This window comes from Lentimicrobium sp. S6, assembly GCF_013166635.1.
GTDB lineage: Bacteria > Bacteroidota > Bacteroidia > Bacteroidales > UBA12170 > UBA12170.
The window spans coordinates 1-57,671 of the sequence record NZ_JABKBZ010000031.1; the positions used below are offsets into that span (position 1 = coordinate 1).

The 57,671-nt window shown below is 34.9% G+C and carries 46 protein-coding genes and 3 tRNA genes (1 of these 49 running past the window's edge); 16 read left to right on the forward strand and 33 right to left on the reverse strand.

Annotated features, from left to right (window positions below):
• Positions 1 to 671 (forward strand): gliding motility-associated C-terminal domain-containing protein (locus HNS40_RS11505; RefSeq protein WP_172280928.1); only part of this gene is annotated, 671 nt, incomplete at its 5' end.
• 11 nt (positions 672 to 682) lie between these two features.
• Here HNS40_RS11505 and HNS40_RS11510 read toward each other — a convergent pair.
• The 9 genes from HNS40_RS11510 to HNS40_RS11550 form a co-directional block, all read right to left on the reverse strand.
• Positions 683 to 1,108, reverse strand: a complete 426-nt coding sequence (locus HNS40_RS11510; protein WP_172280930.1) for a hypothetical protein — start codon at positions 1,106 to 1,108, stop codon at positions 683 to 685.
• A gap of 275 nt (positions 1,109 to 1,383) precedes the next feature.
• Positions 1,384 to 1,458: transfer RNA gene (locus HNS40_RS11515), tRNA-Pro, on the reverse strand.
• A gap of 10 nt (positions 1,459 to 1,468) precedes the next feature.
• Positions 1,469 to 1,558 (reverse strand) — tRNA-Ser (locus HNS40_RS11520).
• A gap of 119 nt (positions 1,559 to 1,677) precedes the next feature.
• On the reverse strand, positions 1,678 to 2,418 hold the full coding sequence (pepE, locus tag HNS40_RS11525) for a dipeptidase PepE (protein WP_172280932.1): 741 nt from the start codon (positions 2,416 to 2,418) through the stop codon (positions 1,678 to 1,680).
• Between the two features lie 16 nt (positions 2,419 to 2,434).
• Positions 2,435 to 3,934: a DNA recombination protein RmuC gene (locus HNS40_RS11530; RefSeq protein WP_172280935.1), complete on the reverse strand. Its 1,500-nt coding sequence runs from the start codon at positions 3,932 to 3,934 to the stop codon at positions 2,435 to 2,437.
• A gap of 286 nt (positions 3,935 to 4,220) precedes the next feature.
• The gene (locus HNS40_RS11535; protein WP_172280937.1) at positions 4,221 to 4,571 is read right to left on the reverse strand and encodes a translation initiation factor; all 351 of its coding nucleotides are present in this window, start codon (positions 4,569 to 4,571) and stop codon (positions 4,221 to 4,223) included.
• 2 nt (positions 4,572 to 4,573) lie between these two features.
• Positions 4,574 to 5,455 (reverse strand): diacylglycerol kinase family protein, encoded by an 882-nt coding sequence (locus HNS40_RS11540; protein WP_172280946.1) that lies wholly within the window; start codon positions 5,453 to 5,455, stop codon positions 4,574 to 4,576.
• A complete protein-coding gene (locus HNS40_RS11545; RefSeq protein WP_172280948.1) occupies positions 5,448 to 7,307 on the reverse strand; it encodes an LTA synthase family protein in 1,860 nt (619 codons plus the stop codon). The genes HNS40_RS11540 and HNS40_RS11545 overlap by 8 nt, the downstream gene beginning before the upstream one ends.
• A gap of 103 nt (positions 7,308 to 7,410) precedes the next feature.
• Positions 7,411 to 8,064, reverse strand: coding sequence for a response regulator transcription factor (locus tag HNS40_RS11550; protein WP_172280950.1), 654 nt, complete (start codon positions 8,062 to 8,064; stop codon positions 7,411 to 7,413).
• 91 nt (positions 8,065 to 8,155) lie between these two features.
• Here HNS40_RS11550 and HNS40_RS11555 point away from each other — a divergent pair, with 91 nt between their 5' ends.
• The 3 genes from HNS40_RS11555 to HNS40_RS11565 all read left to right on the forward strand — a co-directional run bounded on the left by HNS40_RS11555 (position 8,156) and on the right by HNS40_RS11565 (position 14,254).
• The gene (locus HNS40_RS11555; protein WP_172280952.1) at positions 8,156 to 11,611 is read left to right on the forward strand and encodes a PEP/pyruvate-binding domain-containing protein; all 3,456 of its coding nucleotides are present in this window, start codon (positions 8,156 to 8,158) and stop codon (positions 11,609 to 11,611) included.
• Between the two features lie 91 nt (positions 11,612 to 11,702).
• A complete protein-coding gene (locus tag HNS40_RS11560; protein ID WP_172280954.1) occupies positions 11,703 to 12,368 on the forward strand; it encodes a hypothetical protein in 666 nt (221 codons plus the stop codon).
• Positions 12,368 to 14,254: an ABC-F family ATP-binding cassette domain-containing protein gene (locus HNS40_RS11565; RefSeq protein WP_172280956.1), complete on the forward strand. Its 1,887-nt coding sequence runs from the start codon at positions 12,368 to 12,370 to the stop codon at positions 14,252 to 14,254. The genes HNS40_RS11560 and HNS40_RS11565 overlap by 1 nt, the downstream gene beginning before the upstream one ends.
• Before the next feature lie 143 nt (positions 14,255 to 14,397).
• Here the strand turns inward: HNS40_RS11565 and HNS40_RS11570 are convergent, their stop codons facing one another.
• The 7 genes from HNS40_RS11570 to HNS40_RS11600 form a co-directional block, all read right to left on the reverse strand.
• The gene (locus tag HNS40_RS11570) at positions 14,398 to 14,850 is read right to left on the reverse strand and encodes a hypothetical protein (RefSeq protein WP_172280958.1); all 453 of its coding nucleotides are present in this window, start codon (positions 14,848 to 14,850) and stop codon (positions 14,398 to 14,400) included.
• Between the two features lie 292 nt (positions 14,851 to 15,142).
• A complete protein-coding gene (gene nqrF, locus HNS40_RS11575; RefSeq protein ID WP_172280960.1) occupies positions 15,143 to 16,399 on the reverse strand; it encodes an NADH:ubiquinone reductase (Na(+)-transporting) subunit F in 1,257 nt (418 codons plus the stop codon).
• A gap of 18 nt (positions 16,400 to 16,417) precedes the next feature.
• Positions 16,418 to 17,035 (reverse strand): NADH:ubiquinone reductase (Na(+)-transporting) subunit E, encoded by a 618-nt coding sequence (gene nqrE / locus HNS40_RS11580; protein ID WP_172280962.1) that lies wholly within the window; start codon positions 17,033 to 17,035, stop codon positions 16,418 to 16,420.
• A gap of 25 nt (positions 17,036 to 17,060) precedes the next feature.
• On the reverse strand, positions 17,061 to 17,717 hold the full coding sequence (locus HNS40_RS11585; protein WP_172280964.1) for an NADH:ubiquinone reductase (Na(+)-transporting) subunit D: 657 nt from the start codon (positions 17,715 to 17,717) through the stop codon (positions 17,061 to 17,063).
• Entirely contained in the window at positions 17,717 to 18,460 is a 744-nt protein-coding gene (nqrC, locus tag HNS40_RS11590) for an NADH:ubiquinone reductase (Na(+)-transporting) subunit C (RefSeq protein ID WP_172280966.1), read from the reverse strand. Before nqrC ends, HNS40_RS11585 begins: the two co-directional genes overlap by 1 nt.
• 22 nt (positions 18,461 to 18,482) lie before the next feature.
• On the reverse strand, positions 18,483 to 19,634 hold the full coding sequence (locus tag HNS40_RS11595) for an NADH:ubiquinone reductase (Na(+)-transporting) subunit B (RefSeq protein WP_172280968.1): 1,152 nt from the start codon (positions 19,632 to 19,634) through the stop codon (positions 18,483 to 18,485).
• A 19-nt stretch (positions 19,635 to 19,653) separates the two neighbouring features.
• Positions 19,654 to 21,003: a Na(+)-translocating NADH-quinone reductase subunit A gene (locus HNS40_RS11600; protein ID WP_172280970.1), complete on the reverse strand. Its 1,350-nt coding sequence runs from the start codon at positions 21,001 to 21,003 to the stop codon at positions 19,654 to 19,656.
• 503 nt (positions 21,004 to 21,506) lie between these two features.
• On the opposite strand from HNS40_RS11600, the gene HNS40_RS11605 reads away from it, so the two are divergent.
• The 6 genes from HNS40_RS11605 to HNS40_RS11630 all read left to right on the forward strand — a co-directional run bounded on the left by HNS40_RS11605 (position 21,507) and on the right by HNS40_RS11630 (position 28,312).
• Positions 21,507 to 22,781 (forward strand): DUF5103 domain-containing protein, encoded by a 1,275-nt coding sequence (locus HNS40_RS11605; protein WP_172280972.1) that lies wholly within the window; start codon positions 21,507 to 21,509, stop codon positions 22,779 to 22,781.
• Positions 22,782 to 22,808: 27 nt separating this feature from the next.
• A complete protein-coding gene (locus HNS40_RS11610; protein WP_172280974.1) occupies positions 22,809 to 23,717 on the forward strand; it encodes a DMT family transporter in 909 nt (302 codons plus the stop codon).
• 286 nt (positions 23,718 to 24,003) lie between these two features.
• Positions 24,004 to 24,819 carry a DUF3298 and DUF4163 domain-containing protein gene (locus HNS40_RS11615; protein WP_172280976.1) on the forward strand — a complete coding sequence of 272 codons (816 nt, stop codon included), beginning with the start codon at positions 24,004 to 24,006 and terminating at the stop codon, positions 24,817 to 24,819.
• An 11-nt stretch (positions 24,820 to 24,830) separates the two neighbouring features.
• The gene (locus HNS40_RS11620; RefSeq protein WP_172280978.1) at positions 24,831 to 26,024 is read left to right on the forward strand and encodes a glycosyltransferase family 2 protein; all 1,194 of its coding nucleotides are present in this window, start codon (positions 24,831 to 24,833) and stop codon (positions 26,022 to 26,024) included.
• A 6-nt stretch (positions 26,025 to 26,030) separates the two neighbouring features.
• On the forward strand, positions 26,031 to 26,861 hold the full coding sequence (locus HNS40_RS11625; protein ID WP_172280980.1) for a class I SAM-dependent methyltransferase: 831 nt from the start codon (positions 26,031 to 26,033) through the stop codon (positions 26,859 to 26,861).
• Positions 26,862 to 26,863: 2 nt separating this feature from the next.
• The gene (locus HNS40_RS11630) at positions 26,864 to 28,312 is read left to right on the forward strand and encodes an ATP-binding protein (protein ID WP_172280982.1); all 1,449 of its coding nucleotides are present in this window, start codon (positions 26,864 to 26,866) and stop codon (positions 28,310 to 28,312) included.
• Here HNS40_RS11630 and HNS40_RS11635 read toward each other — a convergent pair.
• Positions 28,305 to 29,591, reverse strand: a complete 1,287-nt coding sequence (locus HNS40_RS11635) for an aspartate kinase (RefSeq protein ID WP_172280984.1) — start codon at positions 29,589 to 29,591, stop codon at positions 28,305 to 28,307. The genes HNS40_RS11630 and HNS40_RS11635 overlap by 8 nt on opposite strands.
• A 122-nt stretch (positions 29,592 to 29,713) precedes the next feature.
• Between HNS40_RS11635 and HNS40_RS11640 the strand changes: the two genes are divergently transcribed.
• Positions 29,714 to 30,355 (forward strand): hypothetical protein, encoded by a 642-nt coding sequence (locus tag HNS40_RS11640; RefSeq protein WP_172280986.1) that lies wholly within the window; start codon positions 29,714 to 29,716, stop codon positions 30,353 to 30,355.
• Here the strand turns inward: HNS40_RS11640 and HNS40_RS11645 are convergent.
• The 4 genes from HNS40_RS11645 to HNS40_RS11660 are packed head-to-tail and all read right to left on the reverse strand — an operon-like array spanning position 30,333 to position 33,815.
• Positions 30,333 to 30,725: a hypothetical protein gene (locus tag HNS40_RS11645; protein ID WP_172280988.1), complete on the reverse strand. Its 393-nt coding sequence runs from the start codon at positions 30,723 to 30,725 to the stop codon at positions 30,333 to 30,335. The two genes, HNS40_RS11640 and HNS40_RS11645, sit on opposite strands and share 23 nt — an antisense overlap.
• 43 nt (positions 30,726 to 30,768) lie before the next feature.
• On the reverse strand, positions 30,769 to 31,899 hold the full coding sequence (locus tag HNS40_RS11650) for a hypothetical protein (protein ID WP_172280990.1): 1,131 nt from the start codon (positions 31,897 to 31,899) through the stop codon (positions 30,769 to 30,771).
• Complete coding sequence (locus HNS40_RS11655) at positions 31,896 to 33,197, reverse strand: phenylacetate--CoA ligase family protein (RefSeq protein WP_172280992.1); 1,302 nt, start codon at positions 33,195 to 33,197, stop codon at positions 31,896 to 31,898. The genes HNS40_RS11650 and HNS40_RS11655 overlap by 4 nt, the downstream gene beginning before the upstream one ends.
• A 3-nt stretch (positions 33,198 to 33,200) precedes the next feature.
• On the reverse strand, positions 33,201 to 33,815 hold the full coding sequence (locus HNS40_RS11660; protein ID WP_172280994.1) for a YigZ family protein: 615 nt from the start codon (positions 33,813 to 33,815) through the stop codon (positions 33,201 to 33,203).
• Between the two features lie 337 nt (positions 33,816 to 34,152).
• On the opposite strand from HNS40_RS11660, the gene HNS40_RS11665 reads away from it, so the two are divergent.
• From HNS40_RS11665 to HNS40_RS11675, 3 genes are all read left to right on the forward strand, one after another.
• On the forward strand, positions 34,153 to 37,773 hold the full coding sequence (locus HNS40_RS11665) for a hybrid sensor histidine kinase/response regulator (RefSeq protein ID WP_172280996.1): 3,621 nt from the start codon (positions 34,153 to 34,155) through the stop codon (positions 37,771 to 37,773).
• Between the two features lie 60 nt (positions 37,774 to 37,833).
• Positions 37,834 to 39,252 (forward strand): TonB-dependent receptor, encoded by a 1,419-nt coding sequence (locus tag HNS40_RS11670; RefSeq protein WP_172280998.1) that lies wholly within the window; start codon positions 37,834 to 37,836, stop codon positions 39,250 to 39,252.
• Between the two features lie 172 nt (positions 39,253 to 39,424).
• Positions 39,425 to 40,525, forward strand: coding sequence for a T9SS type A sorting domain-containing protein (locus HNS40_RS11675; RefSeq protein ID WP_172281000.1), 1,101 nt, complete (start codon positions 39,425 to 39,427; stop codon positions 40,523 to 40,525).
• Positions 40,526 to 40,789: 264 nt separating this feature from the next.
• Here the strand turns inward: HNS40_RS11675 and HNS40_RS11680 are convergent.
• Positions 40,790 to 40,862, reverse strand: a tRNA-Lys gene (locus tag HNS40_RS11680).
• Between the two features lie 165 nt (positions 40,863 to 41,027).
• Between HNS40_RS11680 and rpsT the strand changes: the two genes are divergently transcribed.
• Positions 41,028 to 41,282, forward strand: a complete 255-nt coding sequence (gene rpsT, locus HNS40_RS11685; protein ID WP_172281002.1) for a 30S ribosomal protein S20 — start codon at positions 41,028 to 41,030, stop codon at positions 41,280 to 41,282.
• Positions 41,283 to 41,399: 117 nt separating this feature from the next.
• Entirely contained in the window at positions 41,400 to 42,095 is a 696-nt protein-coding gene (gene radC / locus HNS40_RS11690) for a DNA repair protein RadC (RefSeq protein WP_172281003.1), read from the forward strand.
• A 1-nt stretch (position 42,096) separates the two neighbouring features.
• Here the strand turns inward: radC and uvrA are convergent, their stop codons facing one another.
• From uvrA to HNS40_RS11745, 11 genes are all read right to left on the reverse strand, one after another.
• Complete coding sequence (gene uvrA / locus HNS40_RS11695) at positions 42,097 to 44,955, reverse strand: excinuclease ABC subunit UvrA (RefSeq protein ID WP_172281004.1); 2,859 nt, start codon at positions 44,953 to 44,955, stop codon at positions 42,097 to 42,099.
• Between the two features lie 126 nt (positions 44,956 to 45,081).
• The gene (locus HNS40_RS11700; RefSeq protein ID WP_172281005.1) at positions 45,082 to 45,987 is read right to left on the reverse strand and encodes a lytic transglycosylase domain-containing protein; all 906 of its coding nucleotides are present in this window, start codon (positions 45,985 to 45,987) and stop codon (positions 45,082 to 45,084) included.
• Between the two features lie 123 nt (positions 45,988 to 46,110).
• Positions 46,111 to 46,656: a dTDP-4-dehydrorhamnose 3,5-epimerase gene (gene rfbC / locus HNS40_RS11705; protein WP_172281006.1), complete on the reverse strand. Its 546-nt coding sequence runs from the start codon at positions 46,654 to 46,656 to the stop codon at positions 46,111 to 46,113.
• Positions 46,657 to 46,745: 89 nt separating this feature from the next.
• On the reverse strand, positions 46,746 to 50,600 hold the full coding sequence (locus tag HNS40_RS11710) for a S8 family serine peptidase (RefSeq protein ID WP_172281007.1): 3,855 nt from the start codon (positions 50,598 to 50,600) through the stop codon (positions 46,746 to 46,748).
• Positions 50,601 to 51,001: 401 nt separating this feature from the next.
• The gene (locus tag HNS40_RS11715; RefSeq protein ID WP_172281008.1) at positions 51,002 to 51,223 is read right to left on the reverse strand and encodes a hypothetical protein; all 222 of its coding nucleotides are present in this window, start codon (positions 51,221 to 51,223) and stop codon (positions 51,002 to 51,004) included.
• A gap of 13 nt (positions 51,224 to 51,236) precedes the next feature.
• A complete protein-coding gene (locus HNS40_RS11720) occupies positions 51,237 to 52,802 on the reverse strand; it encodes a T9SS type A sorting domain-containing protein (protein WP_172281009.1) in 1,566 nt (521 codons plus the stop codon).
• Complete coding sequence (locus HNS40_RS11725; protein ID WP_172281010.1) at positions 52,799 to 53,029, reverse strand: hypothetical protein; 231 nt, start codon at positions 53,027 to 53,029, stop codon at positions 52,799 to 52,801. The genes HNS40_RS11720 and HNS40_RS11725 overlap by 4 nt, the downstream gene beginning before the upstream one ends.
• Before the next feature lie 21 nt (positions 53,030 to 53,050).
• The gene (locus tag HNS40_RS11730; protein WP_172281011.1) at positions 53,051 to 54,850 is read right to left on the reverse strand and encodes a T9SS type A sorting domain-containing protein; all 1,800 of its coding nucleotides are present in this window, start codon (positions 54,848 to 54,850) and stop codon (positions 53,051 to 53,053) included.
• A 242-nt stretch (positions 54,851 to 55,092) separates the two neighbouring features.
• The gene (locus tag HNS40_RS11735; RefSeq protein WP_172281012.1) at positions 55,093 to 56,202 is read right to left on the reverse strand and encodes an RsiV family protein; all 1,110 of its coding nucleotides are present in this window, start codon (positions 56,200 to 56,202) and stop codon (positions 55,093 to 55,095) included.
• Positions 56,203 to 56,212: 10 nt separating this feature from the next.
• Positions 56,213 to 56,884 carry a YggS family pyridoxal phosphate-dependent enzyme gene (locus tag HNS40_RS11740; protein ID WP_172281013.1) on the reverse strand — a complete coding sequence of 224 codons (672 nt, stop codon included), beginning with the start codon at positions 56,882 to 56,884 and terminating at the stop codon, positions 56,213 to 56,215.
• 470 nt (positions 56,885 to 57,354) lie between these two features.
• On the reverse strand, positions 57,355 to 57,671 hold the 3' portion of the coding sequence (locus HNS40_RS11745; protein WP_172281014.1) for a T9SS type A sorting domain-containing protein. Its footprint extends 847 nt past the window's final position; the window shows 317 of its 1,164 coding nt (coding positions 848–1,164); the start codon falls outside the window, past its right edge — the gene reads right to left on this strand; the stop codon is at positions 57,355 to 57,357.

Below are 57,671 nucleotides of genomic sequence, written 5' to 3' on the forward strand. Positions count from 1 at the left end.
CCATTTTACATACTTATATTCCTTTTGAAGAGCAGTTGAATGAATTGTTCACAGTGAGCCTCACAGCCACCAGTGACTCGGCTTGTGTAGCAACAGATAGCATCGTGGAGATGATCAGCTTATATTCCATGCCTATTCCGAGCTTTGAGGTATATCCTGACTCTGTGGCCATCACTGAAAAACAGGACATCATCCTGACCAATACCAGTGAGAACGCCGTATATTATGAGTGGCTCATGTCGGATACTATTCTTTGGGAGGATGTCTACGAACCACATGTATACGAGGAAATTCAAGACACGGGAAGATTTAACCTAAAGCTATATGCTCAATCTTCCGAAGGTTGTTTGGACTCTACCGATAGTTACTTTGTGGTTTATCCTGTGCTTCGCTTCTTTGTCCCAAATGCTTTCTCTCCTAATGGTAATGGGATAAACGAGTATTTTGGTCCACAAGGAAGGTATTTCGAAGACAAGAGCTATAACTTTAGAATCTTCAATCGCTGGGGTAAGCAGGTGTATGAAACCAATGACTACTACCAACCTTGGGATGGCGTAGACGAAAGCACCGGCGAAATCGCTCCGATTGGTGTTTATGCCTATGTGATAGAGCTCACTGATCTCAATGGTAAATTGGAGACCTATCGTGGGGTGGTTACCTTGATACTGTAAAGAGAAAATTCTTATTTCTCAGTATTCCAAAAGGGCAATCTCCCATATTCAGCCTCAAACTTTTCTAATAATTCTCTTTCAATAGGCTTGGGGATATCATTATCTCTGGCACCTGAGGTAACATACCACTTAATGATTAGGCATTTTATATTATCTTCTTTCATTCTAATAGGCCAAGAGATACTTCTATTTTTACCAAATTGTTTGTTATTTACGATATGGCCACCCAAGCCATCCTGACGATGAATAATCTTGCAATTAGCTCCCTCTCTACCAGAAACCCCAACATAAATCAATCTTTCAACATTAACCACATCAGCATAGATAAGATAAATCCCACTACTATTACGAGGTGCTGTGCATTCTTCATATAAATTACTTGATGATTTAAAATCAAACCTTCCTTTAACCTTATACTCTTCGAGTTTTTTGAACATATTTACTATAATTTAAATTTACTTCTTCTTTCCTTTTCGCATATGATGATTCAAACTTCCTAACCCAACGCCTTGAAATACATTACTTATTACAAAACACAGTTTTTGTTTAAGCTATTGACTCCTCACTTTCCTCAATAACGCTAATGAAGAATGGGTTATTAATGATAAAACACCTAATATTCCAAGCTAGCAAAAATCCACTAGGCCCCCAAAATACGAAACTATTAGATACAAAAAAAGCTTTGAAACAATTGTTTCAAAGCTTTATAATGTCGGGGTAGGGTGATTCGAACACCCGACCTCCTGCTCCCAAAGCAGGCGCGCTAACCGGACTACGCTATACCCCGTATAATTTTCTGGCGGAGAGAGGGGGATTCGAACCCCCGGTACAGTTCCCCGTACACATGTTTAGCAAACATGCGGTTTCAGCCACTCACCCACCTCTCCGTGGATTATTATTCAATATTTTTTAGAACTTCGATTCCTTGTGAAGGGTATCTCTCGTTTTGCGATTGCAAAAGTAGACAAAATATCGAACCCACCAAACCTTTTTGAAAAAAAATTAATTAATTTTCCATTAAAAATTGAAGGTCTTCTCCTGACTGTAATTCCCTAGCTTCTTTACCATCTTTGAATACCCTCAACCCTCGTTCTCCAAAGTGCTGTAAATGATTTCCTTTCACTCTAAAATAGCATGCTTCACGCAAACCAGCCACATACATATCAGGATTTACTGCAGTAAACTCATTTATTCTTTGTTCGCGAGTTTCTCCTCCATGACCATCAGGATGGGCATCTAAATAATGAGGATTAATCTGAAATGGAACTACATTTAAGCAATTAAATGAGATGGGCTCAATTATAGGCATATCGTTGGTAGTTTTTAAACTTGGGCAAGCAACATTCGATCCTGCACTCCACCCCATGTACGGCATTCCTTCTAGAATACGTTTCTTAATAGCTTTCATAATACCTGTTTGCTGCATCATATAAACTAAATGAAATGTATTCCCTCCACCTACTGCAACTGCTTCAGCATTCTCAACTGCCTGAACAGGATTTTCTTCTTTATGAATGGAATATAAGTCAAAACCTAATTCTGCATAAACTGCCTTTACTCGTGCTTCATAAGCATCAAAAGAAGCTTGTAATCCTTTATCAGAAAGGTTTACTCCTGCGTATGGAATAAATAATACTCTCTTTACTTCAACCTCTTTTAAAAATTCTTTAATCACAGGACGTGGCCATCCTAAATATTCTTCTCCTGCATTAGTGGAATTACTGATCAGTAATAAATTTCTGTTCATATCTATATTTTATATGTTATTTCTCATTTTTGGGTAAATCTAATATATTTTGTTCATTTGACATATCTAAAGTCTGAATATTCCGTAATTTTCGGTTTATTGCATTTGTTCTCGTACTACTTAATGTCTCCAAAGAAGTCGAGGCAGTGTTTAAATGTTTTTGGACTTTATCTAAATGCTCAGCAAAATTTCCAAACTCCTGTTTCACGGCTTTTAATACATCCCAAACCTCACTACTTCTCTTTTGCACCGCCAATGTTCTAAATCCCATATTCAAGCTACTTAGCAAGGCTGAAAGCGTGGTTGGCCCAGTTATAGTGATTTTATAATCTCTTTGCAATTTCTCAAATACACCAGCATGACGCAGTACTTCGGCATAAAGACTCTCCACAGGCAAAAACATAATGGCAAAATCTGTGGTATGGGGCGGATCGATGTATTTTGAGCTAATGTCTTTGGCAAATCCATCTATGCTTCGGAGTAAAAGTTTTTGTACTGAGTCGATTTTATCCTTATCACCCTCCTCATAGGCCTCTAAAAGCAATTGGTAGTTCTCTATTGGAAATTTAGAATCGATAGGTAACCAAACATTTTTATCGTCAGTTTTACCTGGCAATTTGATGGCAAATTCAACATGAGCTTGGCTTCCTTTTTTGGTTTGTACATTTTTCGCATATTGCTCACTGGTTAAAATCTGCTCTAGGATATTCCCCAATTGATATTCTCCCAAAACACCTCTTGTCTTTACATTAGTAAGAACTTTCTTTAAATCCCCTACTCCACTGGCAAGCGTCTGCATCTCTCCAAGGCCTTTATGCACCAGCTCCAATCTATCACTGACCAATTTAAAAGATTCACCCAACCGCTTTTCTAGAGTTGATTGTAATTTCTCATCAACAGTCTGACGCATTTTTTCCAATTGACTGCTATTGTCTTCTCGTATGGACTTTAAACTGGAATCTACATTTTCTTTCAAGCTTTTAATCTGATCCAGAGCCAACTTATTCTGATCTAATTGTTGCTGATTCAAATCACCAAACCTCACTCGCAATTCTTCATTGATATTTTTAATACCAAAGGCAAAATCTTCTCTATTTACTTTAGATTCTTTTTGCAAACGCTCCTCAAAACGTTGGAAACGATCGTTCATTAAGTCTAATAGTTGTGATTGTTTTTGATTAGTCTCCTCCATAAATTGCTTTTGAGAAAACTGTAAATCATCGTTTAGATCTTTTAATAATTTAGAAAACTGATTTAACTGTTCTTTTTGGAGGATGGTATTCTCGTTAATTCTCTTTAACAAAGAATCTTGAAACCCTATAAAACTATTGGAATTTTCTTTTCTGTTTTCAGAAAACAATTCACGAGTCTCACGAGAAGCATCAGCAAACTTTTCATGAATAGCAGACTGAAATCCAATGCTATTCGATTCTGGAGCTTTGCTCTTTTTAAAAACAAAAACGAGTAATAATATCAATAATAAAGCATTTGCAGAAATCAATAAACTCAGAATCATGTTAAATGTTTTAGGATTTCAAATTTAAGAAAAAAAAGGAAGACGAATGTAAAAAGGCGGAAGACAGAAGACAGATGACGGATGTTGGATGACAGAAGTATCACATTTAATAGTAGTATGAACATACGCTGTACTAAAAATGGTCAACCCTATTTAGGCATTCACACAGGACAAGCTTAAAACATTGAACTTTGAACCAAGTATTAAAAACCCCGACTCACCATCTCAATACAAAAAAGTCTACTACTCGTTACTTTTCACCCTTTGCTCTATGCTCTTCACTCCATCAACCTCCAGCCTTTTTAGCCTTATATCCTTGATCCATCAAAATCTTCATGATTTTATCGCGATGATCTCCTTGAATGATTATCTCACCTTCTTTGGCCGAACCTCCTACTCCACATTTGGATTTTAACAATTTGCCTAAGTCTTTTAAATCATCTTCGGAACCTATGAACCCTTTAATCACAGAAGCCGTTTTTCCTCCTCTGTGTTTCTTGTCCAACCAAACTCTTAAATCTTGTTCACTAGGCGCAATGCTTTCTTCTTCAGCTCCACCAAAATCGTATTCGTAGTCTTGATTAGTGGAATAAACCACATCTCCTGTTATATTCTTAAATTTCTTTTTCTTAGCCATAATTATACTTTTGGTAACCAGATTTTCAAATTTCTGGGATTCATTACTATCTCTACTTTTTTCCCCACCTTTAATGATTCACCATCCACATTGGCATATTCATTATCATTAGGTGAAATCTGAATCTTCTTTCCTCTGATAATTTCTATTAAATTAGATTCGTGGGCTTTTGCACTCCAAACCTTTGACAGTACTTGTGGGACCCGCACTAATTTAGGTTTCCGAATAATACAAACATCCAATAAGCCATCACAGAGACTAGCTAAAGGTGAAATCTTGGTATTATAACCAAACTGATTGGAGTTGGCAATGCTTATCATAGCAGCTTTTCTCTTGAACTTTTGTCCATCGATCAACAAATCATATTCTTGTTCCTGATATTTAAAAAACTCTTTGATACTCAAAGATGCATAACCCACAAACCCTCTATTTTTAGAATGGGCAAATTTTTCTGCTATCAAACTATCAAAGCCAACACCTGCAATACTCACAAAAAAGTGACCATTTAATTCTGCAGTATCAATCGCGCTAGTTTCAGCATTATTCATTTGTAAAATGGCTTTCTTAGTATCTAGCTCCCAATTTAGATGCCTCGCCAAACCATTACCAGAACCTTGTGGAATGATTGCTAAAGCGGCTTGGGTCCCAGCTATTTCTTTAGCAATTTCATTTATGGTTCCATCCCCTCCTACCGCAACTATTACATCAAATTTGTCATGATATTTCCTTGCTATTTTGGCTCCATGACCTATATATTCAGTATATTTAATATCAAAATCAAAATAGTTTCCATCCAAATAAACAGGAATAAGATCAGCTATTTTCGACTTATCTCGTCCACCACTTATAGGGTTAATAATAAATAATACTCTCCGTTTATTCATGATTTTTAATTCTGATTTGGTTCTGAATCATTCGATTATTATATTGCTGTTGGAATGCCTTCTCAAAAGTGACCAAATCATTAATATCTCTCTTATTCAATACATTATTTTTCAACAAACTATCTTTACGATATTCATATAATGATTTTGGATTTCCATCCTCCATCTGCAATAAATATTCCTCATCCATCATCTGAAGATTTCCATTAAAATAATTCACCGCGAATATTCTAGAGGAGCCTTCAAAGATAGAATTACCGAAAGCAATAATACTATCCTGCATTCCTAAATAATGTAATATAGAAGGATAAATATCAGTTTGTTGGACGAGTTTCTTTTTAGAACGACGAGTCATTAAAGTATCTCCAGGAGCAAAAAATGCGATAGGAATACTAAATTGACCCAAACTATTTTGGTATGCCGCCTCTGCCCCTTCGCTGGTATGATCGGCAGTAATCACAAACAAAGTATTTTGATACCAATCTTTGGTTTTAGCAGATGTAAAAAACTGCTTCAAAGCAAAATCACTATAAGCAATGGCTTGTTGAATTTGCAGTTTTCCCTTGGGGAATTTACCTGTATACTCAGCCGGAATTTGATAAGGATGATGGGAAGACAAAGTAAACAAGGCCGCTAAAAAAGGTTCTTTAAATTCAGTCAATTCTTCAGTAAAATATTGCAGATACTTTTCATCCCAAATTCCCCAATGCCCATCATAATCCTCTGGATTTGGATACTCGTTCTTCCCATAATACTCTTGAAATCCAGCGGCACTAGCATAGGCATCAAAGCTCATGGTTCCATTATTTCCTCCATGAAAAAAAGCAGTTTGATAGTTATAATGATTCAGACTATGAGCTAAACCTTCAATCTGATTTCCTGCATAAGGACTGTTTAAGAACGACTCGTCCGACAAAGTAGGTAAAGCAGATAAAATGGCTGGTATTCCTTCGATACTTCTCTTTCCATTGGCAATTCCCGAAAACACCAAACTATGCTCGAACAAACTATCCAGAAATGGGGTAAAACTTTTCTGATGACTCAAATAACCAATATGTTCAGAGGAGAAGCTCTCTAAAATTAAAACCACCACATTCTTGATAGGCTCAGGAACCGAATCTAGAGGAGGATATGATTGAACAGGTTGGTAGTTTTTTTCTAATTCGACTTCCGTAAAATCACTTTTTAATTCCAAACCCGTTTGTCCTACCGATTTAATGATAGTAAAAGGAGTATTTAAGACAACAGGAGAAAGACGAGCAGGTGCGTGTAAACTGGCATCTACTATATTTATGGGTTTCAATTGAAAACCGCCTCTAATTCCAATAATTACAATCCCCATCGAGACTATAAAAATCACTGTCTGCAATATAAAAGTCTTGATACTCCATGGATTTCTATTGACTTTAACACGCACTCCATTAAAAGAGAACACCAAGAAAACCAAAAGTACTATCGCCATTAAAAAAGCATACCAGAAATCTACTAAAAAACGAGGTGCCACTTCCCAAAATGTCTCCATAGAGGACAAATAGGAAAATATATCAAAGGTCATCCTTTTTAAAGTGAATCGATAATAAATAGCATCGGACAAATTCAAAAAGATGGCCAAGGTTAAGGCTATTAAGGTAGGCACCTTTATAATAGCCTGAAATACTTTAGCGCTCCTAAAGGGCATTGGAATGGTATTTCCAATAATAAACAAGGCGCTCAGCATAAACAACACACTCAAATCGAAACGTAAGCCTACAAAAATTGCCCATGCAATATCGCTAGTAGTAAATCCAGAAAACAGTTGGAAATTGAAAACATACAAGCTCACTCTCGAAAGAACTAACACCAATAATATCATCAACAACCGCTTTAGAAAAGCGATATAATGACTTCTAATATGTGGATATGATCCTAAGAGAGCTTTCATAAAAAGCTACAAATGTAAAGAAACACTTTGGGAATTAAACCTCTGTGATGTTATTTCTGATGGCAAATTTTACCAGATCGACTGTTGTACGAAGATTAATTTTGCGCATAATATTATTCTTATGACTTTCCACTGTCCGAATGCTAATAAAAAGTTTATCGGCAATCTCACTATTGGTATAGCTTTCAGAGAATAACTTCAACACTTCCAGCTCGCGCTCAGATAATACATTCAGCTGCTTGTCCAACGGACTCTCACTATCACTGGCTTTCCTTAAATAAGAATTCAATAGAATATTGGTGATGGATTTACCATAATAATCGTATCCACTGCGCAAGGTATATATAGCCTCCACTAATTCCGCTCGCGTAGTGTCTTTTGTTAAAAACCCTTTAGCACCGGCTTTTATAGACTTCAAAATAAAAGACTCACGAGTGTTTAACGACAAGACCAACAACCGTGCTTTTGAATAATCATTAGCAATTTTCTTAATCTCAGCTACATCATCCGCATTCGACAAATAAGAATGATAAAGTATGATATTGGGCTGAGACAAACGCACCCTTCGGGTGAGTTCTTCAGCAGTATTATAGAAATCAGTTATTTCAATATCGTTGACATCCGAGAGTAAAGATCTAATGCCTTCACAAATTATTTTATTACTATCCTTGATAACTACTCTAATCAAAACTTTATTTTTTAATATTCGGGGCAAATATAAAGAATATTTCACATAGAATTCATAAATTCGTTATCTCATAAACAGAACTTAAAAAGCTATGTCAGATAAACTATCACATAACGATATAAAATTCCCAAAAGAAAGTAAATCACTCAAGCATTTAAAAGAGCTATCTTGTATCAATCAGATAGTTGGTGTACTCAAGGAGAACAAGTCTTTGGCAGAGTCTTTAAAAGAAATCGTGACCCTCCTACCTCAGTTCTGGCAGTATGCTGATTACACTGTTGCACGCATTCATTTCGATGGAGAGAATTATAAAAGTCCAAAATTCAATTTTTCTCCTTGGAAACTGCAAAAAAGATTCTCTACCATAAAAGGTAAGCTGGGTTATGTGGAAGTATATTATACAGCTGAATTTATGGAAGCTGACCAAGGGCCATTCTGTACTGAAGAGACAAATCTTTTAAGTATTATCACCTCAAAAATCACAGGATTTCTAAATAGCCTCGAAGCCAAGTCTAAGAAACCTGACAATGAACATGAGTTTATTTCCTTTCATAGGGAAGAAAACCCTAAAGAAAAAAAGTTAGTCACAAGAAAGCTGCTACAGCGATTTATCAATAAGAATAATTATGCCCGTGATATCTATCATGATCTCATGCCTTATAAGGTTAAAGAAATTCTTTTAGTCGCCAATCTTTACGATGCTTACAGTATAGAAAAAGAAGGCCGATTTAGTGAATATGTATTGGGGGAATACAGTACATTAAACCTGACAAGTATACCAAGAATCACTGGAGTTTCCTCGGCAGAAGACGCCATGGAAGAACTTCAGAAAAAAAATTACGATTTGGTGATCATCATGATGGGAACTGATAAATTTGGTCCTGTCAAACTCAGTGAAGACATTAAAGACATCTTTTCTTTTATGCCAGTCTTCCTACTGCTGCATAATAATAGAGATGCTGCATATTTTAAAGGTGATTTCCCCAAATCATTCGATAGTGTATTTGTCTGGAATGGAGAATCGCAGGTGTTTTTTGCCATGATAAAAATGGTAGAAGATAAAGTTAACCTTCAGAACGATACCCAAAAAGGGATGGCTCGTGTAATTCTTTTAGTAGAAGACACCCCCAAATATTATAGCCGTTATCTGCCTATGCTCTATAACATTGTTATGGAACAAACCCGACGAATTATTGAAGACGTAAGTACAGATGAACTCTATAAAGTTTTAAGATTGAGAGCAAGACCTAAAATTATTCATACCGACAATTACGAGGAAGCCATCGAGATCTTTAATAATTATAAAGATTATATGTTATGCCTCATCACCGATGTGAAGTTTTACAAAAATGCTGAGTTAGATGATCGTGCAGGAGTTAAGTTGGTGAAATACGTTAGAAAACATATTGAAGATTTACCTACAATCATTCAATCTTCTCAAAAGGAAAATATGAGTGAAGCCTATTTGCTTCAGGCGAGCTTTATTGATAAAAATTCTGATAGCCTTCTTATTGATTTCAAAAATTTCATCACTCACTATTTAGGTTTCGGTGATTTTATCTTCCGAGATATGAATGGTCGTAAACTAGCAGTAGCTAAGTCTTTACGCGATTTTGAGCAACATCTAAAAACAATCCCAGATGAAAGTATTCTCTACCATGCTACCAAAAATCACTTTAGTCTTTGGTTAATGGCTCGAGGCGAGATTCAAATTGCAAGAATCATCAATCCTTCAAAAGTCAATGATTTTAAAGACAGCAAACAACTTCGTAAATATTTAGTAGAGGTGATGCAGCGTTTCAGAAATGAACAAAACAGGGGTAAAATCATTCCCTACAAAACCAACCAAATAGGAAATGCAAAAAACATCATCAAACTTACCGACGGTTCTTTGGGAGGAAAAGGGCGTGGTTTAGCCTTCTTAAACAGCCTCATCCATAATTTCGATTTTAGCCAGATTCTTGATGAGATTAACATCTGTAATCCTGTTACTTATTTGGTAGGCACTGATGAATATGAATTATTTTTGGAGAATAACAACCTTCATTCGAAACTAAAATTAGTACAAGACTATGAGGTTATCAAGAAAATCTTTATCAATGGAAAACTATCCTCCAAATTAGTTATTAAACTAAAAGAAATTTTGAAGGAAACTAAGAAACCTCTAGCTATCCGCTCTAGTGGTCTTTTTGAGGATTCCTTAATGCAGCCATTTGCAGGAATATTTGACACTTTCCTGTTACCCAATAACCATAGTAATGATGAAATCAGACTTAAACAAGTAACTGATGCTATTAAACTGGTCTATGCATCAGTATACTCTGATATTGCAAGAGGATATGTGGAGGCTGTAAACTATCGTATTGAAGAAGAAAAGATGGCCATCGTTATACAAGAGGTAGTCGGAAACCAATATGATGATAAATTCTATCCTCATTTTAGTGGAGTAGCTCAAAGCTATAATTATTATCCCATTGCCCATATGAAACCAGAGGAGGGCTTCGCAAACATTGCCGTTGGATTGGGGAAATATGTAGTCGATGGTGAGAAATCCTATCGCTTTTCACCCAGGTATCCCGATTTAGAAAATTATTCTTCAAAAGATTTGTTCAAAAACTCTCAGACTAGTTTCTATGCTGTGAACATGAAAGAAAGAGAACTCGATTTAATGATAAGCGATGATGAGGGTTTAATCAAATTAGACATTAGCGAATCGGAAAAGCACGGAACTTTAAAACACATGGCCAGTGTTTTCGATCAAGATAATAATAGAGTGGTACCTGGAATATTCAAACCTGGACCGAGAATTATCAACTTCGCCAATATTTTGAAATATAATTACATCCCTCTTTCTCGAGCTTTAGAGGTTATCTTACAAGTTGGGCAAGAAGCCATTGGCAGCCCTGTTGAGATTGAATTTGCAGTAGATTTAAACAGAGATTCGGATTATAAAACCAGCTTATACATCCTACAAATAAAGCCTCTTACTGGAAATGCTGATGACTATAATATTAATATGGATGAGGAAGACCTTGATAAAATGCTCCTCTACACCGAAAATGGCTTAGGAAACGGAATGATAGACCATATCACCGATTTTATATACGTAGACTTGGAAACTTTTGATAAATCTGAAACTATTAAAATGACCAAGGAAATAGAAGCTCTAAATGCTAAAATGATGAAGCTGGATAAACAATATGTTCTCATCGGTCCAGGCCGCTGGGGTACTCGCGACCCTTGGATTGGAATCCCTGTTAGCTGGCCACAAATATGCAATGCAAAAATAATTGTGGAAACTAGTTTAGCCAACTTCCCATTGGATGGCTCCTCGGGATCGCATTTCTTTCACAATGTTACCTCAGCAGATGTAGGATATTTAAGTGTTCAACAAGAACTCTCCTCAAATAAAATCAATTGGGAAATCCTTGATAAACAAAAGGTAGTTGAAAGAACAAAATACTTTAAACATATTGAATTTAAAAACCCAGTAACCATTAAAATGGATGGCAAAAAGCGAATCTCCATCATGCACTATAACGATTAAAAACATAAAGATTTCATAATCCTATACCCTCTTTCAATGATTGTATAGACAAATTATTATTGTTTCCTTACTTTTGCAGCAAAATATATTTATGAAGACTAAGACTTATTTTCTGGTTATCATTTTAAGTTTGATGATGAACTCAGCCTTTGCACAAAAAAATGGCCAGGCGAATTCCTATTATGAGAAAATAACAGAAGCCATATCCTCATTAAATTCAGCCGATGATTACCAATCCTACCTGGAAGCAGGGCAACAATTTCAAAATATTGCCGAGGAAGAAAAAAGCAAATGGGTTCCTTTTTATCATGCTGGATATGCCTACATTCAAGCTGCATTAAAATTACCTGCAGCCAAGAAAACATTAATACTTTTAGATTCCGCACAAAGGATGGTAGATAAAACTATTGAATTTGGTGGTCTTGGCAATAGTAAAATTATTTGTTTGCGTGGTTATTTATATTATGCACAACAATTTAGAACGCCAAATAACAATACGAATATTATTGCCCGAAAAGCGACTCAAGAATTAGATAGGGCCAGATTTCTTGACGACTCTAATCCACGTCCCTATTATGTAATTGGATTGGTTCTTGACCAATTGGATCCAAGAATAGGAGGCAATAAAAAAAGTGCATGCAAGCATTTTCAAAATGCTGATGAAAGATTTAAAAATTTCACACCGAGAAGTGAACTTTCTCCAAATTGGGGGGCGCAAGATAATGCAGCGCACCTATTAAAATGTAATCAAAAATAATGGCACAAGCACTACTCACCGTTGAGAACCTCAGCAAATCATATAGCGATAAACTCCTATTCCAAGATTTAAATTTCAGCATATTAGAAGGCCAAAAAATAGCACTCGTAGCTCATAATGGGGTTGGTAAATCTACTTTACTCAATATTTTATCAGGTGCAGATATTCCAGACGATGGAAACCTTACTATAAGAGAAAGTTTAAAAATCGCCTATCTTAGACAAGACCCTAAGCTCGACAAAAATCTGACTGTTGAAGAAGTACTATTTCATTTAGATAACCTTTATGTGAAAATCATTAACGATTATCACCTACAATTGAAATCTTATGAAAAAGATCCTTCTCCGCAAAATCAAAAAAAGCTCGATGAAGCCATAATCATGATGGATCAGAAGCAAGCTTGGGATTACGATAGTAGAATGACAGAGGTTTTAGAGAAGTTTGAGATAAAAAATCTAAAACAACCCATTTCTGAGTTATCAGGGGGCCAAATAAAGAAAGTTGCTTTAGCCTCTGTTATTATCGATGAAGCCGATTTAATCATACTCGACGAACCCACCAATCACCTCGATATCAAAACTATTGAGTGGCTTGAGGAGCATATCAGCAAAAGCAAACTTAGTCTACTCATTGTAACTCACGATAGATATTTCTTAGACGAAGTTTGCGATATCATTATTGAGATCGATCAACAAAGAAGCTTTACTTACCAGGGCAATTATTCCTATTTCCTTCAAAAGAAGGCAGAACGAGAAGCTTTAGATGTGATGGAAATAGAAAAGGCCAAAAACCTATATCGAAAAGAGCTCGATTGGATGCGCAGACAACCTAAAGCCCGAACTACTAAAAGCAAAGCTCGCATAGACTCCTTTTACGATATAGAGAAAATAGCTAAGAAAAGAATAGAAGAAAAAAAGATTGAATTTAAAGTTAAGATGAGTCGTCAGGGTCGAAAGATTTTGGAAGCAAAAAACTTATCAAAAAGTTTTGGTGAACTGAAAATCACAGATAAGTTTGAATATATCTTCAAGCGTGGAGAAAGAATTGGATTGGTCGGACCTAATGGAACCGGAAAATCGACATTCCTTAACCTCCTCACAGGGGATTTAAAAGCAGATTCTGGGGAGGTTATTATTGGAGAAACCACTAAATTCGGATATTACACCCAAAAAGGATTAACTCAAAAAGAAGATTTACGAGTTATAGAGATAGTAAAAGAAATAGCAGAGTCTGTAGATATGGGTGGTAGCACCATCGGCGCAGCTCAATTCCTATTTCACTTTGGTTTTTCCTATTCTTTACAACAAAGCTATTATAGACTTTTGAGTGGAGGAGAAAGAAGGAAACTCTATCTTATCCTCACATTGATGAGTAATCCAAACTTTCTTATTTTAGATGAGCCGACTAATGATTTAGATATTTTCACGCTCGGCAAACTCGAAGAATTCTTAATCGACTTCCCAGGTTGTGTAATTATTGTAAGCCATGATAGATACTTCTTAGATAAACTCTGCGACCACCTCTTTATCTTTAAAGGCCAAGGTGACATTAAAGACTTTGGAGGTAATTATTCTGATTTCAGAGAATTGGAAGAACTAAAAATTCTTCAAGAAAAGAAAAAGAAAAAATCCGAAAAGCCGGTTGTTCAGCAGAAAAAAGCCAGTTCGGTTAAAGTCAGCTATAAAGACAAAAAAGAATTTGAAAAACTTGAAGATGAAATGCCATTGGTTGAAGAAGAAAAAACCAAATTAATAGAAGCACTCAATTCTGGCACCTTAAGTCCTGAGGAAATGAACGAGACCAGCAAAAAATACCAAGAAGTGGATGAAAAACTCGACGAAATGGAACTTCGCTGGCTGGAGCTCAGTGAGATCATTAACGAATAAAATAAGAAATGGCAGAATGTGACCATGTGTGAATGGTAGAATGTTCAATCATTTTCTCATATAAGCATTAATTCATAAAAGCATTGAAGCATCGAGCTATTGAATCAGGGCAAACTTTGTTCTACTTTTCCTTTGTACTTGTCTTATAATTTATCTAGAAACCTGTAAATAGCACTGATTTCTAGCGTAGCACCCTGATACCTGTGTAGATAATCTATCGTTTTGAGTTTGCTTAAAGGAAATGCTAATCGAGAGATTACCAAATGTCTGAATAAAACATCATCTATTTGGTTTAAGCCGATGAACTCAAATATTTTCCCAAAAATTAACTCTGGACCTATTGTTTGAATATTTGAATTATTCAAGGAGCTAAAAGCACTTCTTATTAACTCATCAGGTTTCGACTCGAACAATACTAATTGGCCTTGGTGTCCTAGTGTTTGTATTTCTTGTTTTGCTTCCTGTTCAAGTTTCTCAATATCGTGCTGCATAGTGGCGCAACCTATTGTCTTAATCACTTTATAATGACCTTTTGACTTGTTAATAATCTGAATACTAATGCTTCCAGATGTATTTTTCTTTCTCCGAATAAACATAAATTATCTTTGGGACACCCAAATACAAAATAAATGTATTGAATATCAAATAGTTTAGTGGGTGTCCCGAAAAAGTGACGAAAACAAGACATTGTTAGAAATTGCTTTCGGGTGTCCCATTGACGAAAACAAGAAGAAGAAGCTTGTGATATACTAAAAAAAAGCCTCAGAACAAATGTTCTGAGGCTTTCAATCTTATATTTGTTGGAGATATACTGACGAATTTATTTTCGATAAATTGTCAGCATAGACGATTGTAAAATTTTAATCTCGATTAAAATTACAATTCGTATTAGCCTCCAAAGTCATCAAAGGCAATGTTCTCTGGAGGAACTCCCATATCGTCAAGCATCTTAAATACCGCTTGATTCATCATTGGAGGACCACAAAGATAATATTCGATTTCTTCTGGCTCTTCGTGCTTCATTAGATATTCATCTTGAATTACCTGATGAATAAATCCAGTATAACCAGTCCAATTGTCTTCTTTCATAGGTTCTGAAAGGGCAATATGGAATTTGAAGTTTGGAAAGTCTTTTTCAATAGCTTCAAACTGATCTACATAGAACAATTCGCGTGCAGAACGACCACCATACCAGAAAGTAGCCTTACGCCCCGTTTTCTTGGTGTGGAATAAGTCGAAGATATGAGAACGCATCGGAGCCATACCAGCACCACCACCAATAAACATCATTTCTTTCTCAGTAGGTTTGATGAAGAACTCACCATAAGGTCCTGAAACCATAACCTTATCACCTGGTTTACGAGAGAAAATGAAAGAAGAACAAATACCTGGATTCACATTCATGAAACCATTAGTTTTTCTATCGAACGGAGGAGTTGCAATACGAATATTCAGCATCACGATGTTTCCTTCGGCAGGGTGGTTAGCCATAGAGTAAGCACGATAAATTGGCTCTGGATTCTTCATTTGAAGATCCCACATCTTAAATTTATCCCAATCTTCTCTATATTCTTCACCAATTTCCATACCCTTGAAGTCAACGGTAATTTTTGGTACATCAATTTGGATATATCCACCTGAGCGGAAGTCCATCACTTCACCTTCTGGCATTCTAACCACAAATTCCTTAATAAAGGTAGCCACACTGTCGTTGGAAACCACAGTACATTCCCATTTCTTAATACCGAAAACTTCGGCAGGAATTTCCACTTCCATATCTTCTCTAACTTTCACCTGGCAAGCCAAACGATAATTAGCCATCTGCTCTTTACGAGAGAAAAATGGAGCTTCAGTTGGAAGTAGTGTACCTCCTCCAGATTCTACTTTACACTCACACATACCGCAAGTTCCACCTCCACCACATGCGGAAGGAAGGAATATTTTCTCAGCAGACATGGTACTTAATAAAGTTGATCCAGGAGAAGTAATCATTTCTTTTTCTCCGTTAATCGTTATTTTTACATCTCCCTGAGGAGTCAATTTTTTCTTGGCAAAAAGTAGCACCATCACCAGTAAAAGAATAATGGTTAAAAACACCACTATACTGCTGATTACTACTGTACCTAATCCTATAGTTAATAACATAGCTTCTAGTTTTTTGGTTTATAATTTAATACCAAGGAAGCTCATGAAAGCAATTCCCATTAGTCCTGTGATAATAAAAGTAATACCAATTCCCTTTAATGGTCCGGGAACATTAGAATACTTAATTTTTTCTCGAATGGCTGCAATACCAACAATAGCGAGGAACCAACCAATACCAGAACCCAATGCAAATGATGTAGCTTGAGCCAATGATTGATACTCTCTTTCTTGCATAAACAATGAACCACCTAAGATGGCACAGTTTACAGCAATTAATGGTAAGAAGATACCCAATGAAGCATATAATGCTGGAGAAAATTTCTCAACAATCATTTCCACTAATTGTACCATGGATGCAATAACAGCAATGAACATGATAAAACTAAGGAAACTCAAATCAACATCAATAAATTCGCTATCTAACCACACTAATGCGCCTGGCTTTAATAGGAATTCATTCATTAAATATCCAATAGGCACGGTAATTCCTAACACGAAGATAACTGCTAAACCCAGTCCAACAGAAGTCTTCACTGTTTTAGAAACCGCAATATAAGAACACATGCCTAAGAAATAGGCAAATACCATATTATCTATAAATATGGATTTTACAAATATGTTTAATAATTCTTGCATTTCTTTTTCTTTAGAGGTTTAACAATTAGTCTTTGATTAATTCAGGATTTCTGCTTCTTTGTACCCAAATAATAATTCCAGTTGCTATTAAAGCCATTGGAGGAAGAATCATCAATCCATTATTAACATAACCTATATCGTATAATCCTATGGTTTCGAACACATTCCATCCTAAGATAGTTCCAGAACCAAATAACTCTCTAAAGAAAGCAATAATGATGAGGATTAAACCATAACCAATGGAATTACCAACGCCGTCTAAGAAAGAAGGCCAAGGTTTATTCGCCATAGAGAATGCTTCGAAACGTCCCATAATAATACAGTTGGTAATAATTAAACCCACAAACACTGAAAGCTGCTTGCTCACTTCATAAGCGAAAGCTTTTAATACTTGGTCAACTAAAATTACCAATGCCGCAATTACCACTAATTGGACGATAATACGAATTCTTTGAGGAATGGTATTTCTCAATAAAGAGATCACCACATTTCCTATCCCCAATACAAATAATACAGAAATTGACATCACAATAGCTGGTTCCAGTTTTGCTGTAACCGCTAATGCAGAGCAGATTCCCAATACTTGTACTGTAATAGGATTGTCTTTGCCTATTGCATTTGAAATCAGCTTTCTGTTTTTAGCAGAAAACAATGATTCTTTTTCTTGTACTTGATCGCTCATTATTTCTGATTTTTAATATATGGAACATAGTTTTTCAGACAGTCTTTCATCATGTCGTCAACACCAACAGAGGTGATAGTACCACCTGAGATAGCATCTACAGCATGATTTTGCATATTAGCAGGAAGTGTTTGAGCTCCACCTTTTTGAATAGTCACGGAAACAAATTCTCCGCTCTTATTAAAAATAGATTTGCCTACAAACTGTGATTCGAAGATTGGCGTGCTAATTTCAGCACCTAAACCAGGAGTTTCACCTTTATGATCGAAAATCACACCTACGACTGTGTTAAAGTCATCTTCAAGAGCAATATTTCCCCAAACAGGGCCCCAAAGTCCTTTTCCTAACATAGGAATGACATAAAAGGTTTTGCCTTGATTTTTTAAAACATATAGAGGTGATATAAATGCCTCACCTTGGCTTTGTTTAAATTGCTCTGCTTTAATGTTTACATCAAAAGCACGAGCATCGCCACTAAGTTTTCCATTTTCAAATGTTCCAACTATTTCCCCCTTAGCATCAACTACTAATTCTTGTGTGACGTATTTACTATACAGTTCTTCTGCATTTTCCGGAGTCGATTCAATATTAACAGAAGCTAATATCGAAGACATCTTCTCATTTTTAATATTCTGTTGCTGCATAGGCTTCAAAAGCGTTGCAGCCGTGGATAAAATTGCCGCAACAATCACAACCATTACTACAGAATAAATAAAAATGTATGAGTTACTATTACTATTCATTTCTAATTAATTTTAATGATTATTACGCAGCTATTTTTTTCATTCTATTCAATCTTCTCTTGATGTTTCCAGCTACCACATAATGATCGATTAGAGGAGCAAAAACATTCAATAAAAGAATCGCCAACATCATTCCTTCTGGATAAGCAGGATTCACCACACGAATCAATACCGCCATGAGTCCAATTAGGAAACCATAGATATATTTACCTCTGTTGGTTTGAGCAGCAGAGACTGGGTCGGTAGCCATAAATACAGCACCAAAAGCAAATCCACCAATCAATAGGTGCATGTGAGCAGGAAGTGTCATATAGGCATTAGCTCCAATTAAATTGAAAACCAATCCCATTAAATAACCACCAGCAAATACACTAAACATGACTCTCCAACTGGCAATACCAGTGAATAATAAAATAACAGCACCAATTAAAATAGCCAGTGTACTAGTTTCACCAACAGAACCTGGAATGGTTCCTATAAAAGATTCCATAACAGATGGTAATTCAGGTAATTTATCTGTTGCAGTAAGAAGATGTCCTAGAGGAGTAGCTCCTGTAGTACCATCTACTTGTTCAGCTATCCAAACTTTGTCACCACTCATTTGAGAAGGATAAGCAAAGAAGAGGAAAGCACGAGCTAGAAGAGCAGGGTTGACGATATTCATACCCGTTCCACCAAATACTTCCTTACCAATGATAACGGCAAAAATAGTTGCCAATCCTACCATCCATAAAGGAGTAGATACAGGAATAATTAAAGGGATTAGGAAACCTGAAACTAGGTAACCTTCGTTCACCTCATGTCCTCTCATTTGAGCGAAGATAAATTCCACACCCAAACCTACTACATAAGAAACGATTACCAATGGCAATACTTTCAAGAAACCATAGAAAAAGGTTTCCATAAATGTAGCAGTCTCGTTAATATTTAGAAAATGCTGATAACCCACATTCCACATACCAAACAACAAAGCTGGCATTGCTGCGATTACCACCAAAAACATAGTTCTCTTTAAATCCACACCGTCGCGAATGTGACTTCCTTTTTTGGTCACATGTCCCGGAACAAAAAGAAAGGTATCAAAAGCATCAAAAGTTGAATGCAGATACTGATACTTTCCTCCCTTTTGAAAATTCGGGCGGACTTTATCCATAAATTTTTGTAAAGCCTTCATTTATTTTTTGATTTTTTGATTAACTCATTTCTTTTCTTAAAAACTCAAGACCGTCGTGAATAATGGACTGGATTTCAATCTTAGAAGTGCTGATAAATTCCAATAATGCGAAATCCTCTGCTTCTACTTCATAAATCCCTAATTGTTCCATCATGTCAATATCTTCAGCCATCACCGCTTTGATCAATTGCATTGGATAAATATCGAAAGGGAATACCTCTTCGAACTTTCCTGTCACCACAAAAGCACGTTCACCACCTTTCATATTAGTATCTAGTTTATATTTTTTATTCGGCGTTAACCAAGAAAACATAGACTTATAATAACTAAACTGATCGGTATTTGGCATAATCCAGCCTAGGAATCGCTGATCCGTTCCCTCTGGTAGAACTGTTATTTGATGATCGTAAGCCCCAAGGAAACCTGTAAGTTCCACTTGACTACCAGTTAACGGATTACCACTAACAAAGCGCTTTTCAACATCACTTATATTATCCTGCAGAATATCGTGTAAACAAACTCCCGAAGAAGTTTTGATATAACGAGGTTTTAAAACTTCAGAACCGGTAATAGCGATAATTTTCTCGCTACATACTTTTCCTGTTAAGAATAACTGACCAATGTTTATTACATCCTGAGGATTCACTACCCAAACTACTTCTCCTTTATTGATAGGATTGAGAGCCGCAATTTGTGGACCAACCATTCCAGATGGATACTTTCCCTTAAACTCGTTTACTTGAACATTTTTACTATTCAAGAGCACTTTAGTTTTAGTAAGATCTGAGTGGATATTCACATTTACTTTTCCTTCAGTTAGTTTAGTTAAAGCATCTAAACCAGCTTGGAAAGCCTCCCCTTTTCCATGAAGAATAAAATCGTAATCAGGTCCTAGTGGTGCATTATCAAAACCAGAAATAAAAATAGCCTTTGGTTGGGCCTCTGGATTGGCAATAACAGAATATGGTCTTTGTTTTATCATTGACCATAAACCACTCTTTAATAATTTTTCGGTAACTGACTCTTTGTTTAATTTGGTAGGATCTGCTACTCCAAAATCTAATGATTCGCTTTTTGAATCTGCTGTAATGATAATCTCCAACAGTTTTCTCTTCGCTCCTCTTTTGATTTCAGATACTTCTCCACTTACTGGTGAAGTAAAAACTATATTGTCTCGATATTTATCGAAAAATATCGGTGTACCTGCTTTAACCTTGTCTCCTTCTTTTACTAAAAGTTTAGGAAAAACTCCTGTAAAATCAGTAGGTTTAAGCGCAATTCGTTTTGCTAGAACTTCGGTTATAGTTTTTTCAGCCTCACCAACCAGTTTAATATCAAGCCCCTTTTTAATCGTTGTAATTGTTGACATAAATATATGATTGACTGAAATTGTTAATTTCTAAACAGTATTTTTATTATTGTGCAAAAATAAACAATCAATTTATTTTTACGAGATATATTTTCAATTTGTTGTTAATCTAAATTATTGCGCCTGTAGAGTATTTATCTACTTCATTTATAGCACTAAAATACTTAATTATCTTGAAAAACCATAAAAAAATCGCTCCTTATAATTCTCTGAATTCATGCCACTTAAAAACATATTTAGATTTTTATATATGAATAAACTCGCATATGTTTCCCTATTTTGCAATAAATACAATATTACGCTGTTTTTTAATTAACAGAAAAATTTTTGGAGCTAAAACATCATAGAATAAACTGATATAAATCAGGTTTTGTCGTGTTTTGTTATAAAAATGCAAAATTGTCATTTTTTTTAAAAGCTGTTTTTCAGTTTAAATTTGTTATTACTTTAGCATAATTATTGCTTACTTGTAAACCAAAGATCAAAATTATAAATCACCCTTTATGAAACTCAAAAGCATAACTCTTTTTTTATTAGCCAATTTACTAATAAACATGGCTTTAATTGCTCAAAAGCCCTATTGGGACGAGTACTTTTCCGACAATATCGAGACTGTCCAATTGACTCCTCCCGGTGAACCTTTAGGCGATCCTTTTTTAGTATTAAACGATAAGAATAGTAAATTACACCTGAGCTTCGATATGTTTGGGACAGAATATCAATCATTGGAGTATACATTAATCCATTGCGATGCCGATTGGTTTGCATCTGATTTATTACCAAATGAATACCTTGATGGATATACAGAAGCTTATATTAATGACTATGAATACTCAATCAATACCAAACAACCTTATATCCACTATAAAGCAAACCTGCCCAAGAGCGATATGATGATCACCAAATCTGGAAATTACATTTTAAAAGTGTACCCTGAGGACGAGGATGACAAACCTTTATTTATTAAAAGATTTATGGTAATAGATTCTAGAGCTACCGTTGGAGGAAAAGTAAACAGGACAAGTGATCCAAGTATTAGGAAAACACATCAGGAAGTCGATTTCCAAGTTAATATCACTTATCTAGGAAGCCAGTTTCCATCTAAAGAATTAAGAGTATTTGTTCGTCAGAACCAAAGATGGGACAATATAAAAAAGGATCTTCAACCATTGAGTATTAGCAATGGTGTTATGGACTTTGACTTGGATAAAGAAAATGTATTCCCTGGATTAAATACATTTAGATATTTCGATTTCAGTAGCCAAAGATATAATTCAGAATATTTAGATAGAATCGATGTTAGTGGTGCTATTGATGAAGTTTATCTTCTTCCTTCACAGATAAGAAGAGGTCAAGAGTATGTTGGGGATCCAGATTTCCATGGCGTATATTTTATTGAAACAAAAGATTGGGCCAACTCAAGAGTAGAAGCAGAATATAGCGATGTCCACTTCTCTATGGCTTATAATGTGCCTTTATTAGATGGTGAAGTTTACGTTCTCGGCGAACTGACCAATTGGAATATAACACCCTATAATAAAATGACTTATAACTACGAAAAGAAAGCATACGAAACCACTCTGTTTTTAAAACAAGGTTACTATAGTTATATGTATGCTTTTCTTCCAACGGATGCTAAAACTGCAGATGTTGCATTCTTTGAGGGTAGCCATTATCAAACACAAAACTTCTATTATGTCTTTATTTACTTCCGAGCTCCTGGCACCACATACGATCAATTAGTAGGTATGACTTTATTTAGAGATTACTCTATATAAGCAACTCTTTCATAACAAAAAACGATAATGCCAAATCATCTTAAGGGGATTATTTTCGCCTCTATTACTGCTTTTTTCTGGGGATTTTTAGCCATTGCACTCAAAGTAGCTACCGATTCGTTCAATGTAACCAATTTGGTATGGTTTAGGTTTACCTTTGCCTTTATGGTGATGTTAGGATATTTTGCTATTAAAGATCCCCAAAAACTCAAAATACTCATCCATCCGCCTTTGCTAGCCCTACTTGCAGCTTTAGGATTAGCACTGAATTATTATGGATTTACTAGTGGAATAAATCATACCTCCCCCAGCACAGCCCAAATAGTTATTCAACTGGGACCAATCTCATTAGGTTTAGTCGGTTATCTTTTCTTTAAAGAGAAGATTGGAAAGACGCAAATAATGGGATTTGGAGTTGCATTTATAGGATTAGCTTTTTTCTATTACAATCAAGTTTCAAAAATTATAGACAGCGAAATCAATGTCTTTAATATGGGATTTATATGGATAGTTATTGCTGCTTTAGCTTGGCTTACCTATGCCAGTTTGCAAAAGATTTTAGTTAAGAAACACGATAGCCAAATGCTCAACCTTATCATCTTTGGTTTACCTGCATTAATCTACACTCCTTTTGTATCCTTTGGAGACTTTCATGGAATTGGACTTAATAACTGGTTATTACTATTATTTCTAGGAGCAAATACCGTGATTGCTTATGGCTGTTTATCACTAGCTTTTAAATATACCGATGTTAACAAAGTATCAGTTATTATAACACTTAATCCTATCATTACTTTTATAGTAATGGCCATACTCTATCAAATGGACGTAAGCTGGATAAATACTGAAAAAATGGATCTACACACATGGCTTGGCGCTCTAATGGTCATTACTGGTGCAGTGATGGTGGTCTATTTTAAGAAGAAAGAAAAGTAGCTTGATGATTGACACTTGGTGCAGAGAGACATAGCAAGCTGGTGACTTGAAGAGCTGGTGAGCTATGGAAAACGAGTATCATGGTCATTAATCAGCACTAATTCTCTAAATCCGTGTCATCAGGGTCCTTGATGCTGGGTACTGTCAATCCATCATTTTATCCCATTGAAATCTATCTGAAATCCTTGCTTCAACAAATCCAATTTCTCTATTGCTTACTCTTCAATTTTTTCTTATATTAGATTTCGGAAATTTATCATTGAAATCATTTATAAAAAACTATTGAATGAACAAAATAAATCTTTACAAACCTATCTCTATTGCCCTAATATTATGTGCTTTAGTATTTTCTTCTTGTAAAAATGAAGCCAAAGAAGAAGCTAGTTTAACATTCACAGAGTACAGCATATCTGAAGAAATTTATTTGTTTGGAAACGAAAACTATCCCGCTTTTAATCTGGATGTTCACATCAAACTTCCTGAGGACAAAATGACCTATCAAGGCCTTAGACAAGCCATGATGAAGAGCTATTTTGACTCTTTATACCTTCCTCAGAAAACAATTCAAGAAAATCTAGAAGCATTAGCCCAAGCGCACGTATCTGAATACAGAGCCATTGAGAAGGAACTCGTACTCGACAGTATGGATATAGGCTCAAGCTATAATTGGGAAATGATTGTAAACAATCAGGTATTAAAACATAATCAATACTTTGTTTCATTTATGAATGAAATTTTCTCATTCACTGGTGGTGCTCATGGAAATACTATCAGGAACCATTATGTTTTTGATGTAAAAAATGACAAATTACTATCTGCCGGAGACCTCCTCAACCTATCTAAATGTGAAGACATCATAGAACTACAAAAAAAATCAGCTGAAAAAGCAGGAATTATCCTTGATGATATTTTTACAGGTGGCTTTAGATGCAATAACAACTTCTACCTCATTGAAGAAGGCTTTATATTTCATTACGATCAATACGAAATTGCAAGTTATGCTGACGGGCCTATCGATATTTTTATTAGCTTTACAGAAATAGCTCCTTTTTTGCTTGACGAACAACTGGCAGAAAAGCTTTTTAGTGAAACCAACAATTAAAAAAATATATTATGCTAAGTCTAAAAATTATATTCTGGGTATTCTTATTTATCATATTCTATGCCTATGTAGGCTATGGAATTTTACTATTTTTCTTAGTGAGAATTAAAAGATTATTTGTCAAGAAAAAAGGCATTTACGATCCAAGCTATGAACCAGAAGTTACACTCTTTGTCGCCGCATATAATGAGAAAGATTATGTAGACGAGAAAGTAAATAATAGCTTCAGTTTAGAATATCCACAAGAAAAAGTAAAACAAGTTTGGGTAACCGATGGTTCTGATGATGGAACTCCAGATTTGCTCCAAAAATATACCGATAGAGGCGTTGAAGTATATCACGAGGATGCCAGAGGAGGTAAAATTGGAGCCATGAACCGAGGTTTGGCTTTTGTTAAAACCCCTATCGTTATTTTCTCTGATGGAAATACCAACTTGGGTCATGAAAGCATCAGAAGAATCGTAAATATGTTTAGCGACCCGAAAGTGGGTTGTGTTTCTGGTGAGAAAAGAATCTACCAAAAAGATAGTGATTCCGCTGCTGGAACAGAAGGTATATACTGGAAGTATGAGTCTACATTAAAAAAGTGGGATGCGGAACTTTATTCTGTTGTTGGTGCTGCGGGTGAATTATTCGCCATTAGAACCAGCCTATACGAACATGTGGAAAAAGACACCCTCCTCGATGACTTTATCATCAGTTTAAGAGTGGCCATGAAAGGCTATACCATACAATACGATCCTGAGGCTTATGCCATAGAAACCTCCTCAGCCAATGTAAAAGAGGAATTGAAAAGAAAAATCAGAATATCTGCAGGAGGAATCCAAAGTATTGTTAGAATGGCTCCCCTATTGAATATCTTCAAATATGGAACTTTAAGTTTCCAGTATATCTCGCACCGAGTGCTTAGATGGACGCTTGCGCCGCTTGGATTACTTATCCTTTTAATTACTAATTTATTCATCACAGCACAAGAAGGCTTTTTCAATTTCGAAAGCATTTTTACCTGGTTCATGTGGGGGCAAGTCGTATTCTATGCTGCAGCATTATTAGGATGGTTCTTCGAAAACAGGCAGATAAAAGTAAAAATACTATTTATCCCCTATTATTTCTTCATTATGAATCTATCTGTCTATCTAGGATTCAGAAGATATATCAAAGGGAACCAATCAGTTAAATGGGAAAGAGCACAACGTGCAAAATAAAATATTATGGGATTCCTACGAAGAGTGAGTAAAAAAGTCATCCCTTTTTGGATGGGACAAAAATTAAGAGGAGCTTATCAAAAATCTCTTGGTTTATATTATAGAGGCAATCAATATTATTGCCCATTTTGTGGTTATAGCTTTTCAAAAATGCTTGAAGACGGGTTTGATTTACCAGTGATCATAGAGAAAGAAATTATCGGTAGTGGTAGACGAGAAAACTGCACCTGCCCAAGATGCTTTAGCAAAGACAGAGATAGACTAATTTATCTATATCTTGAAAACAAAACCCAGGTTTTTTTTGAACCCAACAAAATTTTACACATTGCTCCAGAAGCATGGCTTAAAGAAATGTTCAGAAAGCTTCCGAACATTGACTATACCTGTGGTGTAAAAGAAGTCGAAGGAATGGGCTATTATTACGATAGAATGACCCGCGAACTGGATATAACCAATTTGGAGATGAAAGATAATCTTTATGATATTGTCATTTGCAATCATGTTTTGGAGCATATTTATGATGATGATATTGCCATGTCTGAAATATATCGTGTTTTAAAACCAGGAGGATGGGCCATTCTGCAAGTTCCCATCTCCCCTATTATTGAAGAATCTATTGAAGACCAAGATGTCATTTCGAAAAAAGGTAGAGAAAAACATTTTGGACAATTCGATCATGTTCGAATATATGGACAAGATTATTTCAAAAGACTTCAAAAAGTAGGTTTCGAAACCCAAAGGCTTCATCCAGTAAAAGATAATTGGAATATTGCAAACCTTAAAAAGTATGCTTTAAACAATAAAGAAGAATTATTTATCGCCACTAAACCTCTTTAACAATGGAGAATAATGCATTTATCAACAGTAGTGTTTTTAATCCTTGGGTTCTTGTACTCCTTTTTATCATTCTGATAATTATCCTTATCTCAAGGTATTATACGAGAATTTCTAAAAGAAAAATCTCTTCCTTAGAGGAACAATTAAAGAAATACTCTAAAGAAAACAAGGAATTTAAAAATCAATTTGAGGAAATTGTAAGAAGTAAGACCAAGGATGTTCATCAGCAGCTAGAAATAAAAGACAAAGCCATTATTCACAGAAAGATAGCTTTAAAAAAAGCCAATGAAGCCAACTACTTAAAGAATGCATTTTTGGCCAGTATGAGCCACGAAATAAGGACTCCCTTGAGTAGTATCATCGGATTTTCAAATATGTTACTTTCTGAGCTTTCATTACTAGAAAAACCAGACCTTTACGAATACGCACAAGGCATAGCCTCCAGCAGCACGAAATTACTAACCCTATTAGATAATTTAATAGATATTAGTAGAGTTGATGCCAATAATTTCGATATTCTACTGCAAGACTCAAACCTAAACACTTCGCTGGAAAATGTCTTTCAAATATATAGAATAAAGGCACAAGAGAAGCATTTAACTATGAATTTTGTACCTACAAAAATTCCAAATTCAAAATTTGATAAATCAGTCATTGAAAAAATAATTTCACTCATTATTGATAACGCCATAAAATACACAAAACACGGCTTTATCAATTTAAGCACCTTGTTTAAAGCAAAAGAAGAACTCATCATCATCAGAATAAAAGACACCGGAGTTGGAATTGATGATAAATTCGTTCCGGTTCTTTTCGATCCTTTCCGACAAGAAAGTTTAGGATATAGTAAAAATCAACAAGGTGCTGGCCTCGGGCTTCCTTTGGTGAAAAAACTCCTTGCCCTCATTGATGGTGATATTACAGTAAAAACCAAAAAGGGAGAAGGAAGTGTGTTTAGTATTTATCTACCCTATTTAAAAGCCGAGCAGAATACCATAGCTACCCCACAAAAAACCAAACAGAAAAAAGTAAATACACCAAATTTAAAGCTGAAACGAACTCCCAAAATCTTAGTGGTAGAAGATGATAAAATGAATAGACTCGTATTTAAAAAAATGTTGGGTGATATTTCAGAACTGCATATTTGCTCCGATGGAGACAAAGCCATTAGTTATGTGCAAAATCATTTCGATAACAAAGACCATTTCGACATTGTATTAATGGATATCAATCTACCAGCACCTTGGGATGGGATAGAATTAAGTAAAGAATTAAAAAGCAGACATAAAGGATTGCAAGAAACTCCTTTTATTGCGCAAACTGCTTATGCTATGGCTGGCGATAGAGAACGAATGTTGAAATCAGGTTTTGATGATTATATATCGAAACCTATAGAAAGATCGGAATTATTCCACATTATTGAAAATAACCTAAACCAGAAACTTAGTTAAGAATAGGCAATAACTTTAGCTCAAACTCTTCTTCACTCATTAATACCTGATAGGTAGATCTGTTTCTTTGCTCCAGCTTGAATCTTAGCAAATCGTATATTTTCTCAATAAGTGCTACATCATAATGACGAATAGTGACTAATACCTGATTTTCATTATATCGAAGTTCAAATTTATCAGCTAATTCTTGAATGAGGCTATGAAAATGAGCATGATTAAAATCTACACAAACAGAAAAACTGATGGCTGAATTCTGAATCAAATTAATATGGTGTTGATGCTTGGCCAATATCTGAAAAGCCAAACCCATATTCTCCGCATCCATAAAACTAAAATCACGAGGAACCAAACTAATGAGAACTTGGTTTTTCTTCACGATAAAAGAAGAAGGCAAATTTTCATTCTTCTTTTTTGATGCTACAGTTGTGCCCAATTTCTCAGGATAATAAAAAGAACGAACCCTTAGATTTATCTTTTTCTTTTGAAGTGGCTGAATAGTTTTGGGATGAATGATACTAGCGCCATAAAATGCCAACTCCACAGCATCGCGATAAGATAACTCAGGAATAAGTTTTGTTTTCTCAAATATCTTAGGATCGGCATTATAAACACCATCCACATCTTTCCAAATAGTAACTTCCGAAACATCAAGAGCATAAGCTAATAAGGCAGCTGTATAATCCGAACCCTCACGTCCGAGCGTAGTGGTATTTCCTAATTCATTGTGAGCAATAAAACCTTGTACCACGCTAATACCATTATAATTGGAGGAGGCTTCTCTAATGGTATCCACTGTTTTTTCTAGTTGAACTCGTGCCGCTCTATAATTATCATCAGTCAAGATGAGTTGACGAGCATCTAGCCATCGACTTTCAAGTCTTGACTCCTCCATATAAGCATGAATGATTTTGGTAGAGAATATTTCTCCCATGGAAACAATTTGATCATACTCATAATCGTATGACATTAATTCTTTCAACCCAAGTCTATATTCTAATAAATCGAAATCAGAATTCAATAATTTTTTTACTTTTTCAAAATCAGAAATGAGTTCTCTGCAAATATGGAGATGCTGCTTTTTAAAAGTTTCAAATGCTTCTTTAAAAGAATGACCAGAAAAGCGTAGTCCCAACATTCTCTCTAAAGCATTTGTAGATTTACCCATGGCAGAAACCACTATCATTAGTGGTTCACGATCCGTCTTACTGACTATTTTTGCCAAATTCCGAATGCCATTTACATCTTTCACTGATGCTCCACCAAATTTATAAACCTTCATAGTATATTTTTTACAAAAATATTCAATAATATTTAACAGACTATTGATTTATTAAAAGGAAAAGGAGTAAAATTATTGTCTGCACTTTGCTATTTTTGCAGCTTCTTTAAAAAAAGCAACAAATGATTAATTTCTATAATATCACCGACCGTCAAAACCAAGAGTATTACGAAGCTATAGAAGTTTATAAAGCTGGAACACCAGACGAACTTCAATTAAAAACGGAAGTAATTGATGAGAAGATGGATAGCGGAAATGCAGTTATCATTATGGCTAAACAGAATGTGATGCCAGCATTTATGGCTTTACTCTGGAAGCTGGAAGGAACTGATTTTATAGTAAACGAAATCATCTCTGTCATCCCTTCTTTTAAAGATGTGCCTTTTGGAAAAATGTATTTTGATGTTCTAAAGCACTCTGATTATTATCAAAATAATCATATTTTATTCGAAGCAGAAGATCCAGAATTTGGTGATAAAATAGAAAGGACAGAAAGAATCAATTACTTGCTGACCCATGGTTTTCAGTGGGTTAAAAATGTAAAAACTATTGTTCCTCATCCCACAGGCGATTCCCATGAAAATACGCTGTTAATGCTTCTTACCCAAGATAGATTTATTGAATTCTCTCTAGAGGACATCAAAAAACTATTGATCAAACTATATAAAGACTTATATCACACTGAGGAAGACACTTATATCTTAAAAGAAATATTAGCTCATCTGCCTGAAGAGATCGAAATTACTGGGAAATATGAAGTCTAGATTTATGAATATTACTATCTTTAGACTTAAAAAGCTGCTCTTTCACTTCTAATTTTATTATTAGAATGTGAATACAATTGTGCAACAGCATTAGAACAATTATTCCTAAAAAGAATGGAGAAACCTCAACGTAATCCATATTCAAATTAGATTCAATTGCTAATAAAATAAACACAATTAAGCTTATTGAAAATGAATTAATAGTGAGTGACTTTAAAAAGCTTAATATTTTTACAGATTCAACTACTCCCTTATCGTCTACAACATATAAAGCTTTAGGTTTTTTTAATCCATCATTCCATCGAAGGCTTACTTGAAACTTATTTAAACCTTCTTTTTTTACTAATACTCTTTTATTTGATTTGAGCATACTCAATTGTTAATCAAAAAATCTTTTCATTTTTAAAGTATGCTTATGTAAAATTCTTCTGTTTTAGTGGGTTTGCATAAAGCTGAAAGAACATCTTCTTTAGCTCTTCATCGCGACATCCTACCATTTTATAAAGCTCCTCTAAGCGTTCTAACATCTGTTGCTCAATATCTGAATCATAATGCTCGCTATTTTCCTGAGTATTATTTAACTGATCAAAAGCCCAGTATTGATTAGGGAATATCTTATAATATTTATAAACCTGACTATCGATAAAACGAGCCACTTCCGTATGGATATTATGCTTGTCTAGGCCTTCCTGATTCTGTTCCAAAAACTCGTTAACAGATGTACCAAAAGCCATATGAATTCTTCCTTTTGGCTGTATAATGCCATGAAGCACACTATTTAGATCCTCCCCTGATTGTTTCTCATATTTTCCTACTTTCGACAAATACAACTCTCTAAGCTTCATCAAATCACAAGGTTCCCATTCGTATGAAGTAATCACAGGAAGAATATTAATTTGCTTAAAAGCCTCCAGAGGATTCTTTCTATCATAGGTAGTTAACATTTTTAAAACAGTAGAATCTGTTTTATCCAAACCATCTTTTGTTCTTCCTTTTCTTTGAGCTATCCATGCCGATATCTTCTTTTCAGTTATGGTATTGTGCATATAGGCCGACAAGCGCTTTGAGTTTTCAAGCATTTCGCGAGGACTCCCTTCTCTAAACACGGTAAACATCCTGTTGGTTTTACCGAAATCAATAATAAAATCGTTGACCATTAGATTACTACCAAATGTAATCTCACTGGTTTCCAATCCATTATCAACCATAACGACTTGTAATATAGCTGAATCCAATAAAATATCTCTATGATTGGCTACAAAAACCGAAGGTCCATTATTCACTAATGATTCTACATTTTCTGTACTTAAGCCATCACTCGATTTCTCCAATATCCGCTTAATGGCACGATACATAAAGAGTTTCTGAAACTCAAAATTGGTAGATACTGAGGCTAACTCATTAAAAATAATAGGTTGTTCCTCTTTTGTAAATAAATAGTCCAAAGCCATCTGAAAATGTGGATGCTTGGTCATGCGCAAAACTGCATTAGGTACCTCATCATTATTATATGGTCTAATATCAGAATATATATCTTCTATCATGTGTTTTTTCTTAAATCGATGAATACTATCGGTTTCCTACTTGTTTCTGGATATTTATTTTTGGTTATGGTATCCTTATCAACGAGCTTAACATGAGGAGCTACTCTTAATTTGGCTCGAAAATGATCTTTTATTGTTTTTATAAATTGAGTGGTATTATTTGTAGATAAAATATTTATCTGAATATCGTCTGTTCCAATATGGTTCGTTGAAACTTCGATAAAATAATCGATAATATCATTAAAATCGGCCAAAACATCGTAAAGTGCTGCTGGATATAAGGTCGTTCCTTTATACTTTATCATTTGCTTACGGCGACCAATAACAGGCCCCACTCGCAAACTCGATCTTCCACAAGAACACTTCTCCGTATATCTATAGGCAATATCTCCGGTTTTAAAACGCAATAATGGCATGCCTTCAACTCCCAAAGTGGTCACTGTAATTTCTCCTGGTTCACCTTCCCCTACATTTTTATTATTCTCATCGAGGAATTCAGTTATAATTAAATCGGGATGCTCATGCCCACCAGTGCAACTGGGACATTCATTATAAGCAGTACTCATTTCAGTACTGGCATAGGTAGAATATAATTCGAGATCCCATTTCGACTTGATTCTTTCGGCCAAAGTAGACAAGCTAAAATCTTGATTCCTCAAGGGCTCGCCAATACAAATGGCTTTTTTAACGGAGCTGTTTTTATAATCAATACCATGTTGTTCTGCATATTCTATAACTTTCAATATAAAGCTTGGAACCGCAATAATTACTGTTGGTTTAATCCTTTTAATAGTATCCCACTGCAATTCTGGAATTCCATTTCCTACTCTTACTATTCCAGCGCCTAATTTTCGAGCGCCCAAGAAATAAGCCAATCCTGCCATAAAACGCCTGTCGATTGTAGTCATTAACTGAATAACATCAGTCTTTGCAACCCCACAAACTTTAAACGACATGCATTCATTATAGGCTAAACGATCTAAATCATTATCAGTTAAAGCAAAGGTTACAGGATCACCCATAGTTCCAGAAGTAGTAATATAGTCTATAATATCTTCTTTAGTAACACAGGTAAAGGCTTCATTATTTAAAAACAAATCGTCTTTTGTAGTCACCGGAATTTTCTGCAAATCTTCTACTGACTCAATACTATCAAAATCAATTCGATGAGATTTAAACAGTTGCTGATAGAATTTAGAATTCGTTTTCAGATAAGAAATCAAAGTTTTCAATTGTTCTTCTTGAAATAGTCTTATTTCATCCCTCGATTTCCATTCTATATCAGGTGATAAATTCATATTCTAAATGGTTTTCTCATACTTAATAGACAAAGTGTGTATTTTCCTAAACTTCTCAAAGACTCGTTCGCTCTCCAATTTCCTAACTGAAAACTTCAGTTTACAATCTATTCCAAAATCTTGATCAAATTGCTCTAACTCCTCATCCTTCAATATCTTCATTACAATATTCATATCGGGATATTGGAAAGTTACCTTAAACACATCCTTTATGTAAAGAATATTGATTTGAGCTTGATCAAGGGCATCTTTTGTTGCAGTCTTATAGGCATTTATTAAGCCTGGAATCCCCAATTTGGTTCCTCCAAAATAGCGAATAACTACCACAAGAATATTGGTTAAATCATAGCTTTGAAGTTGTCCATAGATAGGACGGCCCGCACTTCCAGATGGCTCACCATCATCATTAATTCTATAGGCTAATTTATCAGGATTCAGCACCCAAGAATAGCAATGATGACGGGCATCATAATACTTCTTTCTTAATTCTTGTAAATGCTCTTTTATTTCATCTTCGTTTTTTACCAAAAATGAGTGAGAAATAAATTTACTCCCTCTATCTTTAAAAAAGCCTTCTGTAGATTCGTTTATTTCTTTGTAAATATCTTCAAATAGCATATACAATCTTTATGATGCGAAAATAGCAAAGCTAACTGAGCTTTCAAAGTAGATATGAGAATAATACTATAATGAAATTATGAAGAAAGATCATGGAAACTATTATCAGCATAAAAAACCCATCTTAAATAAATATTTCTAAATAAGCTACAATCAAAAGCTAATTTCTAAACCCATATTGAAGCATGGCCCCAGAGTAACCTCTTTGTATGAAGCTATTAGCTAGTAAATCTATATTCTAGAGTTAGAGTTATAAAGATTACTTTGTTAAAGCTATTATAATGAGTCTTTGATGGCATCGTATTTTTTTGTAATTTAGTATAAATAAATAATCCGCATGAATTTGAAAAATCATTTATTAAAATGCACTCCAATATTGAGTTTGATATTCTTAATCAACCTCTTTGCTTTTAGTAATACAGAGAACAAAATAGCATCACTCTACTCTACCCGTAATTGGACAACCGACAATGGATTACCTAGCAGCGCCATTTTAGATATTCATCAATCAAAAGAAGGGTACATTTGGTTACTTACCTACAACGGGCTATTGAGATATGATGGAGTTGAATTTTTCAGATTTGACAAAAACAATTCTGATTACTTTAACACCAATAATATATTTGCCATTACCGAAACGGAAGACTCCACTTTATGGTTTGGTTCATATGGACATGGAATAATTAAATACAAAAATGAAGAATTCACTAAAATAGAAACGCCTGATTTCTTTGTCCAGCAAATTTATGCAGAGAATAATCAAAAAATATGGATTGGCACTAAGAATAGTGGTGTCTACCTGCTTGACAATTCCAGAAACACTATTTCTAAAATAGATTTTGAAGCCCTCAACAAAACCAGCATCAGCTTTTTAGGCAAATCTCCAGATGGTTGGATATGGATAGGCACAGAAAGCAAAGGAATTTTCCTCTATAAAGATGGAAATCTCAAGCAATTTGACAGACAGAATATAGCTGCATTAAAAGAAATTCAACACATCCTATTTGCTCCAAATGGAAATATTTTCTTCTCCACCTACTCGGGCTTATACATCAAGGAAAATTCTAAAATAAAAAAAATCTGGAGTTTAAATGGAGTTGAAACCAATCATTGCCTGCTCAGCAAAGACAAAAGGGTGATCATCTCCACTTCAAATGGCTTATACCATAGCGATCTTTCTGGACAACATATGGAAGCTTATCAAAATAACAGCAATCTGAGAGTGATAAAAACCATTGAAGATAAAGAAGGTTCACTATGGTCTGGGACATACAGAAATGGTTTATATCAAATTATTGACAATGCTTTCTTAACCTATACTGCGGAAGAAGGTTTGGCGACTAATTCTATTGGAGGGATTTGTGAATTAAAAAACGGATCCATATTGATTGGATCCATCAATGGGAAAATAAATCTGATAAAAAATGGGCGTATATCGAATTTCCCAATTCAACATGCTCTTCAGGGTAATAAAATATACGGAATTACTGAGGATTCTAAAGGGAATATTTGGATATGTACTTATATCGGAGTCATCAAAAAGCTTCCTAACGGAAATGAAATTCTCTATAGCACCACAAATGGTCTAAGAGGTAAATTAAGCAGATTAGCTTTTGAAGATAGCAATGGAAATATATGGATAGGAACAAGAGCCAATGGGATTAGTAGATTTGATGGGAAAAGATGGTCTTATTTCAACAAGAGCAATGGGTTATCCTCAAATTTCATTCTTGGAATTGATGAAGATTTAAATGGAAACATCATCATTAGTACCGATAATGGAGGAATAAATATTATTTCCCCTAGTGGTGAAATTAATATTCTCAATACAAATTCTGGTCTTGCTAACAATTTATGTTTCAACACCTATGTTGACAAAGATAATTCGTATTGGGTGGCCACTAAAACTGGGATTTCTCATATTACTGAGAACAATATTTTCAATTTTGGCAGTGAGAAAAGCATCCCTACCGATGCTGTCTTTGATATCATTCCTGATCAAAAAGGGAATTTTTGGCTGACCACAAATATTGGCATTATTAAAGTGAGTATAGCAGAACTGATAAAAGCTCAAACAAACTCTAAGGTTAAAATCAACTGGAAAATATATGATAAAAGAAGTGGTTTAGGTGCATATGAATGTGCAGGAGCAACGGCATCATTAATATCCAAAAAAAATGAGATCTGGGTCCCATCCATAGATGGGTTAATATGTATTAAAACAAACAAAGAAGAAAAGAACCACGGAACACCAAAAATAGTCATTAACAATATTGAAATAGACAGTATAAATTACAACTCTATTGAAAATATAAAGCTAACATCAGGTAGACATCGTTTTACCTTTAGCTATGCTAGCCTGTCTTACTCTTGCCCACAAAACATCAAATACCAAGTTAAACTTAATGGCTATGATACAAAGTGGATAAAAATGGGTGATAAAACTACTATTACCTATACCAACCTTCCTCCTGGAGTGTTTGATTTCCAAGTAAAAGCAGACAATGGTCATAATGAATGGGGAATTGCTTCAGTAAAAAATAGTATAATAATTGAGCCTCTTTTTACACAGACAGTCTGGTTTTACCTTATCCTCCTTACTTTTGCCATATTTATTGGCATAATTATGTACAGAATTAGAGTCAACACCCTTAGACAAAAAGAATCTGATCTTAAAGATTTGGTTAAAAATAGGACCACCGAATTACAAAGAAATATGGACACCCTTTTGCAAGAAATTGTGGAAAGAAAAAGAATTGAGAACGAACTTATTGCTGCTAAAGAAAAAGCCGATTCGGCTAACAAAAGTAAAAGTGAATTCCTTGCCAACATGAGTCATGAAATTAGAACTCCAATGAATGGAATCATAGGCATGACCGACCTACTCAAACAAACTAAATTAGATGAAAAACAAGTCGACTTTACTAAAACCATACACCAATCTGCAAATAATTTACTTTCTCTAATCAACGATATCCTCGACTTCTCAAAAATTGAAGCAGGCCAAATTGACTTTGAGAATATCGATTTTGATATCACCAAAGTTATTAATGAGATTATCGAAATTTTTAAGTTTAAAATACAAGAAAGCAAACTTACCTTCTCAAGTGAAATATCAAAAGAAATACCAATTTGGGTGAAAGGCGATCCTCATCGTTTGAAACAAGTTTTAATTAATCTTTTGAATAATGCCATCAAGTTTACCAAAGTTGGAGGAGTCACCTTAAAAGTATATCCTATCAAACTTACCAATACACATACTCGAATTAAATTCGATATCATAGATACAGGAATTGGTATTTCAAACTCTGGAATCAAGAAACTCTTTCAATCTTTTTCTCAAATTGACAGTAGTACAACTAGAATATATGGTGGTACTGGACTTGGGCTTGCCATTTCTAAAAACATAACCACACTAATGGGAGGAGATATTGGTGTAGAAAGTAAAGAAGGGGTAGGATCCACATTTTGGTTCTGGATTGATTATGATAAATCAATGAAAACGCATTTTATTGAACAAAAGAAAGAAGAAGATATTACCAAAAAATCTATGGCAATGAGCGAAGACCACCCAAACCCTAGGCAATTCACTATCCTTTTGGCAGAAGACAACCCTATCAATCAAAAAGTTGCAAAAATGCACTTAGAAAGATTGGGTCATAAGGTTGAAACCGCAGCAAATGGCCAAATTGCTTTAGATATGTATACCAAGAATAATTATGACCTTATTTTTATGGATATTCAAATGCCAGAAATGGATGGCATTGAATCCACAAAAAGAATAAGAGAATTTGAGGAAGATATCAAACAAGCGGAACCCATAAAAATTATCGCACTAACTGCCAATGCAATGAAAGGTGATAAAGAAGCATGTCTAGATGCTGGAATGAACGATTATATGAGTAAGCCTTTTAAACCAGAGGAACTAAAAAGAATGTTAAACACAATATTTAAATAAAACTTTTTAAAACTATCAAGATAAACTGTAATTTTGGAGTTCTAATACCAGAATTAAATAATGGAAAATAACACCAATTTAAGTCACCATAGGAAAGCCCTAAAAATTAATCTTGATCCCACTATTTACGGGAGTTTTGCAGAAATTGGAGCTGGACAGGAAGTAGCCAGAACATTCTTTCAAGCCGGAGCTGCTTCGGGAACGATAGCTAAAACTATTTCGGCTTACGATATGTCGTTTAGCGATAATATATATGGCCCTTCTGCCAATGGTAGATATGTATCTCAGGAACGATTGCTCAAAATGCTCAAAACAGAAGCTAATGAACTAACTGGTGTTTTGAAAGAAAAGATTAAACCTGAAACCAGATTTTTTGTTTTTGCCAACACCGTAACCACCATCAACTTTACTAAAGATAGAGAAGGCCATGGTTGGTTAGGGGTTAGATATCAATTAACTCCAAAAGGACAAGCCAACGAAGTAATACTCCATGTGAGGATGCTAGAAAACGACAGTCTTCAACAGCAACAAACACTAGGTATTTTAGGAACCAACCTTATCTACGCTTGCTTTCATCACCATCAACATCCCAACGCATTCCTCCAATCCTTACTCGACTCTCTGGAGAAAGATCAAATAGAAATCACCATGATTCGCATGTGTGGTCCCGATTTGGATTACGTGGACAATAGATTACTAGGGGTACAACTGGTAAAAAATGGAATGGCTAGAGCTATCATGTTCGATTCCAATGGCGATTTACAGCAACCCAGCGAAATGGTCTATAAGAAAAACCTCATGGTATTTAGAGGAGGCTTTAGACCCATCACCTACGCAGGACTCGACATGATCAGAAGTAGTTATAGTATGTTTAAAAACGATCCCGACCACGATAAAAAACATACAATTACCATGTGCGAAATTACCATGAACAACTTATTGGACAATGGCGATTTCTCGGAGCAGGATTTTTTAGACAGAGTTGATATACTGAATGGTATAGGTCAAAATGTGATGGTTTCCGATTATAGGTATTATTATAAGCTGGTTTCTTATTTCAGTCAGTTTAAAATAAAAAACCTGAGGATAGTTATTGGCTTCCACACTTTTCAGAAGATATTTAATAAGGAATACTATAGCGAGCTTAAAGGTGGTATTTTAGAGGCATTTGGAAAGCTATTTACCGATAATATGAAGCTCTATGTATATCCGTCCTACAATGGCAAAACCAAGCAGTTAAAAACCAGTAAGGATCTAGAACTTCCAATGGATTTACAATTCATCTACGAATATTTGATAACCAATAGAAAAATATTGGATATTGAACAGGTAAACAAAAAGTTCATGACTGTTTTTCCAAAAGACGTCCTGAAGAACATCAAAAATAACAATCCCAAATGGGAGACTATGGTATCGAATTATGTGAAAGACCAAATAAAAAGTAAAAAATTATTTGGTTATCAGGAATCAGAAGAATAATTCAATTTGATAGTGTATTAATGAGATTTTGGTATATTGTATGATTAAATATTTCATTATCTTTCACTCAACTACCCTCCTCTTTTACAGACTCTTAATGCAACTGTTTTAATATTTTTGATGTCTATCTATCATAGCAAATAATATACTTTTACCTCCAATAAAAATTATTATGAAAACATCAGATATTTCCCGTAAAATCTTTTTAGTATTAATTTCAATTAGCATTACTACTATATTGTTTTCCCAAGTTGAATTCAATTCTATTGGTTTAATTACAGAAGACTGTAAGGCTCCAAAGAATTTAGCTGCAAATTGTCACCCTGGTGGACCTGAAATTATTATTAATTGTGAAAACCCATATTCCATTAATCAGTGGCTACAACATGATAATGGAGTAAATACAATTGGGCTAGGTAGTAATTTAGAACTGTGGTTTGCAGCAAAATGGGACATTGAACAATTGCCCGTCATTGAAACAACTAAAATATATGCAGTCAAATTTTTTCCTAAAAACTCCATTTCATCGTTATATCTTCTTATTTGGCAGGGACCAAATGCAGGGAGCTTAATTTATGAACAAGAAATATCAGAGATAGAATATGATGAATGGAATACCTTTACACTATCTACCCCAATTCAAATTGATATAAATGAAGAACTACAAGTAGGATTTAGAATGATTTGTACAGAAAATGGAGCTGGAGCTGGAGAATATACTGACAATCCAAATTCAGATCTATTTTCAGCAGATGGTATTACTTGGCAGAGATTAGCAGACTTAGATATGCATTATAGCTGGAATCTTGGAGTTTATATATTTAATGATGAAATGCCAATGGATTTTCAAGGATATCAATTATACCGAGATAATACAATAATCAATACTGAGTTAATCCAAGACACAACATATATAGATTTAATCCCAGAAGGTACTTCAGCTTGTTATAAAGCCAAAGCAGTATATGATGATTGTGGTGAATCGGAATTCTCCAATATAGATTGTGAATCAATAATGGGCTTAGACAAAGTCATCGACAATAGAATGGAACTATTTCCAAATCCAGTTAATAATAGAGTATTTGTAGAGACACATTCACCATTTTCATTCATCACAATTTATAATCAGCAAGGCCAAGTCTGTTTTAAAAAGGAAACACCATTAACAAATAAAACACAACTTGACCTAAGTAAACTAAACAATGGATTTTATTTTATAGAATTGAATAATCAGGGTAAAATGCAAAAATCAAAACTATTCATACAGAAATAGTCTAGAGGTTAATAAAATAGACATTCTTGTACCATTTCAATCTCCACAATAATTTGCTTATATAACAAATTAAAATCCATATTCTGTAATCACACTAAGATAATCTTAGGTTCCCAAGAGGGATCCACTTTGAAATTACTAAATGTGCTCACTATGCTCATTTGATTTTTTTATTTGGGATAGTATTTTAAACGAATTTTCATTATGACCCCAAATAAAAAAACCCGATTAACTAAACGCTAATCGGATTTTTAAAAATATCTGTGATCCCGCTGGGATTCGAACCCAGGACCCACGGCTTAAAAGGCCGTTGCTCTACCAACTGAGCTACGGAATCATTCCCGTAAAATTGGAGTGCAAAGATAATTGTATTTTTGAAACACGCAAAAATTAAATAATAATTTTTTTTCAAAAGAGTAGGTTTGCTATTTAAATATTTTAATCTATCTTTGCAGCCCGAAATAAAGGCAAGAAAAGAAAAGAAAATTTAAAATAATTTAGAATGGCTAATCATAAATCAGCTTTAAAAAGAATCAGACAATCAGAAGTTCGCAAACTTCATAATCGTTATTACGCTAAAACCATGCGTAATGCTATCAAGAAACTTCAAGGTTTAGACAGCAAAACTGAAGCTACAGCATTATTGTCAAATGTTTTATCTATGATTGATAAGAATGCAAAAAGATCTATCATTCATAAAAATAAAGCTGGAAACTTAAAATCTAAACTTACTAAGCACGTTAATAAACTAGCTTAGTTTATAGGTTTTCTATAAAAAATTAGAAGACTACTTCAAATGAAGTAGTCTTTTTTTTATTTTTGTGAGACACAAGCCGCTCACTATCTCATTAAGAGATCTAATTTTTTATAGCGCATGAATTATTCCACACCCTCCTCCATTAAATCCTGGGCAGAAGAAGATCGACCTAGAGAAAAACTAATACTAAAAGGAAAAGCAAGTCTAAGTAATGCTGAACTTATAGCCATACTCATTGGATCCGGCTCACAAAAGGAAACAGCAGTAGAGCTTTCCAAGAAAATCTTATCCCATTACGACAACAACCTACAAGAGTTATCTAAAGCCTCCGTACAAGCACTATGTGAATTCTCAGGTATTGGAGAAGCGAAAGCCATTAGTATTATTTCCGCAATGGAATTAGGACGTAGATACCGTTCCACCGAAGCCAAAATAAGAAAAAAAATATCTAGTAGCCGCGATGCTTACGATGCCATCTATTCCTATCTAGCTGATTGTGATTATGAGGAGTTCTACGTGATTTTACTCAACAGAGCGAATGATATTATATCTATACAAAAAATTAGTGAAGGAGGCACGAGTGGGACTGTTGTAGATCCAAAAAAAGTATTTAAACTAGCGATTAACTACCAAGCCAGTGGAATGATATTATGTCATAATCATCCTTCAGGCAATATGAAAGCAAGCCAACAGGATAAAATAATCACCAAAAGATTAAAAGATTCTGGCGATCTCATTGAAATCAGCATCCTCGATCATATCATCGTTGGAAATGGGAATTATTTTAGCTTTTCTGATGAAGGTCTGATATAATCTAATCTTTTAGAATATTTTTAAGGAATTGAGCGGTATAACTTTCTGTGTTTTTGATGATTTCTTCTGGCCTTCCCTCAACTAGGATTCTTCCTCCTCCTCTACCACCTTCAGGACCTAAGTCAATAATATGGTCAGCTACTTTAATCACTTCCATATTGTGCTCAATAATCAATACGGTATTACCTTTATTCACCAACTTATTAATGACCTCTAACAAGACCCTAACATCCTCAAAATGTAATCCTGTGGTAGGTTCATCAAGAATATAAAGGGTCTTTCCTGTAGATTTCTTAGCCAACTCCCCAGCCAACTTCACTCGTTGAGCTTCTCCTCCACTCAAGGTAGTAGATTGCTGTCCCAAAGTCACATATCCCATACCTACATCATTCAAAGTTTTTAGCTTCCTCTGAATATTAGGAATACTTTCGAAGAATTCTGCACCTTGCTCTATGGTCATATTCAAAATATCATTAATAGACTTCCCTTTAAACCTTATTTCTAGGGTTTCTCTATTATATCGCTTACCCTGACATTCCTCACATTCCACCATCACATCAGGTAGGAAGTTCATCTCAACCAATTTTACTCCTGCACCTTTACAGGTTTCGCAACGACCTCCTTTTACATTAAAAGAAAATCTGCCCGGTTTATAGCCTCTAATTTTAGCTTCAGGAACCATTACAAAGAGTTTTCTGATCTCATCAAAAACCTTGGTATAGGTAGCAGGATTAGAACGAGGCGTCCTTCCAATGGGAGATTGGTCTATATCAATGACTTTATCAATATTTGAGATACCTTTTATGGAATCATATTCCAAAGGTTTTCTTAAGCTATTATATAAGTTTTGACTTAGTAAAGGATATAGTGTTTCATTAATCAAAGTTGATTTTCCACTCCCCGACACACCAGTCACACAAACCAACTGCCCTAAAGGAAGTCTAAGAGTCACATTTTGTAGATTATTCCCTTTTGCACCTTTTAAAACAATTCGATCTCCATTTCCTTTTCTTCGCTCTTTTGGTATCTCAATTTTTTTTGCACCACTCAAGTATTCACAAGTTAAGGTTTTACATTCTCGCATTTCTTTAGGGCTTCCTTGTGCTACAATTTGTCCACCATGAACTCCTGCTCCCGGCCCCATATCAATCACCTCATCAGCGGAGCGTATCATGTCTTCATCATGCTCTACTACCAACACAGAGTTTCCAATATCTCGCAAATCCTGAAGAGATTTAATAAGCTTTTGATTATCACGTTGATGCAAACCAATACTAGGTTCATCTAAAATATATAAAACACCCTGCAGTTGAGAACCTATTTGAGTAGCCAATCGGATCCGTTGAGCTTCACCACCAGACAAACTTCTTGCACTTCTATTTAAACTCAAATACCCCAAACCTACATCTAATAGAAACTTGAGCCTAACTTTTACTTCACGTAATATTTCCTCTGATATTTTTGCTCTTCTATCATCCTCTTTATTATTTACAGTATCTAACCATAAATCTAGTTGATTAATATCCATTTGAGCCAACTCAGCAATGTTTTTTTCATTAACCTTAAACCATAGTGACTGATTCTTTAAACGAGCGCCCTTGCAAGAAGGGCAATCAACCCGATTCATAAATCCTGCTGCCCATCTTTTAATAGATTCTGAGGATGAGTTTTGACTTTGACCATTGATGAAATTCACAATCCCCTCGAAACTAATGCTATAATTTGAGGTTACACCTAGCGTTTCTTTATAAACCTGCACAGTTTCATTAGATCCATACAAAATGGTATCAAGGGCACCTTCCGACATTTCAACAATAGGGGTATTCAAGTCAAAATCAAATTTCTTTCCAATAGCTTCTAGTTGATTAAAAATCCAACTATTTTTATATTCACCAATTGGAGCAATCCCTCCATTTTTAATACTTCTAGACTTCATTGGAAATATTTTATCGATATCAATCTCTGCAATAGTACCAAGTCCGTTGCACTTAGGACAAGCACCATAAGGAGAATTAAAGGAAAAGGTATTTGGTTCTGGTTCATCATAGGCTAAACCAGTTTTGGGACACATCAGCTGCTTACTGAAAAACTTGATTTCTCCACTAGCCACATCCAAAATATAAAGGCTGTTTTTACTCAGTTTAAAAGTGGTTTCCAGTGATTTCTTCAATCGCTGATCATATTTCTCCTCAACTTTAAGCTTATCAACTACAACTTCTATATCGTGAATCTTATACCTGTCTACTTGCATACCCGGATGAACCTCGTCCATTTCGCCATCTACACGAACACCAATATATCCAAGTCTCTGAATCTTCTCAAACAATTCACGATAATGGCCCTTACGACCTTTTACCATTGGGGCCAAAACCGCAATCTTCCTACCTTCAAATTCTTCAAATATCAAATCAATAATTTGTTGGTCAGTATATTTGACCATCATCTCTCCGGACTCATAACTGTAGGCTATACTTGCTCTGGCAAAGAGAAGACGAAGGAAGTCATAAACCTCAGTAATGGTACCAACAGTAGAACGAGGATTTTTATTGGTAGACTTTTGTTCTATGGAAATAACAGGACTTAATCCTTTGATTTCATCCACATCAGGACGTTCCATATTGCCAATAAACTGGCGAGCATAGGTATTAAAAGTTTCTAGATAACGTCGTTGTCCCTCCGCATAAATAGTATCAAAAGCCAATGAAGATTTTCCACTCCCACTCAAACCAGTTAAAACGACTAATTTATCACGAGGTATTTTAATATCTACATTATCCAAATTATGAACACGCGCACCATAAACCTCAATATATTCTTGTTTTTCAGCTTCTTCCGACTGAGCAGATTGATCAATATTCATAAAGTATCTCTAGTTTTTTCAGTATGCAAAAGTGCAGAAAAAAAACGAGATAACCTGACTAAATACCCAGCCGAAAAGGAGTATTTTATTAACGACATTTAAAATTAATCATATCGAAGCACTCCCCTATTTTTTTGGAACTTTTATATGATAAACTCTTCTACTTTCATCCGGAAGAAATGCCTGACGCAACCATGGATTATAGATTTTTAATTCTTTGTAATTCATATCATACTTTTTAGCAAAAGCAGATAAATCATCAATGGTGGCATTTACTTTTACTTCCTTAGTTTCATAAGGAAGGTATAAATCTTCATTTCGCAAATGGAAGCCAAAATTGGTAGGTTCAGACAAAATCTGTTTTAAAGCTAATATTCTGTAAACATACCTACCTGTCTCTGTGCCAAAATTCATATTATAGTACTGAGATTCATTCTGACGAACAGATTCCTTAGAAATTTTATTCATCCCAGCATTATAGGAAGCGGCAGCTAAGGTCCAGTTTCCATATTTCTCGTAGGCTTTCAATAAATACTGACAGGCTACTTCTGTAGATTTTTCCACATGATATCTTTCATCAATTCCAGAATTGATTTCCAAACCATATTCACGACCAGTACCTTTCATGATTTGCCAAAACCCAGTAGCACCTGCAGGAGAGACTACATTTTTCAAACCACTTTCAGCCACAGCCAAATATTTAAAATCATCAGGTATACCATTTTTCTTTAAAATGGGCTCTATGACAGGGAACCATCTATGCGCTCTCTTTATCAATAATAAGGTTGAAGAATGCCAATAAGTATTGACAGTAAGCTCATTCTCTAAAGACTCTTGTACATAAAACCTATCTAAAGGAACACTTTCCCCAGCAAAATTTAATGAGGAGGGTGTTAATATAGAGAATACCTTATTATGATCGATTAAGGCGGATTGATAATCTTCATCAGAAGTGAAGTAAGGGACCGTTGATGAGATAAATAGCACCAAAAGCAAACTAAGTGGCCACAGCAGCCTATATTTCTTTCTCATAATATTTCTTTTTATGATACATTAGGACACAAAAGTACTAAGAATAGAGCTCTGAAAGCAGTGTTTAACAATAGATTCCTAACATATTAATGTTAAAAATATCAAAGAAAAGCGATCTAAGTTTTAATATGGAGATTCGAAGGTATCAAACAAAGGAGCAATCTTATCTTTTCCTGAAAGTATGGGATCTTTTATATTTCCCCAATCGATATTCAAGCTTGGGTCATCCCATCGCAAACTACCTTCTGAAGCACTATTATAAACATTGGTACATTTGTAGAAAAAGACTGTATTATCTTCTAAAGTAACAAAACCATGAGCAAATCCTGGTGGAACCCAATACATAAACTTATTATCTTCAGTCAACTCAATAGACTCCCATTGCCCATAAGTTGGCGAATGCTTTCTTAAATCAACTGCCACATCCAATACGGCGCCCTGCATCACCCTTACCAGTTTACCCTGAGTAAAAGGAGGCTTTTGAAAGTGCAATCCTCTCAAAACACCTTTCATTGATTTAGACTCATTGTCTTGAACGAAATTCTGGTCAATTCCTTCGGAGAGGAACTTCTCTTTATTATAGGATTCAAAAAAATAGCCTCTATCATCTTTAAATACTGAAGGCTTGATAATTACTAAATCTGGTATTTTTGTCTTTATAATTTCCATAGTACGAATTCTTTCTTTATTAAAGATACAAAAAAAAGAAAAACCCCGATAATTATTATCGGGGTTTTTAAAATTATTTTCAGATTTGATTATTCAAGGATAATCCTTTTCACCACTTGACTCTCGCTATTCTTCAAAACTAAAAGATAGGCTTGCGCTGGTTGCCCAGATAAATCAATCATATGCTTTTTCACTTCTTGATTTAATAATAAACTTTCTTGGAAAACTATCTGACCATTCAGACTCAAAACCTCCAATTGAATCTCCTGTGCCTTTAAACTCTCAAATGACAATTCAAATATTCCATTAGATGGATTTGGATAAACTGATAAGCCTTCCACATATAGCTCACCAATTCCACTACAATCTTGGAAAGAAACCAATACCTCATCCTCAGAAGAACAATCGAAAGCGTTAGTCACCATCACACTGATGGTCTTTTCATTTGAAGCATTCATTCCCATAGAATCAACCATAATCGTTTGTGTAGCTTCTCCTGTTGACCAAGAATAAACATTACCATCAGTACCAGCATCAAGCAAAACACTATGATTCATACAAACTAATGAATCAGCTCCTAAATCAACCATTGGCAGCTCATTAACCAAAACTTCCATAGATTTAGATTCATTATTTACACATGCATTGGCATCCTTGACCCATAAGACCGTCATCACAGAATCCTCCATAGCCATAAATGATAATTCAACAGAAGAAGTCTCAAATATAACTTCACCATGTTCTTCAATAAACACAGTCCAAGGCGCCATACCTTCTAAGTCAACAGCTATTATAGCTTCTTGTCCATAGCATACCTCATTTGCATCCTCAGCAAGGAATTGAGGAAGCGCATTCAATGCAATCACTAATGGTTCCGAATATTCACTCTCGGCACAATTATTAGAACTCATGACTTTTAACATGGCCTCTCCAACAAAATCATCTGCCCAGTTTACAATTACACTATCGGCCATGGCTTCTAATGCACCCGCCTCCACTGGTTCTAATGACCAACTTAAAGCATTGTTACCTGAAACTTCAGCATAATACACTTCATCGGAAGGATTTATACACAAAACACTATTTCCTAAAGGAACATTCGGAGTCATTATTTCTGTGCTCATCACTATCAATTCAACTTTTGAAAATACCTCTCCATTTGAACCTATAGCCGTCAACATCAGCTCCACATACTCACTACTCATATCAGCATTGCCAAGAGTATATGTTGCTTGTGCATTATTTACATTGTCAAAACTTCCATCTCCAGAAGTAGACCATAATATGGACTCTTCATTAGAAACGATAGCATTGCTGGTATAGGTTTGATCGTCACAAATTTCTGCTTCATTCTCCATTTCTATACTAGGCAATGCCATGGGTGGAAAAACAATATAATCAACCCAAGCAGCATCGGAACCTCCTGTAGCACTTCCATCTTTGCTATAAGTCCATTCAAAAGTATGTACTCCTTCACTCACATCATATTCACTCATACTCCATTCCACCTCACCACTCCAAGCATCTTGCTCTTGTCCATCTATATAAAACCTAAGGAAATCATAATTCCCTTCACTGGATACTTTTTTGTAGAATGAGATACTAGCATCGGAACCTGCTTCATACTCTAGTACAAAACTAGAAGATGAATTATGTCCAATAGCGGCACTTTGAGCACTAAAGTTACCTTCAAATTGTTCAGCATCTGTAATAAACCATTCAGAATTCTCAAATTGCCAATCGAACATGCTAAAATCACCACTTTCCCAATCTTCAAGTATCAAACCAATGCTGAGACTAAATTCTTGTGAATCCTCAAAAGCTCCAGATGTTAGGTTTGCTATAAATGAATCGAAAGAACCTATTGGAGCTTGTTCGGATACCGAAATAGCAAATGCAGCAACAGCTATATCTTCACTGGCTACACTTTCTACAGAAGTACTAATATTTTCAAATAATAAAAAAGAGCCAGTATAATCAATAGCTATATCTACTAAAGCTGACTCAACTTGTCCAGTATTATGAATATCAATAAATAAATTAGCATACTCCCCTGGATCTAATCTTCCATTTCCATTCCCCTCACTATCATCAATAGTTAAATTACCAATTGCTAGCTTAGGTCCATATGAAGTTACCGTAAACGAACTATTCCATGTTTCAATACCATCTGTTGCAGTAATTAAAAATTTCAAACTTTCCATGCCTGGCAGGTTTTCGGCTACCTCAAAAGAAAATCCTTCATCAATGGTAATCGATTCCATAGTATCAAAATCACCATAATTTTCTGTATCATCACCCATGGTGATAAAAGCAGATTCACAAGAAACCATCACATCAACATTAGTATATCCAACATCACTACCATTAAACAAAGTCAGAGACAATAAAATAGACTCACCTGCTTCAATTTCACCATTATTATTAGGATCAACAATCACATGACTTTCGTAACTTGGACCTTGCTCACTGGTATTTTCTATAGCTTCAAAAGCATCTACTCTACCTGCTCCAAACACATTGTCTTTACCATCATTACCTAAATCAACAGAAGTTGTTTCTAAAATCATACAGATTTCCTCTGGAGATAAACCAGGGTTTTTAGACAATAATAAAGCCATAACACCAGCTACCCCAGGAGTTGCCATAGAAGTTCCACTCATTAAAGTATAACCATTGGTATTAAAAGCATCTGTTGATTTAATATCAACGCCAGGGGCACTCACATCAGGACGAATCAAACCCAATTCAGGATTAAAAGGATAATCTAAGAAAGGATCAATAGTTTCCCAAGTTGAAGGTCCTCTACTAGAGAAATAAGCAATATTATCACCATTATCAGTTGCACCTACACAAACTACGGAAGAAATTCCACCAATAAGTGTTTGATCGGGATTTAACCAAGGAGGAGGGCAATCACCAGGCGTACGCACATCATCAGGATTCGTAGTGCTACCACCTTCATTTCCAGCTGCAATAGATGCCACCACACCAGCTGCCAAAGTATTATCCAAAGTTTGTCTCCAAGTCACTCTATCAGGATTCCAAGAATGCTGCCATCCCAAAGACATAGAAAGAACTTGAGCGCCTTGCTCCACTGAAAACTCGATAGCAGCCCAAACACTTGATTCGTTTCCACTACCATCATCACCCAAGACCTTACAGCCCATAATCAAAGCATCTGGAGCCATACCTGTTTGAGAACCCGCCGTTCCATCACCAGCAACAGTTCCAGCGCAATGGGTACCATGACCATGACCATCCATTGGATCATTATCGTCATTATGGAAATCATATCCATGATTTGGATACTCATCACTGATCCACATGTGATCCATTAAATCTAAGTGATTATAATTAACACCTGCATCAATAACAGAAACAATCACATCCTGTCCAGTATATCCTTCTGCCCAAACATCATCAGCATTCACTTTAGTGACATTATATGTGATTTCATCTACCCCTTTAACAGAGGGATTTATTGGACTTGGATTTGAAGGAATAGCATCTATCAGCATTCTTTCCTCATCAATATCTATTCTTGCTATATCGGTTCGAGTAGACAAAGATTCAATTAAGGTTTCACTAGCCCACACATTTAGGACATTAGCGATCCAAAACTTTCTAATCATTTTAAAATCTGAGGAGGATTTTGAATTTAAATACTTCAATAAGTCAGCTTGAGCATCATGAGCAAAGACTTTTAAGTCCGTAACTACCGCTTGCCTTTTATCCTGCGGAAGCATTCCTTTTAAACTAGCATAGTCCTCTAGCATATTCTTTTGACTCTTTAGTCGAATGTTAATTCTCACTAAATCATCATTATTTTTTTGATTTAAATGTTCTATCAAATGAGGTGTTACCACACCTGGTTTTATTCCCGCCATAGAGGTAGTCCATGTGAAAAGATAGATAAAAACTAGTAGATAAATATTTTTCATAATTTTATATTAAGTAAATAAGTTTTTAGAGGTGTTTTAATAATTATATATATTAAACCTATCAAATAAATTATAATATCTTTTGAATTAGTTCTTTTTGTTTGCCCCTTCCCTAAAGGGAGCAAAAAAACTAATCAAACTTAATTTAATAGTTTCAATTTCATTATACATCGATTATCTAAATGATAATTTTTAAATTATAATAAGCATATGGGTAAACACCACATTTTATTAATAAGACCAATAAAAATGAGATGGTTGCCAAATATAGGGAAAGATAGAACAGAATAAGTCACAGTAAAGGAGCTTAGTAAGATTTTAACAAAACAAAAAAGTGAGATAGCCTTTTAGGACTACCTCACTTTGAGATATTCTAATCAACCAATAAATGGTTGAAATTACTATTCTTCTTCTTTAGTAACCTGATAGGTTTTTTTTGTACCGTATGCTAGGCCTAAACCAATGACTAAAGCTAGTCCTGAACCTATTGGGGCTCCGCCTCCTACTGGATCATGGTCTCCAACTCCTCCATCTGGCTCTCCAGGATCTGTTAATTGTGCATATGTTGGAGCAGTAATAATCATTAGAAGCACAGCTAAAGCATAAATTATTTTCTTTTTCATAATAAAATCCTCCTTATTTAATCATTACTTTTTCAGCAATGGAACCATCTTCAGTTACTACATTGACAATTAATACTTGGTTTCTAAAATCAGAAAGGTCAATTCTTTGATCTCCTGAACAATTATCCAAATTATAAACTTCTTGCCCGATAGTATTAAATACTTGAACATTAAAAGATTTTTCTGATTTCGCCTCAATTATCAAGTTAGAATAACTTGAAAAAATAGCGTAATTAATTATACCTGTCTCTTTAACTCCAGTAATCCCTTCAAAATGAAGTAGAAATCTATCTTCATTTCCATTAGCAGTACTTGAAAAACTGTATGCCATGTCTTCATCTAAAACAACGGTTTGTCCTTCAAATAAATCTTCTAAATAAATATCGACTGGAAATGACAAGTTAAAATCAGAAGCAGAAATACTATACTCTGCATCAACCTGCGATTTCAAATTTAATTTTAACGGATTTAACAAATATAGTGGCAAAGTTTTTCTAACCAAATCTTGACCATCTAAACTCATAAGATATAAATCTGGACTTTCCTCACTACCATAAAGCTTCTCTAAATCTAAAACATATGAATAATACTCAGAGGCGCCGTCATCGAAAGCTATTTTTACAGCATCAGCATATTCATTATTCTGATTTTGAACATTGATCATAAAATAATCCGAAGTATTCTCTTCGTTTTTTTCAAGATTACCAGTATTTGATACTGTCATATTACTTGCAGTAAATGATATTGATGGACTAGTGCCGTTTGCTTTGGCCATAAAACCTCCTAAAGCTGGTAAAACATAAGAGCCCGATGATTTTATATTATAACTTTTAGTTACAGAATTCCATATATTAATATCAGAGTCAACATTATTTCGTCCAATACTACCGTTCCATTCCAAACCACAAACAAACGGATTAGCAACTAAATTATACCCGCCTCCTGTATTTACAAGATTAACAGAAACATTACTCGCTGTTACATTTCCTTCAATTGAATATGTAGAAGAAGAAGGACTATAAATACTATAACCTAAACCTCTATCCATAGTATCATCAAATCCACCTTCATCGTTCCAAGTCCAGGTGCCATCAGAATGATATTGTTGCATGTAGCACCCATCAAACACATCGGTTGTAGACGCACCATCCATAGGACTTCCAATTAGATGCCACAAAGAACCAGTTACATAAACTTCTCGAGTTGCATTCATTGAAGATTTTAGTAAAAACTGTGCAGAACCACTTGCGTCTGATTTTAGAATAACGCCATCATTTCCAGAACTATTTGTAAACCCTCCAAGCGGACTAAAATCCGCACCAGGTTCAATAATAAGAGTTCCGTTAACAACAATTGAATTCAAAAACCAAGTGTTAACAGAATGTCTAATGATCACAGTTTCATCACTAGCTATAGTTAAAGATGGAGAGTTTCCATTTGGAAAACTCGCAGCAGTAGGACCAGACTCCCATATTGGATTAGCATAAAGACCAGAAGCTATAGTTCTAAAATACTTGTCCTGAGCTGATACGTGCCCCATAACAAATACTAATAATAGAATGGGTAATAATTTTCTCATTTTATAGATTTTAGGTTAATATTAAACTTTTTAAGCAGGTAAAGGCTATAAATCACCGACAAACCTACCAAATAAATAATTCCTGACCCAATTGGCGCACTACCTCCAATGGAAATAGCTCCCGGGTCTCCTGTCGGATCACCTCCAACAGGGGGTGGATCTCCTGCCAAACTAATCATGGGAATACATAGCAGGATAATAAATAATATAAAAATCAACTTTTTCACAAGCGTTAGTTTTCAGTGTTATTATTTTGATTGTATATATACTTTCTCTACAGTTGTTACATCTGCATTTACCACTTCAACAATATAATAGCCTGTCTTTTCATTTAAGCTAATTGAAATGATCTCATTAGATGAAGCAGTGGAGTAAACAAGTTTACCCACTAAATCATAAACATTAATTGTTTTTGCAGAGGCATTCTGATCAGATATTTTAATTATATCCTGATAGCCATACACATTTATTCCAGATTCTAAAATTTCATTAAAACCAACAGTTGAGTTTAAATGCAAAACAAACCGATCATTATATGATCCTCCACTAGAAAAATTAACAGTATACCCTTCTTCTAGTAGGTTGATTATTTCACCAGATTCTAAATCTTCCAATTCAACAATAAAGCTACCATCACTATTTTGAATATCTTCAAGCGCTATAGTAAAACTACCTCCACCTTCAGGAATATTACAGCCCAATGATACATTATAGGGGTAATCATTATAAATATTAATACAACTTGCCTTATCATCAGCAAAACTATAAAAGTCCATAAAATCAGGATCATTATTAAATAGAATTCCAGCATCATAAATATCATCAGCACCATTTGTAGCATCTGCCTGTTGATATAATACAGTTGTAAAAAACTGCCCTTCTAATGTTGCAGATACCTTGATAAAATTATTCACATATTCTGGTAGTGTTTTATCAGATTTGTAATAATTAACATCTGAATGAGCTTTATTACTATTTGCCAATGAAACATTACCAGTCCCTAGGGATTTCACGAAAAAACCCTGCATCGCAGGTATAATTCCTGAAGTAGCATTACCAACGGCACCTCCACCTGCACCTGCAACACCATTATGTGCAAGATAAGTTGTTCCGCTATAAACATAAAAGGCACTTCCATCACATTTAGTTCGAGTACCAACAGTCCCCCAATCAATACCACATGGATAAGGATTTCCTACCAAACAAAAATCAGCAGTAGTAGCCCCTCCAGTGCTAATTGTTAAAGTCTTATTTCCTGTATTAAACGAACCTGACTCACTATAAGTAAAAGGAGCAGTTGCCCAATATTCATAACCTTCACCAACTCCTAAAGGAGTATCTGTAGCATATATATAATCATCCCAACCATCACCAGGTGACAGATAGGGTCTTAAATAGGAATCATTAACTCCATCCCAAAAGTCTCCACTTACGACATCTCCAAAAATTGGCGAAATCAAATGCCACTGATCATCTGAAACATATTGATTGAAAGTACCAACTATACTCCCACTGGTAATATATGAACCAGTAATATTGCCAGAACTAGACTTTAAAACAATACCATCTGCACCAGCAGAGTTTACAATTTTACCACCTCCACTATTATCGGTTAGTTTACCTCCTGTTTCTATAACTATACTTGAAGATGCAGTTCCAATGTTTACATTTGAATTGTTCCCTTCTAATTCAAGTTCACCATTCACAACAAAATCTCCATTACCAAAACCACTAAATCCAACATATACTGTAAATGCACTACTACCATCTTCAACAATAACTTTTCCAGATGAAGCAATAGTAATTTCTCGGAGTAAAAATATATCGTTATTTCCATTATCATCAAGATATACAGTTGATGTAATCGTTGCGGCAGATACGCCAGGAACTTCTGTTGTAGCAACAAAACCAACACCATTATGTTTTTCCCAACTTTGAGAATTCCATAAATTAGCGGCGGTTGAAGCCCATCGATAATCTCCAGATGACTGAGAAAATCCAAATGAAAATATAAAAAGGAAAATAATTAATGCGTAAAATTTCCTCATAATAATTTAATTTTATATTCATAAATATGAATGACCACAAAGCACTATGCTTAAGCCACTTAAAACATTAACGAAATCGATTTTTTGATAAACAACACCATAAAACAACACTATTTACAGTATATTACCTGCAAATGTAGCAAAAACTTCCTAATTTATGCAATTTTTAGGGAACAAAATCATTAACAATTGGCTCATTTCATTGTTAATTAAGAAATAATTAGGATTCAGGATACCTGAATTTATCTGAAAAAAGATTGAACTTCTGGTTTTAGAAAGGCTTGAATCTCGGAAAATGGAATAAAAACATCAGAAGAACCTGTGCTTTGTGGTGCTATTTCGAAGACATTATAATAAAAGCCTATTCCTCCAGGGTGGAGATAGAAATTTTTGGTAACAGGAATGGAGTCTTGGAAAAACCCAACTGAACTTAAAGGGGCCTCGTCGTCTATCCGATAATTCTGACGCAACTTTTTCTCTAGTAAAGACTCCAATTGAGAAATGCTTTCTTCTTTGAAAACATCCTCTATTTTTAATACCTTATTTTCTTTCAAACTGAAAACCAAATATTTCCTCACCAAGGTACCATCTCTATCACCAGTTTTGGCATAGGTTTCAAATTGCAAACACAATAAGCCCGATTCATTATTAATCACATCCATCCTAATATTCTTACTCCAATTGAAAGTCTCTGGGAAACTATCTAATTTGATATTAGCCAAAGAAGATTGAAACTGCTGATAATAACGATCCTCTAGTTGAGACAGTATATCTTTTTGGTTTTGAGACTTGCCTCTATATCCAATATAATAGTAAATTCTATCTAAAAGCTGATGATAAACCGCCTCATCTAATTGTGCATTAGGAAATAATAGACTGATATTGAATTCCGCATTTGGATTCCCAATTTGATCATCAAAAAGCTTTGAAGATTGATAGACGGATAGGTTCAAAGGTATGCTTCCTTGTGCGTAGGTCGCTTTTAAAGTAAATTGAACGGGCTCCCCTAGGTTTTTATTGATCCACTCACCTGTGATTAACTTGGAATTATCTAAATGCCCCTGAAAAAAGCTGGAATAGTCTCCAAATTCATTGAGGACGAAGTTGTTTTGCTCGTCTACTCGTCCATCTAAAGCGATGGGCTTAGAAGTGATCCAGACTCCATCCTCTTTAAATTCATAATAATAAAATCCGGTAAAATCATTATGAGATTTGATGAGATCTGCCGTTAGTTTCAGCTCCTCAGAAATCAATCCAGTATAATGCTCATAAAAGGAATCGGAGGATTGCGACCAAGAAAGATTGGCGCATATAAAAAAACTAAAAACCAATACTTTTAAGGGAGATTTCATATTTTTCAATTTAATAATTTCTAGCTCCAAAAATAGAACTACCGACCCTTACCATGGTACTCCCCTCTTCTATGGCTAATTGATAATCGCCAGACATTCCCATAGAAATCTCCCTAAAACTATCCTGCTCTTTAAAAAAGCTCGCTTTTAATTCTTTGAAATTGGAAGCCAAATGGCCAAATTCTTTTCTAATGACCAATTCATCATCGATATAAGTCGCCATACCCATCACACCAATAATCTCAATATTCTTTAGATCTTTAAATCTAACATCCTCGAGTATCGCTATTGCTTCAGTCATATCCAAACCAAACTTAGTTTCTTCTGAAGCAATATGAAACTGCAAAAGGCAGGAAATAATTCTATCGTTTTTCTTGGCTTGCTTATTTATTTCTGCTAACAATTTAAAGCTATCCACGGCGTGCAGCAAAGTGACAAAAGGAGCTATATACTTGACCTTATTGGTTTGCAAATGCCCAATAAAATGCCATTGAATATCGCTTGGCAAAACCTCTGCTTTGGCAGCCAAATCCTGAGCCTTATTTTCACCAAATATCCTTTGCCCCTGATTATAGGCCTCCAGAATATCTTCATTAGGTTTTGTCTTTGAAACCGCCACTATCTTAACGTGATTAGGGATAAGATCTATAAAATGTCTCATATTTTTAGCTATTGTTCCCATATCGAATTATTATTTTTGCAAATTTCGCTTTTTTTGGTGAGTTATGCCAATAATAATGAAATGATCGCAGGGCAAAGGCCTACTTTTATATTGTCTACAGATTAAACCATGAAAATGACTATTAATGAACTCGTTTCGGTTTATGAAATCAAGGGCATAAAATGCTGTTTTAATGAAAACTAACTAAAAACCTGTTCGATTATTAAATAATTGCCACCAAGAAGCTCTAATTAAATGATTTCAATTGTACTGCCACAACAAAAGACCTACCAAAGTCTTACCAAAGCCTTATAAAAGATAACTACAGAAAACTTTGATTAGACTTTATACTATCTCGATCAATACAAATCAAGATAGAAGATAGCTTTATAAAGGAAAATAGGAATAATACCAATACTTAGTAAGAACCATAAATGCGAAAGCTCCTTAATCAAAAGAGTAAGAAGCTTTTATATATTTTTTCAGAATAGTTATTCCTTTATCAACTTTTCGGTTCCAATTGGCTTACCATCAATTTCTATTGATATGTAATAAATACCCTCCTCCCAATCACTTATTGAAAATGTAGATAACAGCTGTTGATGATTCATTTCTTTAATGGCTACCAAAGAACCGAGGCTATTATAAACTTTTAATACAGAAGATACTCCTGAAGATAAATTATGCTTGATACTAAAAACATCTTTAGTTGGATTTGGATAAACTGATGATATGTCATATTCCTTAAGCTCTGAAAAGCCAACTGCACTAGGGTTAAAAACCAGGGTAATAACGCTTTGATCAGCTT

Coding starts and splice junctions, on each gene's coding strand:
- nqrE (WP_172280962.1), bottom strand. CDS start 17,035: ATGCAAGAATTATTAAACATATTTGTAAAATCCATATTTATAGATAAT.
- pepE (WP_172280932.1), bottom strand. CDS start 2,418: ATGAACAGAAATTTATTACTGATCAGTAATTCCACTAATGCAGGAGAA.
- HNS40_RS11740 (WP_172281013.1), bottom strand. CDS start 56,884: ATGGGAACAATAGCTAAAAATATGAGACATTTTATAGATCTTATCCCT.
- HNS40_RS11615 (WP_172280976.1), top strand. CDS start 24,004: ATGAACAAAATAAATCTTTACAAACCTATCTCTATTGCCCTAATATTA.
- HNS40_RS11545 (WP_172280948.1), bottom strand. CDS start 7,307: ATGATATTATTGGTGTTAGTTCTTTCGAGAGTGAGCTTGTATGTTTTC.
- HNS40_RS11640 (WP_172280986.1), top strand. CDS start 29,714: ATGATTAATTTCTATAATATCACCGACCGTCAAAACCAAGAGTATTAC.
- HNS40_RS11610 (WP_172280974.1), top strand. CDS start 22,809: ATGCCAAATCATCTTAAGGGGATTATTTTCGCCTCTATTACTGCTTTT.
- HNS40_RS11675 (WP_172281000.1), top strand. CDS start 39,425: ATGAAAACATCAGATATTTCCCGTAAAATCTTTTTAGTATTAATTTCA.
- HNS40_RS11735 (WP_172281012.1), bottom strand. CDS start 56,202: ATGAAATCTCCCTTAAAAGTATTGGTTTTTAGTTTTTTTATATGCGCC.
- HNS40_RS11620 (WP_172280978.1), top strand. CDS start 24,831: ATGCTAAGTCTAAAAATTATATTCTGGGTATTCTTATTTATCATATTC.
- HNS40_RS11595 (WP_172280968.1), bottom strand. CDS start 19,634: ATGAAGGCTTTACAAAAATTTATGGATAAAGTCCGCCCGAATTTTCAA.
- HNS40_RS11710 (WP_172281007.1), bottom strand. CDS start 50,600: ATGAAAAATATTTATCTACTAGTTTTTATCTATCTTTTCACATGGACT.
- HNS40_RS11635 (WP_172280984.1), bottom strand. CDS start 29,591: ATGAAGGTTTATAAATTTGGTGGAGCATCAGTGAAAGATGTAAATGGC.
- rfbC (WP_172281006.1), bottom strand. CDS start 46,656: ATGGAAATTATAAAGACAAAAATACCAGATTTAGTAATTATCAAGCCT.
- HNS40_RS11700 (WP_172281005.1), bottom strand. CDS start 45,987: ATGAGAAAGAAATATAGGCTGCTGTGGCCACTTAGTTTGCTTTTGGTG.
- HNS40_RS11645 (WP_172280988.1), bottom strand. CDS start 30,725: ATGCTCAAATCAAATAAAAGAGTATTAGTAAAAAAAGAAGGTTTAAAT.
- HNS40_RS11660 (WP_172280994.1), bottom strand. CDS start 33,815: ATGCTATTTGAAGATATTTACAAAGAAATAAACGAATCTACAGAAGGC.
- HNS40_RS11730 (WP_172281011.1), bottom strand. CDS start 54,850: ATGAGGAAATTTTACGCATTAATTATTTTCCTTTTTATATTTTCATTT.
- HNS40_RS11535 (WP_172280937.1), bottom strand. CDS start 4,571: ATGGCTAAGAAAAAGAAATTTAAGAATATAACAGGAGATGTGGTTTAT.
- uvrA (WP_172281004.1), bottom strand. CDS start 44,955: ATGAATATTGATCAATCTGCTCAGTCGGAAGAAGCTGAAAAACAAGAA.
- HNS40_RS11540 (WP_172280946.1), bottom strand. CDS start 5,455: ATGAATAAACGGAGAGTATTATTTATTATTAACCCTATAAGTGGTGGA.
- HNS40_RS11630 (WP_172280982.1), top strand. CDS start 26,864: ATGGAGAATAATGCATTTATCAACAGTAGTGTTTTTAATCCTTGGGTT.
- radC (WP_172281003.1), top strand. CDS start 41,400: ATGAATTATTCCACACCCTCCTCCATTAAATCCTGGGCAGAAGAAGAT.
- nqrF (WP_172280960.1), bottom strand. CDS start 16,399: ATGTTATTAACTATAGGATTAGGTACAGTAGTAATCAGCAGTATAGTG.
- nqrC (WP_172280966.1), bottom strand. CDS start 18,460: ATGAATAGTAATAGTAACTCATACATTTTTATTTATTCTGTAGTAATG.
- HNS40_RS11570 (WP_172280958.1), bottom strand. CDS start 14,850: ATGTTTATTCGGAGAAAGAAAAATACATCTGGAAGCATTAGTATTCAG.
- HNS40_RS11625 (WP_172280980.1), top strand. CDS start 26,031: ATGGGATTCCTACGAAGAGTGAGTAAAAAAGTCATCCCTTTTTGGATG.
- HNS40_RS11585 (WP_172280964.1), bottom strand. CDS start 17,717: ATGAGCGATCAAGTACAAGAAAAAGAATCATTGTTTTCTGCTAAAAAC.
- HNS40_RS11650 (WP_172280990.1), bottom strand. CDS start 31,899: ATGATAGAAGATATATATTCTGATATTAGACCATATAATAATGATGAG.
- HNS40_RS11510 (WP_172280930.1), bottom strand. CDS start 1,108: ATGTTCAAAAAACTCGAAGAGTATAAGGTTAAAGGAAGGTTTGATTTT.
- HNS40_RS11605 (WP_172280972.1), top strand. CDS start 21,507: ATGAAACTCAAAAGCATAACTCTTTTTTTATTAGCCAATTTACTAATA.
- HNS40_RS11565 (WP_172280956.1), top strand. CDS start 12,368: ATGGCACAAGCACTACTCACCGTTGAGAACCTCAGCAAATCATATAGC.
- HNS40_RS11670 (WP_172280998.1), top strand. CDS start 37,834: ATGGAAAATAACACCAATTTAAGTCACCATAGGAAAGCCCTAAAAATT.
- HNS40_RS11655 (WP_172280992.1), bottom strand. CDS start 33,197: ATGAATTTATCACCTGATATAGAATGGAAATCGAGGGATGAAATAAGA.
- HNS40_RS11560 (WP_172280954.1), top strand. CDS start 11,703: ATGAAGACTAAGACTTATTTTCTGGTTATCATTTTAAGTTTGATGATG.
- HNS40_RS11530 (WP_172280935.1), bottom strand. CDS start 3,934: ATGATTCTGAGTTTATTGATTTCTGCAAATGCTTTATTATTGATATTA.
- HNS40_RS11600 (WP_172280970.1), bottom strand. CDS start 21,003: ATGTCAACAATTACAACGATTAAAAAGGGGCTTGATATTAAACTGGTT.
- HNS40_RS11720 (WP_172281009.1), bottom strand. CDS start 52,802: ATGAGAAAATTATTACCCATTCTATTATTAGTATTTGTTATGGGGCAC.
- rpsT (WP_172281002.1), top strand. CDS start 41,028: ATGGCTAATCATAAATCAGCTTTAAAAAGAATCAGACAATCAGAAGTT.
- HNS40_RS11715 (WP_172281008.1), bottom strand. CDS start 51,223: ATGAAAAAGAAAATAATTTATGCTTTAGCTGTGCTTCTAATGATTATT.
- HNS40_RS11555 (WP_172280952.1), top strand. CDS start 8,156: ATGTCAGATAAACTATCACATAACGATATAAAATTCCCAAAAGAAAGT.
- HNS40_RS11665 (WP_172280996.1), top strand. CDS start 34,153: ATGAATTTGAAAAATCATTTATTAAAATGCACTCCAATATTGAGTTTG.